The organism is Quadrisphaera sp. DSM 44207 (genome assembly GCF_900101335.1).
Taxonomy (GTDB): domain Bacteria; phylum Actinomycetota; class Actinomycetes; order Actinomycetales; family Quadrisphaeraceae; genus DSM-44207.
This window is the reverse complement of the sequence record NZ_FNKA01000002.1, coordinates 57,672-114,008: the sequence shown is the minus strand read 5'-3', so window position 1 is coordinate 114,008 and position 56,337 is coordinate 57,672. Positions and strand designations below refer to the sequence as shown.

Annotated in this window: 52 protein-coding genes (2 of these 52 running past the window's edge); 24 read left to right on the top strand and 28 right to left on the bottom strand. The window is 77.6% G+C overall.

The features are described from left to right. On the top strand, nt 1–1,791 hold the 3' portion of the coding sequence (locus tag BLS82_RS15635) for a glycoside hydrolase family 2 protein (RefSeq protein ID WP_176818970.1). The gene continues 138 nt to the left of window position 1, outside the view; only the last 1,791 of its 1,929 coding nucleotides appear in the window; the start codon falls outside the window, past its left edge; it ends in the stop codon at nt 1,789–1,791. Between the two features lie 56 nt (nt 1,792–1,847). Continuing rightward, on the top strand, nt 1,848–2,759 hold the full coding sequence (locus tag BLS82_RS15630) for a ketopantoate reductase family protein (RefSeq protein WP_218123683.1): 912 nt from the start codon (nt 1,848–1,850) through the stop codon (nt 2,757–2,759). 121 nt (nt 2,760–2,880) lie between these two features. On the opposite strand, the gene BLS82_RS06620 is transcribed toward BLS82_RS15630, so the two are convergent. Beyond that, nucleotides 2,881–4,260 (bottom strand): MFS transporter, encoded by a 1,380-nt coding sequence (locus tag BLS82_RS06620; RefSeq protein ID WP_143028766.1) that lies wholly within the window; start codon nt 4,258–4,260, stop codon nt 2,881–2,883. 93 nt (nt 4,261–4,353) lie between these two features. Here BLS82_RS06620 and BLS82_RS06615 point away from each other — a divergent pair, with 93 nt between their 5' ends. The 3 genes from BLS82_RS06615 (at nt 4,354) to BLS82_RS06605 (ending at nt 6,015) form a co-directional block, all read left to right on the top strand. Then, complete coding sequence (locus tag BLS82_RS06615; RefSeq protein ID WP_143028765.1) at nt 4,354–4,536, top strand: hypothetical protein; 183 nt, start codon at nt 4,354–4,356, stop codon at nt 4,534–4,536. Nucleotides 4,537–4,661: 125 nt separating this feature from the next. Continuing rightward, nucleotides 4,662–5,135 carry a hypothetical protein gene (locus tag BLS82_RS06610; RefSeq protein ID WP_092863122.1) on the top strand — a complete coding sequence of 158 codons (474 nt, stop codon included), beginning with the start codon at nt 4,662–4,664 and terminating at the stop codon, nt 5,133–5,135. Nucleotides 5,136–5,142: 7 nt separating this feature from the next. Next, complete coding sequence (locus BLS82_RS06605) at nt 5,143–6,015, top strand: MBL fold metallo-hydrolase (RefSeq protein ID WP_092863119.1); 873 nt, start codon at nt 5,143–5,145, stop codon at nt 6,013–6,015. A gap of 24 nt (nt 6,016–6,039) precedes the next feature. On the opposite strand, the gene BLS82_RS06600 is transcribed toward BLS82_RS06605, so the two are convergent. Beyond that, complete coding sequence (locus tag BLS82_RS06600; RefSeq protein ID WP_092863116.1) at nt 6,040–9,528, bottom strand: proline dehydrogenase family protein; 3,489 nt, start codon at nt 9,526–9,528, stop codon at nt 6,040–6,042. A 131-nt stretch (nt 9,529–9,659) separates the two neighbouring features. On the opposite strand from BLS82_RS06600, the gene BLS82_RS06595 reads away from it, so the two are divergent. Then, nucleotides 9,660–10,568 carry a LysR family transcriptional regulator gene (locus tag BLS82_RS06595; protein ID WP_092863113.1) on the top strand — a complete coding sequence of 303 codons (909 nt, stop codon included), beginning with the start codon at nt 9,660–9,662 and terminating at the stop codon, nt 10,566–10,568. Nucleotides 10,569–10,687: 119 nt separating this feature from the next. On the opposite strand, the gene BLS82_RS06590 is transcribed toward BLS82_RS06595, so the two are convergent. The 3 genes from BLS82_RS06590 to BLS82_RS06580 all read right to left on the bottom strand — a co-directional run bounded on the left by BLS82_RS06590 (nt 10,688) and on the right by BLS82_RS06580 (nt 13,588). Beyond that, nucleotides 10,688–11,389: an O-methyltransferase gene (locus tag BLS82_RS06590; protein ID WP_092863110.1), complete on the bottom strand. Its 702-nt coding sequence runs from the start codon at nt 11,387–11,389 to the stop codon at nt 10,688–10,690. 97 nt (nt 11,390–11,486) lie between these two features. Further along, on the bottom strand, nt 11,487–12,086 hold the full coding sequence (locus BLS82_RS06585; protein ID WP_255378181.1) for an isochorismatase family protein: 600 nt from the start codon (nt 12,084–12,086) through the stop codon (nt 11,487–11,489). After that, nucleotides 12,083–13,588, bottom strand: a complete 1,506-nt coding sequence (locus BLS82_RS06580; protein WP_092863107.1) for a purine-cytosine permease family protein — start codon at nt 13,586–13,588, stop codon at nt 12,083–12,085. Before BLS82_RS06580 ends, BLS82_RS06585 begins: the two co-directional genes overlap by 4 nt. Nucleotides 13,589–13,758: 170 nt before the next feature. Here BLS82_RS06580 and BLS82_RS06575 point away from each other — a divergent pair, with 170 nt between their 5' ends. Then, nucleotides 13,759–16,035, top strand: coding sequence for a diguanylate cyclase domain-containing protein (locus BLS82_RS06575; RefSeq protein ID WP_092863104.1), 2,277 nt, complete (start codon nt 13,759–13,761; stop codon nt 16,033–16,035). Here BLS82_RS06575 and BLS82_RS06570 read toward each other — a convergent pair. Then, nucleotides 15,995–16,711 carry a phosphoribosyltransferase gene (locus BLS82_RS06570; protein ID WP_092863101.1) on the bottom strand — a complete coding sequence of 239 codons (717 nt, stop codon included), beginning with the start codon at nt 16,709–16,711 and terminating at the stop codon, nt 15,995–15,997. The genes BLS82_RS06575 and BLS82_RS06570 overlap by 41 nt on opposite strands. Nucleotides 16,712–16,727: 16 nt before the next feature. Continuing rightward, nucleotides 16,728–17,168, bottom strand: a complete 441-nt coding sequence (locus BLS82_RS06565) for a LysM peptidoglycan-binding domain-containing protein (protein ID WP_218123682.1) — start codon at nt 17,166–17,168, stop codon at nt 16,728–16,730. A gap of 237 nt (nt 17,169–17,405) precedes the next feature. Here BLS82_RS06565 and lexA point away from each other — a divergent pair, with 237 nt between their 5' ends. After that, nucleotides 17,406–18,188 (top strand): transcriptional repressor LexA, encoded by a 783-nt coding sequence (gene lexA, locus BLS82_RS06560; protein WP_092863098.1) that lies wholly within the window; start codon nt 17,406–17,408, stop codon nt 18,186–18,188. Between the two features lie 30 nt (nt 18,189–18,218). On the opposite strand, the gene BLS82_RS06555 is transcribed toward lexA, so the two are convergent. From BLS82_RS06555 to BLS82_RS06545, 3 genes are read right to left on the bottom strand one after another with little or no spacing between them, the layout of a single operon-like run. Further along, nucleotides 18,219–19,442, bottom strand: coding sequence for an NAD(P)/FAD-dependent oxidoreductase (locus BLS82_RS06555; protein WP_218123681.1), 1,224 nt, complete (start codon nt 19,440–19,442; stop codon nt 18,219–18,221). A gap of 28 nt (nt 19,443–19,470) precedes the next feature. Then, a complete protein-coding gene (locus BLS82_RS06550) occupies nt 19,471–19,866 on the bottom strand; it encodes an OsmC family protein (RefSeq protein WP_092863095.1) in 396 nt (131 codons plus the stop codon). Between the two features lie 57 nt (nt 19,867–19,923). Further along, entirely contained in the window at nt 19,924–21,960 is a 2,037-nt protein-coding gene (locus BLS82_RS06545) for an ATP-dependent DNA helicase (RefSeq protein ID WP_255378180.1), read from the bottom strand. 138 nt (nt 21,961–22,098) lie between these two features. Between BLS82_RS06545 and BLS82_RS06540 the strand changes: the two genes are divergently transcribed. Next, entirely contained in the window at nt 22,099–22,869 is a 771-nt protein-coding gene (locus BLS82_RS06540) for a hypothetical protein (protein WP_176818969.1), read from the top strand. Beyond that, nucleotides 22,869–23,591 (top strand): class F sortase, encoded by a 723-nt coding sequence (locus tag BLS82_RS06535; RefSeq protein WP_092863092.1) that lies wholly within the window; start codon nt 22,869–22,871, stop codon nt 23,589–23,591. The genes BLS82_RS06540 and BLS82_RS06535 overlap by 1 nt, the downstream gene beginning before the upstream one ends. Here the strand turns inward: BLS82_RS06535 and BLS82_RS06530 are convergent. From BLS82_RS06530 to hflX, 3 genes are all read right to left on the bottom strand, one after another. Further along, a complete protein-coding gene (locus tag BLS82_RS06530; RefSeq protein WP_092863089.1) occupies nt 23,558–24,301 on the bottom strand; it encodes a hypothetical protein in 744 nt (247 codons plus the stop codon). The two genes, BLS82_RS06535 and BLS82_RS06530, sit on opposite strands and share 34 nt — an antisense overlap. Beyond that, the gene (locus BLS82_RS06525) at nt 24,298–25,326 is read right to left on the bottom strand and encodes a 2-hydroxyacid dehydrogenase (protein ID WP_176818968.1); all 1,029 of its coding nucleotides are present in this window, start codon (nt 25,324–25,326) and stop codon (nt 24,298–24,300) included. Before BLS82_RS06525 ends, BLS82_RS06530 begins: the two co-directional genes overlap by 4 nt. Before the next feature lie 262 nt (nt 25,327–25,588). Then, the gene (gene hflX, locus BLS82_RS06520; protein WP_092863083.1) at nt 25,589–27,115 is read right to left on the bottom strand and encodes a GTPase HflX; all 1,527 of its coding nucleotides are present in this window, start codon (nt 27,113–27,115) and stop codon (nt 25,589–25,591) included. Between the two features lie 154 nt (nt 27,116–27,269). On the opposite strand from hflX, the gene BLS82_RS06515 reads away from it, so the two are divergent. Beyond that, nucleotides 27,270–27,977, top strand: coding sequence for a class I SAM-dependent methyltransferase (locus BLS82_RS06515; RefSeq protein WP_092863081.1), 708 nt, complete (start codon nt 27,270–27,272; stop codon nt 27,975–27,977). On the opposite strand, the gene BLS82_RS06510 is transcribed toward BLS82_RS06515, so the two are convergent. The 3 genes from BLS82_RS06510 to miaA form a co-directional block, all read right to left on the bottom strand. After that, nucleotides 27,886–28,128, bottom strand: a complete 243-nt coding sequence (locus tag BLS82_RS06510) for a hypothetical protein (protein ID WP_143028764.1) — start codon at nt 28,126–28,128, stop codon at nt 27,886–27,888. The two genes, BLS82_RS06515 and BLS82_RS06510, sit on opposite strands and share 92 nt — an antisense overlap. 128 nt (nt 28,129–28,256) lie before the next feature. Next, nucleotides 28,257–29,291 carry a diaminopimelate epimerase gene (gene dapF, locus BLS82_RS06505; protein ID WP_255378179.1) on the bottom strand — a complete coding sequence of 345 codons (1,035 nt, stop codon included), beginning with the start codon at nt 29,289–29,291 and terminating at the stop codon, nt 28,257–28,259. Nucleotides 29,292–29,300: 9 nt separating this feature from the next. After that, nucleotides 29,301–30,239, bottom strand: coding sequence for a tRNA (adenosine(37)-N6)-dimethylallyltransferase MiaA (gene miaA, locus BLS82_RS06500; protein WP_092863074.1), 939 nt, complete (start codon nt 30,237–30,239; stop codon nt 29,301–29,303). Between the two features lie 128 nt (nt 30,240–30,367). On the opposite strand from miaA, the gene BLS82_RS06495 reads away from it, so the two are divergent. After that, the gene (locus tag BLS82_RS06495) at nt 30,368–31,456 is read left to right on the top strand and encodes an iron-siderophore ABC transporter substrate-binding protein (RefSeq protein WP_218123680.1); all 1,089 of its coding nucleotides are present in this window, start codon (nt 30,368–30,370) and stop codon (nt 31,454–31,456) included. Nucleotides 31,457–31,516: 60 nt separating this feature from the next. On the opposite strand, the gene BLS82_RS06490 is transcribed toward BLS82_RS06495, so the two are convergent. Continuing rightward, complete coding sequence (locus BLS82_RS06490; protein WP_255378178.1) at nt 31,517–32,197, bottom strand: HemK2/MTQ2 family protein methyltransferase; 681 nt, start codon at nt 32,195–32,197, stop codon at nt 31,517–31,519. Nucleotides 32,198–32,309: 112 nt separating this feature from the next. Between BLS82_RS06490 and BLS82_RS06485 the strand changes: the two genes are divergently transcribed. Then, nucleotides 32,310–32,807 (top strand): DUF2243 domain-containing protein, encoded by a 498-nt coding sequence (locus BLS82_RS06485; protein ID WP_092863068.1) that lies wholly within the window; start codon nt 32,310–32,312, stop codon nt 32,805–32,807. Further along, nucleotides 32,804–33,673, top strand: a complete 870-nt coding sequence (locus tag BLS82_RS06480) for a cytochrome c oxidase assembly protein (RefSeq protein ID WP_176818966.1) — start codon at nt 32,804–32,806, stop codon at nt 33,671–33,673. Before BLS82_RS06485 ends, BLS82_RS06480 begins: the two co-directional genes overlap by 4 nt. Here BLS82_RS06480 and BLS82_RS06475 read toward each other — a convergent pair. The 4 genes from BLS82_RS06475 to BLS82_RS06460 form a co-directional block, all read right to left on the bottom strand. Continuing rightward, nucleotides 33,585–34,421 (bottom strand): HAD family hydrolase, encoded by an 837-nt coding sequence (locus tag BLS82_RS06475; RefSeq protein ID WP_092863062.1) that lies wholly within the window; start codon nt 34,419–34,421, stop codon nt 33,585–33,587. The two genes, BLS82_RS06480 and BLS82_RS06475, sit on opposite strands and share 89 nt — an antisense overlap. After that, a complete protein-coding gene (locus BLS82_RS06470) occupies nt 34,418–35,926 on the bottom strand; it encodes a mannitol dehydrogenase family protein (RefSeq protein ID WP_092863059.1) in 1,509 nt (502 codons plus the stop codon). The genes BLS82_RS06475 and BLS82_RS06470 overlap by 4 nt, the downstream gene beginning before the upstream one ends. A 113-nt stretch (nt 35,927–36,039) precedes the next feature. Further along, nucleotides 36,040–37,548 (bottom strand): tRNA (N6-isopentenyl adenosine(37)-C2)-methylthiotransferase MiaB, encoded by a 1,509-nt coding sequence (miaB, locus tag BLS82_RS06465; RefSeq protein WP_092863056.1) that lies wholly within the window; start codon nt 37,546–37,548, stop codon nt 36,040–36,042. Nucleotides 37,549–37,616: 68 nt separating this feature from the next. Continuing rightward, nucleotides 37,617–39,794: a SpoIIE family protein phosphatase gene (locus BLS82_RS06460; RefSeq protein WP_092864869.1), complete on the bottom strand. Its 2,178-nt coding sequence runs from the start codon at nt 39,792–39,794 to the stop codon at nt 37,617–37,619. 253 nt (nt 39,795–40,047) lie between these two features. On the opposite strand from BLS82_RS06460, the gene BLS82_RS06455 reads away from it, so the two are divergent. The 5 genes from BLS82_RS06455 (at nt 40,048) to BLS82_RS06435 (ending at nt 43,774) form a co-directional block, all read left to right on the top strand. Then, the gene (locus BLS82_RS06455; protein ID WP_092863053.1) at nt 40,048–40,800 is read left to right on the top strand and encodes an amino acid ABC transporter ATP-binding protein; all 753 of its coding nucleotides are present in this window, start codon (nt 40,048–40,050) and stop codon (nt 40,798–40,800) included. A gap of 20 nt (nt 40,801–40,820) precedes the next feature. Further along, the gene (locus tag BLS82_RS06450; RefSeq protein ID WP_092863050.1) at nt 40,821–41,717 is read left to right on the top strand and encodes a glutamate ABC transporter substrate-binding protein; all 897 of its coding nucleotides are present in this window, start codon (nt 40,821–40,823) and stop codon (nt 41,715–41,717) included. 117 nt (nt 41,718–41,834) lie between these two features. Then, nucleotides 41,835–42,485, top strand: a complete 651-nt coding sequence (locus tag BLS82_RS06445) for an amino acid ABC transporter permease (RefSeq protein WP_092863046.1) — start codon at nt 41,835–41,837, stop codon at nt 42,483–42,485. Continuing rightward, entirely contained in the window at nt 42,482–43,369 is an 888-nt protein-coding gene (locus tag BLS82_RS06440; protein WP_092863044.1) for an amino acid ABC transporter permease, read from the top strand. Before BLS82_RS06445 ends, BLS82_RS06440 begins: the two co-directional genes overlap by 4 nt. Nucleotides 43,370–43,480: 111 nt before the next feature. Then, complete coding sequence (locus BLS82_RS06435; RefSeq protein ID WP_143028763.1) at nt 43,481–43,774, top strand: hypothetical protein; 294 nt, start codon at nt 43,481–43,483, stop codon at nt 43,772–43,774. Between the two features lie 29 nt (nt 43,775–43,803). On the opposite strand, the gene BLS82_RS06430 is transcribed toward BLS82_RS06435, so the two are convergent. The 5 genes from BLS82_RS06430 to BLS82_RS06410 form a co-directional block, all read right to left on the bottom strand. After that, on the bottom strand, nt 43,804–44,382 hold the full coding sequence (locus BLS82_RS06430) for a regulatory protein RecX (protein WP_092863038.1): 579 nt from the start codon (nt 44,380–44,382) through the stop codon (nt 43,804–43,806). Nucleotides 44,383–44,421: 39 nt separating this feature from the next. Then, nucleotides 44,422–45,468, bottom strand: coding sequence for a recombinase RecA (gene recA, locus BLS82_RS06425; protein WP_092863035.1), 1,047 nt, complete (start codon nt 45,466–45,468; stop codon nt 44,422–44,424). A gap of 236 nt (nt 45,469–45,704) precedes the next feature. Then, nucleotides 45,705–46,583: a S1C family serine protease gene (locus tag BLS82_RS06420; protein WP_218123679.1), complete on the bottom strand. Its 879-nt coding sequence runs from the start codon at nt 46,581–46,583 to the stop codon at nt 45,705–45,707. A gap of 2 nt (nt 46,584–46,585) precedes the next feature. Beyond that, nucleotides 46,586–47,146 (bottom strand): hypothetical protein, encoded by a 561-nt coding sequence (locus BLS82_RS06415; RefSeq protein ID WP_092863032.1) that lies wholly within the window; start codon nt 47,144–47,146, stop codon nt 46,586–46,588. A 123-nt stretch (nt 47,147–47,269) separates the two neighbouring features. Further along, a complete protein-coding gene (locus BLS82_RS06410; protein ID WP_092863029.1) occupies nt 47,270–47,494 on the bottom strand; it encodes a DUF3046 domain-containing protein in 225 nt (74 codons plus the stop codon). A gap of 63 nt (nt 47,495–47,557) precedes the next feature. Here BLS82_RS06410 and BLS82_RS06405 point away from each other — a divergent pair, with 63 nt between their 5' ends. Genes BLS82_RS06405 through BLS82_RS06385 form a run of 5 tightly spaced genes read left to right on the top strand, consistent with a single transcriptional unit; the run spans nt 47,558 to nt 55,212 of the window. Then, nucleotides 47,558–47,875: a DUF3817 domain-containing protein gene (locus tag BLS82_RS06405; protein ID WP_092863026.1), complete on the top strand. Its 318-nt coding sequence runs from the start codon at nt 47,558–47,560 to the stop codon at nt 47,873–47,875. 51 nt (nt 47,876–47,926) lie between these two features. Continuing rightward, nucleotides 47,927–52,933: an Lhr family helicase gene (locus BLS82_RS06400; RefSeq protein ID WP_092863023.1), complete on the top strand. Its 5,007-nt coding sequence runs from the start codon at nt 47,927–47,929 to the stop codon at nt 52,931–52,933. 40 nt (nt 52,934–52,973) lie between these two features. After that, a complete protein-coding gene (locus BLS82_RS06395; protein WP_092863020.1) occupies nt 52,974–53,564 on the top strand; it encodes a pyridoxamine 5'-phosphate oxidase family protein in 591 nt (196 codons plus the stop codon). 4 nt (nt 53,565–53,568) lie between these two features. Beyond that, nucleotides 53,569–54,459, top strand: coding sequence for a DNA-formamidopyrimidine glycosylase family protein (locus tag BLS82_RS06390; RefSeq protein WP_092863017.1), 891 nt, complete (start codon nt 53,569–53,571; stop codon nt 54,457–54,459). 39 nt (nt 54,460–54,498) lie between these two features. Next, nucleotides 54,499–55,212, top strand: coding sequence for a VIT1/CCC1 transporter family protein (locus BLS82_RS06385; RefSeq protein ID WP_092863014.1), 714 nt, complete (start codon nt 54,499–54,501; stop codon nt 55,210–55,212). 7 nt (nt 55,213–55,219) lie between these two features. On the opposite strand, the gene BLS82_RS16595 is transcribed toward BLS82_RS06385, so the two are convergent. Further along, complete coding sequence (locus BLS82_RS16595; protein ID WP_092863011.1) at nt 55,220–55,612, bottom strand: helix-turn-helix domain-containing protein; 393 nt, start codon at nt 55,610–55,612, stop codon at nt 55,220–55,222. Nucleotides 55,613–55,903: 291 nt separating this feature from the next. Further along, nucleotides 55,904–56,337, bottom strand: partial view of a CinA family protein gene (locus tag BLS82_RS06375; RefSeq protein ID WP_092864863.1) — the 3' portion only. 31 nt of this gene lie beyond the right edge of the window; the window shows 434 of its 465 coding nt (coding positions 32–465); its start codon lies off the right edge, out of view; its stop codon occupies nt 55,904–55,906.

The following is a 56,337-nucleotide window of genomic DNA, read 5'->3' as shown; positions in this document are numbered from 1 at the left end:
CAGCGCGACCTGGCCGACCGCACCGTCTTCGACCGCGACATCACCGTCCCCTACCCGCCCGAGGCCCCGCTCTCGGGCGTCGGCGACCCCGGGCCGCACCCGGTGCTCTGGTACCGCCGCGGCCTGCGGCTGGCCGACGCCGGCGGGCCCGAGGCCGTGCGGGCCCTGCGCGAGCGCGGCTCCCGGCTGCTCCTGCGCTTCGGCGCCGTCGACTACCGCGCGCGCGCCTGGCTGGACGGCGCCCTGCTCGGCGGCCACGAGGGCGGGCAGACGCCCTGGTCGGTGGACGTCACGGACGTGCTCGACCCCGCCGAGGACCCGGGCACCGAGCACGTGCTCGTCGTGCGCGCCGAGGACGACCCGCGCGACGTCACGCAGCCGCGCGGCAAGCAGGACTGGCAGGACGTCCCGCACGACATCTGGTACCTGCGCACCTCGGGGATCTGGCAGCCGGTGTGGCTGGAGGTCGTGCCCGCGCTCGCCGTGGAGCACCTGGCGTGGACCCCGGACGTCCCGGGGGCCGCCGTGGGATGCGAGGTCACCCTCACCGCGGCGCCGCGCGAGCCGGTGCGGGTCACCGTGCGCCTGGACCTGGACGGGGTCGTCCTCGCCGAGCAGACCGCGCGCGTGGGCGAGCAGCGCGCCCGCCTGGTGATCGGCGTCCCCGCGCTGGAGAACGGCCAGGGCGAGCAGCAGCTGCTGTGGTCCCCGGACCACCCGCGCCTGGTCGACGCCCGGGTGGTCCTCACCAGCGGCGACGGCGGCACGGGCGTCGCCGCCGGGGGCGAGGTGCTGGACGACGTCACCAGCTACCTCGGGCTGCGCACCGCCGGCGCCGGGAGGGGCGCGTTCCTGCTCAACGGCCGGCCCTGCTACCTGCGCTCGGTGCTCGCGCAGAACTACTGGCCCACCTCGCACCTGGCGGCTCCCAGCGCGGCCGCGCTGCGCCGCGAGGTGGAGCTGGTCAAGGAGCTGGGCTTCAACGCCGTGCGGGTGCACCAGAAGGCGGAGGACCCGCGCTTCCTGCACTGGTGCGACCGCCTCGGCGTCCTGGTGTGGGGCGAGACGGCGAACGCCTACGCGTTCTCCCCCGAGGCGGTGCGGCGCCTGACCACCGAGTGGATGGACCTCGTGCGCCGCGACGCCTCCCACCCCAGCGTCGTCACGTGGGTGCCGATCAACGAGAGCTGGGGCGTGCAGCACATCGCCACGCACCCCGCGCAGCAGTCCTACGCCACCGGCCTGGCGGCGCTCACCCGCGCGCTCGACCCCAGCCGGCCGGTGGTCAGCAACGACGGGTGGGAGCACACCGACTCCGACCTGTGGACCGTGCACGACTACGCCGAGCGTGGGGAGGCGCTGCGGGAGGCGTACGGCAGCCGCGAGGCGGTGGCGCAGCTGCTGGCCGGCGGAGAGCCGGCCGGCCGGGTGCTCCGCCTGCCCGGCGGCGCCGAGCGCGGCCAGCCGGTGGTGCTCACCGAGTTCGGCGGCGTCCGGTTCATGCCCGTGCTCGGTGGCGAGGAGCCGGAGGCGGACGCCGAGCCCGGGCAGGCCGGGGTGGCGACGTGGGGGTACTCCACCGCCTCCGACGCGCGGGACTTCGAGGCGCGCCTGCGCGACCTGCTCGACGCCGTGCGCGCCTCCCCCGTGCTCGCCGGCTTCTGCTACACGCAGCTGACCGACACCCTGCAGGAGGCCAACGGCCTGCTGGACGCCGAGCGGCGCCCGAAGCTGCCCGTCGAGGTGCTGCGCGACGTCGTCACCGGCCCGGGCCCGCGGCGGCCCGGGTGAGCGCGGGCCGGGTGAGCGCGGGCCGGGTGAGCGCGGGCCGGGTGAGCGCGGGCCGGGTGAGCGCGGGCCGGGTGGGCGCGGCGGCGGGCGGCGCGCTCCTGCGCGTCGCCGTCCTGGGCCCCGGCGGGGTGGGCGGGCTGCTCGCCGCGCTGCTGGCCGGTGACGGGCACGAGGTGGTGTGCCTGGCGGGCGCGGGGACGGCGTCCGCGCTGCGCGAGCACGGCGTCCGGCTCACCAGCGCCCGCTTCGGGGACCGCGCGCAGCCGGTGGCCGCCGCCGAGGTGCTCGACCGCCCCGTGGACGCGTGCCTGGTCGCGGTCAAGGCGACGTCGCTGCAGGCCGCGCTGCAGCGGGTGCCCGCGCCGGTGCTGGACGGCGCGCTGCTGGTCCCCCTCCTCAACGGCGTCGAGCACGTCGCCGTGCTGCGCGAGCGCTACCCCGCCGCGACGGTGGCGCCCGCGGCGATCCGCGTGGAGTCCACCCGCACCGCACCCGGGCAGGTGCACCACGCGAGCCCCTTCGCCTCCCTCGACCTGACCGCCGCGCCGGGCGTCGAGCGCCTGGCGCGGGCGCTGGGAAGCGCGGGTCTCGACGTCCGGGTGCGCGAGGGCGAGGCCGCCGTGCTGTGGGACAAGCTCGCCTTCCTCGCCCCGCTCGCCCTGCTGACCACGCACGCCGCGGCACCGGCGGGCGAGGTGCGCCAGCGGCGCCGCGAGGACCTGGTCGCGGTCGTCGAGGAGGTCGCCGCCGTCGCGCGCGCCGAGGGCGGGGCCGGTGACGCCGCCGGGGTGCTGCGCACCTTCGACGCGCTCCCGGCCACCACGCGCTCGTCCATGCAGCGCGACGCCGAGGCGGGCCGCCCGCTCGAGCTCGACGCGCTCGGCGGCGCGGTGCTGCGGGCCGCGGCGCGGCACGGCCTGGCCGCGCCCGTCACGGCGCGCCTCGTGGCCGACCTCGAGCGCCGCTGATCGTGCGCGACGCCTGGACGCTGCGGCGCATCCTCGGCCGCTGAGAGGTGCTGAGGCGCGCTGAGACGTGCTGAGACGTGCTGAGACGTGCTGAGGCGCGCTGCAACACCCTCAGCACGCCTCAGCGGTCCCGGTCGGCGACGGCCGGTGCCGGTGCCGGTGCCGATGCCGGTGCCGGTGCCGGTGCGGAGGGTGCGCGGTCGTCGAGGCGCGTCCACGACCGCTGCGCCCCGACCGCGACCGCGACGGCGACGAGCAGCGCCACCACGGCGCCGGTGAAGGACGTCGGCACCCCGAGCGCGTCGACGAGCAGGCCGGCGAGGGCCGCGCCGACCGCGCCGCCGGCCGTGTACGTCGTCGACAGCCACGCCTGCGCCTCGGTCCTGCGGGCCTGCGGCGCGAACCGGTCGACGAGGTTCTGGCCGACGATCAGGCTGGGCGCGATGGCCAGGCCCGCGACGAACAGCAGCGGCAGCAGGGCCCCGGTCGGCGGCGCGCCGCCGGAGAGCAGGACGGGCAGCGGCGCCAGCCCGGCCGCGAAGACCCCGAGCAGCACGGGCAGGCGCCGGTGCTCGTGCGCGGGGTGGCGGGCGGCGCCGTACGCGAGCCCGCCGATCGCGCTGCCGCCCGCGATGGCGGCGAACAGGACGCCGAGGCGCCCCTCGTCGCCGAGGACCTCGCGGGCCGTCGCCGCCAGGGAGGTGTCGAGGACGCCGAAGCCCACGGACGTCGCGAGGCTGACCGCCAGCACGGCCGGCACCCCGGCGGTCGCGACCGCGAGCGCGGCGCGGCGGCCCGGAGCGGGCGCGGCACCGGGCTCGGGGTCGGACGCGAGCTCGGGCTCGGGCACCGAGTCGGGCACGGGATGGGGGTCGGGCTCGGGCGGGGAGGGGCGCCGCCGCGCCGGGGCGGTCGCGCTGTAGGCCAGGCCGCCGCCCGCGAGCAGGCCGGCGGTGACGAGCAGCGGCGCGAGCGGCGGGGTGGTCACGAGCAGCAGCGAGAGCAGCAGCGGGCCGGCGACGAAGACGGTCTCCACCGCGACCGCGTCGAGGGCGAAGCCGGCGCGGCGCAGCGCGGGGTCGGCGAGCACCAGGCGCCAGGTGGCGCGCATGGCCGCGCTGATCGGCGGCCCGCAGGCGCCGGAGGCACCCGCCAGGGCCACGAGCACCGCGTCCGGTGCGCGCGTGCCGGTGGCCACCGCGAGCGCTGCGAGCAGCGCCGCGCTCGCGACCACCGCCGGGGCGAGCACGCGCGCCTGCCCGAGGCGGTCCATGGCGCGCCCCCACAGCGGCGAGCCGACGGCCGCCCCCGCGGCGAAGGCGCCCGTGACCAGGCCCGCGAGGGCGTAGGAGCCGCGCTCGGCCTGCACCAGCAGCAGCATCCCCAGCGGCGCCATCGACACCGGCAGGCGCGCGACCACCGCGGCCGCGAACGGGCGCAGCGCGGGCCCGTGCCGCAGCACCCGCGCGTAGGCGCCCAGCCCGCCCCGCCCGGTCGCCACCGCGCGAGAGTACGGACGCCCGGAGCGCGGGAACACCGCGGGCGCCGCGGTGTTGACTTCAGGGTCCTCCCGCACGTTCCGAAGGTGACCACCATGAGCACCCTCACCTGGGCCCGGAGCACGGCGATCCCGTCCCCCCGGTCTCGGGACACCCGTCCCTGCACCCTCTCCCGCTGCGACGGCACGGCCGCCGCGGCCTTCACCACCGCGGGCCTGACCTGGTACCGCTGCTCCTGCGGTCTCGAGTTCCCCGAGACGGCGCGCTCGCGCGCCTGACCCGGCGACCGCGCGCGTCGGCCGCGGCACCCTCGGGGTGCCGCGGCCGACGCGCGTGCGGAGCCGGTGCGGGAGCGCTGCGGCGCACGCTGGCGGCCGGGCCCGGTGCCGAGGGACAGTGAGCCATGGCACCACCGACGATCGTCCCGACCCTCGTCAAGCTCGCCTCCGCGCTCGGCCCGAGCGCGGCCAGGGCCGTCCGCAACGTCGGGCCGCTGATCGCCGCCAACCCGGAGGCCGTGCGCCAGGGCCGCGAGCTGCTGGAGCGGGCGCTGGCCGCACGGGCGGGCAACACGAAGGAGGAGCGCCTGCGCCGCACCGTCGCGGCGCTGCGCGAGCAGGCCGTGCGCGCCGAGACCGGCGCGAGCAGCCCACAGGAGCAGGAGCGCGCGAGCGGCTGGGTGCGCTCGGCCGACTCGCTGCAGTCCGCGCTCGGGCTGGTGCAGCTGCGCTCCGGCTCCGCGCGCCGCGGCGACCTGGCCCGCCTGCAGCGGCGCACCGACGACCTGTTCGCCGAGATCTTCACGGCCGCGGTGCAGGACGACGACGCCGGCGCGGGCACGGGCACGGGCACGGGCACGGGCACGGGCACGGGGTGAGCGCCGCATGAGCCGCTCGAACGCCGCGGGGACGGCGTGGATCTGCCGCACCTGCGCCAACCAGCACCCCGTCACGCGGGAGCCGCCCGCGGCGTGCCGCATCTGCACCGACGACCGCCAGTACGTGCCCGACACGGGGCAGGAGTGGACGTCGCTGGCGGAGCTCGCCGCCGAGGGCCACCGCACGTCGTGGAGCGAGGTCGAGCCGGGGATCCTCCAGCTGACCGTCACCCCGAGCCTCGGCATCGGCCACCGCGGGCTCCTCGTGACCACCCCGCGCGGCGGGGTGCTGTGGGACCCGCCGGGCTACCTCGACGAGGAGGCCGTGGCGCTCGTCCGCGACACCGGCGGGCTGCTGGGGGTGGCGCGCAGCCACCCGCACCTGTGCGGGGTGGTGGTGGAGTGGAGCACCCGCTTCCCGCGCCCCGACGGGCGCGGGGCGCCACTGTGGGTCCCGCGCCGCGACGCCGCCTGGGTGCTGCGCCCCGACGACGCCGTGACCTGGTGGGACGACGTCCTGCAGGTGGCGCCGGGCGTCGCCCTCGTGCGGTGCGGGGGCCACTTCGCCGGCAGCGCCGTCCTGCACGTCGCCGGCGCCGCCGGAGGGCGCGGCGCGCTGCTCGTCGGGGACACCCTCATGGTGCTGCCGGGCGACCGGCGAGTGTCGTTCATGCGCAGCTACCCGATGCTGCTGCCGATGCCGGAGCGCCACCTCGACCGGCTCCTCGCCGCCCTCGACGGCCTGGCCTACGACCGCCTGCACGGCGGCTGGCCGGGCGTCGGCGTGCCGGACGGCGCGCAGCGGGCGGTCGCCGACAGCGCCGCGCTGTACCGCGCGTGGCTGACGGGGCAGGCGCGCGACCCCGACCAGGACGACTGAGGGCGGGACGACCGGGCGAGCGGCTCAGAGCAGCCCGTCGCTGAGGTGGTCCGGGGTGCCGAAGCGGTGCGCCGTGATGCTCACCGCCTGCTCGTGCAGGAACGGCAGCAGCTCCACGCGCCCGGACTCGGTCACCGGCTCGGGCCACACGGCCAGGTCCGGCCGGCCTCCCGTGGCCGCCGCGAGGTCGGCGACCGACCCGCCGACCAGGCGCACGCGCCCGCCCGCCAGGCCCGCGGCGCGGCGCGCCCACGCGGCGTCGTCCTCGACGGCGACCTCGCGGGCGACGGCGCCGATCGCCTCCGCCAGGCCGGCGGGCAGCGCCCGGGGCACCGAGACCGACACGGGGGCGCCCGCGAGCGCCGCCGCGGCGAGCACGCGCACGAGGTGCGCCAGCGGCTCCCCGTCGGCCAGGCGCACGGTGACCGGCACCGGGAGGTGGCGCAGGACGTCGCGCTCGACGGGCAGGCCCGTGACGTCGCGCGCGGTGCCGTAGCGCTGCGCCCACGCCTGAGCGTCGCTGCGGGCGGCGCGCTGCACGAGCGCCGCGCCGTCCTGCGGGAGCGCGGCGCGGGCGGCGCGCAGGAGCTCGAGCACCGCGGGGTGGGTGACCGGGGCCGTCGCGGTGGAGCGCGCCGGCGCCCAGGAGGTGAGCGGGACCAGGGTGGAGGGGCCGCCGGCCTTCGTGCCCGGCCCGACCCCGGAGCGCTTCCAGCCGCCGAACGGCTGGCGGCGCACGATCGCGCCCGTGGTGCCGCGGTTGACGTAGAGGTTGCCGGCCTGCACGCGCTCCAGCCAGGGCGCGAGATCGGCGCGGTCGCGCGTGTGCAGCCCGGACGTCAGGCCGTAGTCGACGTCGTCGACGATCTCGATCGCCTCGTCCAGCGTGCCGGCGGTCATGATCCCGAGGACGGGGCCGAAGACCTCGGTGCGGTGGTACCAGGAGCCGCGGCGCACGCCGTCGCGCACCCCGGGGCTCCACAGCCGACCAGATCCGTCGAGGGCGCGCGGCTGCACCAGCCACCGCTCGCCCTCGCCCAGCTCGGTCAGGCCCTGCAGCAGCTTGCCGGACGGCGGCTCGATGACCGGGCCCATCTGCGCGGTCGGGTCGGCCGGGTGGGCGACGGTCAGGGACGAGACCGCGTCGAGCAGCTGGCTGCGGAAGCGCCGCGAGCGCGCCACGGAGCCGACGAGGACGACGAGGGAGGCCGCCGAGCACTTCTGGCCGGCGTGGCCGAAGGCGGAGGCGACGACGTCCTTGACGGCGAGGTCGAGGTCGGCGCTGGGGGTGACGATCACCGCGTTCTTCCCGCTCGTCTCCGCGATCAGCGGCAGGTCGGGGCGGAAGGAGCGGAACAGCTGCGCGGTCTCGTACGCGCCGGTGAGCACGACCCGGTCCACGGCGGGGTGGGCGACCAGGGCGCGGCCGAGGGCGGCCTCCTCCACCTGCACCAGGCGCAGCGCGTCGCGCGGCGCCCCGGCGTCGGCCAGCGCCTCGAGCAGCACGCCGGCGAGGACGGCGCCGCAGCGCTGCGCGGGCGGCGCGGGCTTGAGCACGACGGCCGAGCCGGCCGCCAGCGCCGCGAGCACGGACCCGGCCGGGATGGCGACGGGGAAGTTCCACGGCGGGGTGACCAGCGTCAGGCGCGCGGGCACGGGCACGGCGCCGTCGACGTCGTCCAGCTCGCGGGCCAGCTCGGCGTAGTGGTGCGCGAAGTCGACGGCCTCGGAGACCTCGGGGTCGCCCTGGTCGACCGTCTTGCCGGCCTCGGCGGCCATCACCTCCAGCAGCTGCGGGCGGGCGGCCTCGAGGGCCTGGCCGACCCGGCGCAGGACGGCGGCGCGCTCGGCACCGCTGCGCGCACCCCACGCCGCGGCCGCGGCGGCCGTCGCGGCCACCGCCTCCTCCAGCTCCTCGGCGGTGCCGACGCGGGCGGCCTCGATCACGTCGACGCCGAGGCGGGAGGACGGCACCCGGGCGAGCAGCTCGCGCACCTGCGCCCGGTGCTCGGCCACGGCGGGGTCGGTGTCGGGGGTGTTGACGAACCGCCCCGGCCCGGGGCGGCCCGTGGCGGCGTACCGGTCGGGCACGCGGTGGCGCGCCGGCACGGCCCGCGCGGGCGCGGCGAGCGCGGCCAGGGACGCGCGGTAGCGGGCCTCTTCGCGGGCGAGGAGGTCGGCGTCGGCGTCGAGGTCGAAGACCGCGGACATGAAGTTCTCGCTGCTCGCGCCCTCCTCCAGGCGCCGCACGAGGTAGGCGATGGCGACGTCGAACTCGCGCGGGTGCACCACGGGCGTGTACAGGAGCAGGCCCCCGACCTCGCGGCGCACGACCTCGGCCTGCGCCTGCGCCATGCCGAGCAGCATCTCGACCTCGACCGCGTCGCGGACGCCGCGCCGGCCGGCGAGCAGCCAGGCGTGAGCGACGTCGAAGAGGTTGTGGCCCGCGACCCCGAGGCGCACGTTGCGCACCCGCTCCGGGTGCAGGGCGTAGTCCAGGACCCGCTTGTAGTGCGCGTCGGTGTCCACCTTGGTGCGCCAGGTCGCCAGCGGCCAGCCGTGCAGCGACGCCTCGACGGACTCCATCGGCAGGTTGGCGCCCTTGACGAGGCGGACCTTGATGCCCGCGCCGCCGCGCGCCCGCCGCGCCGCCGCCCACTCCTGCAGGCGCACCATCGCCGGCAGCGCGTCGGGCAGGTAGGCCTGCAGCACGATGCCGGCCTCCAGGTGCGCCAGCTCGGGGCGGTCGAGCAGTCGCGTGAAGGCCGCGATCGTCAGGTCGAGGTCCTTGTACTCCTCCATGTCGAGGTTGACGAACTTCGCCGGGCTCGCCACCGCGGCGCGGGCGAACAGCGGCGCGAGCTGCTCGACGACGTGCGCGACCGCCTCGTCGAAGGCCCACGGGCTGTGCGGGGCGACCGTGGCGGAGACCTTGATGGAGACGTGGTCGACGTCGTCGCGCGCGAGGAGGCGGTGCGTGCCCTCCAGGCGGCGTGCGGCCTCGCCGCGGCCGAGGACGGCCTCGCCGAGGAGGTTGACGTTCAGCCGCACGCCCTCGCGCCGGATCCGGCGCACCGCGCGGCCGAGGCGGGCGTCGGAGGCGTCCACGACCAGGTGCCCCACCATCGCCCGCAGCGCCCGGCGGGCCGCGGGCACCACGACGCCCGGGGCGAGCGGGGCGGTGCGGCCCCCGAGGCGGACGGCGGCGCGCAGCGGCGCGGGCAGGAAGCCGGGCGGGTCGGCGGCCAGGGCGGTGAGCGCGCGGGCGCCGACGCGGGGGTCCTCGGGGCGCACGACGCCGTCGACGAAGCCGACGGCGAAGTCCAGGCCCCGCGGGTCGCGCAGCAGGCCGGCGAGCTGGGCCGCCGCGCGCTCCACCGGCAGCTCGGCCGCCTCGGACAGCCAGCGGCGCACCAGCGCGACGACCTCGTCGGCGAGGTCGGCTGCGGGGTCCGGCGCGGACGCCGGGCCGGACTCCGGGCCGGTGCGGTGCTGGGCGGCGAGGTCGGTCATCGCAGTGCTCCCGTCCGGCCCCGCGGTGGGACCGCTCCGCCAGTGTGAGCGCGTACGCTCGTCAGGAGAAGTGACGGTTCCTGGGGGTGCTTCGTCACCCCAGCTGACGGTCGCGCTCCGCTGGAGGCCCTGTGCTCGACGTCCGCCGCCTGGTGCTGCTGCGCGAGCTGGCGGTGCGCGGCACCCTGGCCGCCGTCGCGCAGGCGCGCAGCTACAGCCCGTCCGCGGTCTCCCAGCAGCTGAGCCAGCTGGAGAAGGAGACCGGCATGCCGCTGCTGCGTCGCGCCGGCCGCGGCGTGCAGCTCACCCCGCAGGCGGAGCTGCTCGTCGCCTGCGCCGGGGAGGTCCTCGACACCCTCGAGCAGGCGGAGGCGGCGCTGGCGGCGTCGCTGACCACGGTGCGCGGGCGCGTGCGCGTGGCCGTCTTCCAGTCGGCCGCGCTGGCGCTGGTGCCCGGCGCGCTGCGCGCCGTGGCGCGCGAGCACCCGGACGTGCGCGTGGAGGTCGCCCAGCGCGAGCCGGAGCAGGCGCTGCACGAGACCTGGGCGCGCGACTTCGACGTGGTCGTCGCCGAGCAGTACCCGGCCCACGCCGCGCCGCACCTCCCCGGTCTGGAGCGCAGCCCCCTGACCAGCGACGCGATCCGCCTGGCGCTGCCGGCGCCGGACGTCGCGCTGCGGCCGGTCGCCTCGCTGGCGGAGGCGGCGGGGATGCCGTGGGTGATGGAGCCGCGAGGCGCGGCGTCCCGGCACTTCGCCGAGCAGCTGTGCCGCTCCGCGGGCTTCGAGCCCGACGTGCGCTACGAGACCGCGGACCTGCAGGCGCAGGTGCGCCTCGTGGAGACCGGCAACGCCGTCGCGCTGGTGCCCGACCTGGTGTGGGCCGGGTCGGGGCGGGCCGCGCCCTGCCGGCTGCTGGACCTGCCCGGCTCCCCGCGACGCACGGTCTTCACCGCCCAGCGCGTCGCCGGCAGCGGCTCCCCCGCCGTCCGGGCGCTGCTGGGGGCCCTGCGCGACGCCGCGGCCGCGCAGGCCGGCTGAGCGCCGGCGCCAGGGTCAGGCGCCAGGGTCAGGCACCGGGGTCAGGCACCGGGGTCAGGCACCGGGGTCAGGCACCGGGGTCAGGCACCGGGGTCAGGCACCGGGGTCAGGCACCGGGGTCAGGACGGCGCCGCCGTGACGACGGCGAGCGCGAACCCGTCCCAGCCCTTGGCGCCGACGGTCTGCAGGGCGGTGGCCTCCAGGAGCGGGTGCGCGCCCAGCCACGCCAGCGCCGTCCGCATGGCCGCCGCCGCCTCGTCACCGCCGGGCTCGACGATGCGCCCGCCGCGCACGACGTTGTCGCAGACGATCACGCTGCCCGGGCGGGTCAGCTGCAGCGCCAGCTCGAGGTAGCGCGGCGTGCCCTGCTTGTCCGCGTCGAGGAAGACGAGGTCGAAGGGCTCCGCGCCCTCGGCGACCAGCTGCTCCAGCGAGCCGACCGCCGGCCCGACGCGCACCTCGACGCGGTCGGCGACCCCGGCCCGCTCGAGGTTGGCCCGGGCCGCCTCCGCGTGCCGCGGCTCCAGCTCCAGGGTGAGCACGCGGCCGTCGACGGGCAGGCCCCGGACGAGCCACGTGGTGCTGTAGCCGCCCAGGGTGCCGACCTCGAGGACGCGGCGGGCGCCGGCCAGGCGCGCGAGGAGCATCAGCAGCTTGCCCTGGTTGGGCGCGACGTCGATGGCCGGCAGGCCCGCGGCGCGGCTGGCCGCCAGGGCCCGCTCGAGGACGGGGTCGGCGCCGACGACGAGGTCGGTGAGGAGGTCGTCGACGGCGACCTGCTGCTGCTCGCTGGGCTGCTCGCTGGGAGGCTGCTCGCTCATCCGCCCATCCTTCCCGCGCCCGGGCGGCCGGGACAGGTCGCGCCGCCGCCGCGGCAGCGGCGTGTCAGCCCCGCGTCGGCCCCGCGTCAGCCCCGCGTCAGCCACTGGCGGCGGCGAGGACGGCGCTCGCCGTGGTCAGGGTGACCAGCGGGGCGTACAGGTCCAGGGCGGCCAGGGCCCGCTCGTGGTCGGCGGCGACCGGCGCCGCGCAGGCGTCGGCGACGACGTGCACGGCCACGCCCGCGTCCGCGGCGGCCAGCGCGGTGGAGAGCACGCAGCAGTCCGTCGACACCCCGGCGAGGACGAGGGCGCGCCCGCCGGTGAGGGGGCGCAGCCCGTCCTCGCGCTCGTCCCACTTGCCGAACGTCGTGCGCGTGACCACCGGGGTGCCGTCGGGGACGACGCCGGGCAGCAGGTCGTACAGCGGCGCCTGCGGCGGCTGCAGCGCGAAGGGCCACTGCGCGTAGTAGTCGACCCAGGCGCCCTGCGGCCGGGCCGGGGCGACGAAGCGGGTGGAGGCCGTGCGGCCGGGGAAGGCGCCCGCGAGGTCGCGCAGGCGCGGCAGCAGCGGGCGCAGGCCGGGGGTGCACCACGGGCTGGCGTCGTCGGCGAAGACGCGCTGGACGTCGACGAGCACGAGCCAGGCGCCGTCGGGCAGCGGCCGTCCGCAGGACGCCGCACCGCTCGGGCCGGTCACGGCGCGGCGTCCTGGGCCCGCACGGCGCGGCGGCCGAGGAGGAGGTGGCCGGCGAAGCCGATGAGCAGGGCGGCGAGGATGCCGAGGTTGGCGAAGGCCCAGGCGCCCTCGCGCCCGCCGAGCGGGCCGAGCAGGTACCCCTGCCACGTCAGCCACCCGGCCAGCCCGTTCGTCACCAGCCCCCAGCCGACCACCGCGCCGAGGACGACGAGCCCGACGGCCGGCCAGGAGACCGAGCCGTAGCGCCCGCGCGGGTCGTACAGGTCGGCCTCGGCGTAGTCGCGGCGGCGCAGCAGCAGGTCGGCGACGAGGACGCCGCACCAGGCCGCGATCGGCGCGCCCAGGGTGATGAGGAAGCCCTGGAACTGCACGAAGAAGCTCTCCGCGACGAAGACGACGAAGACGGTGCCGGCGACCATGAGCGCGCCGTCGACGAGCGCCGCGACCCAGCGCGGGGCGGGCAGGCCGAGGCTGAGCAGCGCCAGGCCCGAGGAGTAGACGTCGAGCACGGCGCCGCCGACGAGGGCGAGCACGGCGACGAGCGCGAAGGGGACCAGGAACCACGTCGGCAGCACGGTGGTCAGCGCGCCGACCGGGTCCGCGGCGATGGCGGCGGACAGGTCCGGGTCGGAGCCGGCGAGCAGCAGCCCGAGGACCACGAGGAGCACCGGCGGCAGGGCGCCGCCCAGCGTCGTCCAGGCGACGACCCCGGCGCCGGAGGAGCGGCGCGGCAGGTAGCGGGAGTAGTCGGCGGCGACGTTGACCCACCCCAGCCCGAAGCCGGTCATGGCGAGGACGGTGGCGCCCAGGAGCGCCTGCGCGGACCCGCTCGGCAGGGCCGCGACGGCGTCCCAGTCGATCTCGTCGCGCACGAGGACGACGTAGACGACCGTGAGCGCCGCGGTGACGACCGTGATCCCCGTCTGCAGGCGCATGATGGCGTCGAAGCCGAGGACCCCGGCCCCGACCACGAGGGCGGCGACGACGAGCAGGGCGACGGCGCTGGTCGCCGTCCCCCCGCCCCAGCCGAGCTCGCGCAGGACCGTCGCGGTCGCCAGGGTCGCGAGGGAGACCAGCACCGTCTCCCAGCCGACGGTGAGCACCCAGGAGACGGCCGCGGGCAGCTTGTTGCCGTTCACGCCGAAGGCCGCGCGGCTGATCACCATGGTCGGCGCCGAGGCGCGCTTGCCGCCGAGCGCCACGAGGCCGCACAGCAGGAACGAGGCGACCGCGCCGACGACCGCGGCGAGCACGGCCTGGGCGAAGGAGATGCCGAAGCCGAGGAGGAAGGAGCCGTAGCTGACGCCGAAGACGGAGACGTTGGCCGCGAACCACGGCCAGAACAGGTCGCGGGGGCGGCCCCTGCGCTCGGCCTCGGCGATGACGTTGATGCCGTTGAGCTCCACGCCCCGCACGGGTGCGGCCCGCGGAGCCGGACCGGCCAGAGGCGGGCCCGCCGGGGAGGACGGGGACGGCGGGGACGGCGGCGGGGAGACGGTCATGGCGGACCTTCCCGGTCGGGACTGGACGGGACGGGCGCGAGCAGCGCGGACGCGTGATCGACAGCGTAGGGCCGCACCGCCCGCCGGCGGTGCCAGCGGCGGGTAGCCCGGGCGGGGGACGGCGCGCGCCGCGGCTACAGCGCGCGGCCGGCGCCTCCGATCGCAGCGGCATGGTGAATGCTGCCGGCCGTGACCCCGGTGCCGCCCTGCTCCTCGCGCCGTTCGCGCCGTTCGCGACGTCCGCTGCCCGCGGTGCGGGCGCACCGTCCCGTCCCGCGGACGCGCTGACCTCCGTGCGCGAGATCGTCGACGCCGGGGCGCTGCGCACGGTCTTCCAGCCCATCGTCTCCCTCGAGGACCGGCGCGTCGTCGCCTTCGAGGCGCTCACGCGCGGCCCGGCGGGCACGGTGCTCGAGCGCCCCGACGTCCTCTTCTCCGCCGCCCGCCGCGACGGGCTGCTCGTGGAGCTGGACGTCGCGTGCCGCGCCGCCGCCCTGCGGACCGCGGCGGTCGGCGGCCTGAGCGCGCCCTACCACCTGTTCCTCAACACCGAGCCGGACAGCGTCGCAGACCTCGACGTCCCCGAGGAGCTGCACGGCGTGCCCGTGGTCCTGGAGCTGACCGAGCGCGCCCTGACCCGCCGTCCCGCGCAGGTGCTGCGCGTCGTGGAGCAGGCCCGCGCCCTCGGCTGGGCCATCGCCCTGGACGACGTCGGCGCCGAGCCGGCGTCCCTGGCGCTGCTGCCCCTGGTCTCCCCCGACGTCATCAAGCTCGACCTCGCCCTCGTGCAGGAGCGGCCCGGCCGCCACGCGGCCGCGGTGATGAACGCCGTCACGGCGCAGGCCGAGCGCACCGGCGCGGTGCTGCTCGCCGAGGGCATCGAGACCGAGCGGCACGTGCTCATGGCCCGGACCATGGGCGCCACCCTGGGGCAGGGCTGGCTGTTCGGGCGGCCCGAGCCGCTGCCGGCGGCCCTGCCCGAGCTGGGCGGGCGCGGCATCACCCTCGGCGTGGCGCCGCTGGCCCCGCCGGCGCAGAGCCCGTACCTGACGGCGCAGGCCGTGCGCACGCCGCGCCCGGGCAACAAGCGCCTGCTCGTCGAGGTCTCCAAGCACCTGGAGGCCAAGGCGCTGGAGGGCGGGGAGTCCGCGCTCCTGCTCGCCACCTTCCAGTACGCCAAGCACTTCACGGAGCCGACGCAGAAGCGCTACGCCCGCCTGGCCGAGCGCCTCTCGCTCGTGGCCGCCATCGGCGAGGGCCTGCCGCTGGAGCCGATCCGCGGCGTGCGCGGCGCGCAGATCCCCGAGGGCGACCCGGTGCTGGGCGAGTGGGACGTCGTCGTCCTGACCCCCGACTTCGCCGGCGTGCTCGTCGCGCGCGACCTCGGCGACAGCGGCCCGGACATGGAGCGCCGCTTCGACTTCGTCCTCTCCCACGACCGGGACGTGGCCGTCGCCGTCGCGCGCGGCCTGCTCGCCCGCGTGGCGCCCGAGCCGTCGCCGTCCGACGTGCTCACCGAACCGGTGCTGACCCGGGCGATGAGCCAGGACCTGCTGCACCAGGCGCTCGAGGCCACCATCACCGGGGTCTGCGTCGCGGACGTCAAGCACCCCCACCAGCCCCTCGTGTGGGTCAACCCGGCCTTCGAGGCGCTCACGGGGTACCGCTCGGACGACGTCATCGGGCGCAACTGCCGCGTGCTGCAGGGCCCGGGCAGCGACCCCGTCGTCGTCGCCCGCATCCGCGAGGCCATCGACGCCGGTCGCGAGTGCACCGAGACGCTGCGCAACTACCGCCGCGACGGCCACCCGTGGTGGAACGAGCTGCACCTGAGCCCCGTGCGCGACGACCACGGGGAGCTGACGCACTACATCGCCGTCCAGCACGACGTGACCCGCCGCGTCGAGGCCGAGCAGCGCGCCCTGCAGCTGGCGACCACCGACGCGCTGACCGGCCTGCCCAACCGCACGGCGCTGCACGAGGCCGCCGCGAGCGGCCTGGCCCGGGTGCACGACGAGGAGGGCACCGCCGTGGCGGTGCTGTACGTCGATCTCGACGGCTTCAAGGGCGTCAACGACCGGCACGGGCACGTCGAGGGCGACGCGGTGCTGCGCGCCGCGGCCCAGCGCCTGCGCGGGGCCGTGCGCATCGGCGACGTGATCGGCCGCCAGGGCGGCGACGAGTTCCTCCTCGTCCTGCCCGACCTGCCGACCGGGGAGGCGGGGGCGCTCGCCGAGGCGGCGGCGCAGCGGCTGGTCTCCGCCCTCGCGGAGCCGTTCACCGTCGACGGGCGCTCCCTGCCCCTCGGCGCCAGCATCGGCGTGGCCCTCTACGGCCGGGACCCCGACGGGCAGCTGCCCGCGGACGGCCTCGGCGGGCTGCTGCGGCGCGCGGACGAGGCGATGTTCACGGCCAAGCGCGCCGGCGGGAGCCGCTGGCACCGCTGAGCAGCTCCCGCACCCGCTCGTCCGGGACCGCGGCGAAGTCGCGGTACGCCTGCCCCACGGCGGCGAACGGCTCGGGCGTCCAGGGGCAGACCACCTCGTCGGCGACCTCGGCGAGCGCCTCGCAGGTGCGCGCCGACCCGACGGGGACGGCGACGACCACGCGGGAGGGGCCCTGGCGGCGCACCGCGGCCACGGCGGCGCGCACCGTGGCACCGGTGGCCAGGCCGTCATCGACGAGCACCACGGTGCGCCCGCGCACGGGCACCGCCGCGCGGCCCGCCCGGTAGGCGGCCTCGCGGCGGCCCAGCTCGGCGACCTCGCGGTCGCGGACGGCCTCGAAGACCTCCGGCGCGATGCCCAGGTGGGCGAGGACCCGCTCGTTGCGCACGGTCTCGAGCGCGGAGCCGACGACGGCGACCGCGCCCATGGCGAGCTCCGGCTGCTCGGGGACGCCGAGCTTGCGGACCACGAGGACGTCGAGGTCGCCCCCGAGCGCCTCGGCCACGGGCGCGGCCACGGGCACGCCGCCGCGCGGGAGCCCGAGCACCGCGCAGCCGGCCGCCGCCCCCGGCGGGGCGCCGACGGCGGCCCGCACGGCCTCGGCCAGCACCCGGCCGGCCTCGCGCCGGTCGGGGTAGACCGACCCGCTCGAGCGCCCGCCCTCCCAGCGGCCCACCCCGCCATGGTGCGCCTCAGGCGGCCGGCACCACCAGCCTCTGCCCGGCCTGCACGGCGGCGCCGTGCAGGCCGTTGAGCTCCTGGATGTGCGCGACCACCTCACGCGGGTCGGCGTCCGGCTGGGCCAGCTGCGCGATCGACCACAGCGTCTCCCCCGGCAGCACGGTGACGACGACCCGGTGCACCGGGCGCTCCTCGTCGCCCGCTCGCGCGGCCGGCGGCAGCACCAGGCACAGGCCCACGGCGGCGGGGAAGGCCATGAGGACCGCGGCGGACGCCACGACGGAGCGACCCCGGCGCGTCAGGCGCAGCGGCGCCGACGGGAGCATCGACGGCGGCACCGACGGGAGCGGCGACGGCGGCGCCGGCCGCCGGGCGGCGGGGACGCCGGTGGGAGCGCCGGCGGGGACGCCGGCGGCGGAGCGGTCGGGCGCGGGAGCGGCGGTGGTGGGCACGGCGGCCTCCTCGAGGAGCCTCGTACGTGCGTTCGAATCGAACGCGCGTACGAGTTGTAGCAGACGCCGCCGACGGCGTCCACCGACCTCGGGCGAGGGGTGCGGGCCCGAGGGGGCGGCGACAGCGGTGCGTGTCGGACCGTGTCGAACACGTGTTTGAAGTACAGCCGTGCAACCCCTAGGGTGACGACGAGGTCCGGCGGACGGCCGCCGGCGGGAGCGGAGCGGGAGCCGGCCATGGCGGGCACGAGGAGCGGGGCGTCGGGCGGGACGACGGCGGGCGGCGCCGCGGGAGCGGCGACGGCCACCGTCACGCAGCTGCCCGGCGCGGCGGCCGGCGACGGGCTGACGGCCCGACAGCGCGGGGTGCTGGACTGCATCCGCGCCGCCGTCGAGCGCCGCGGCTACCCGCCGAGCATCCGCGAGATCGGCGAGGCGGTGGGCCTGACGAGCCCGAGCAGCGTCGCGCACCAGCTGGCCGCGCTCGAGCGCAAGGGCTTCCTGCGCCGCGACCCGCACCGGCCGCGCGCGATCGAGGTGGTGCTGCCGCAGGGCGCCGTCCGCCCCGCTCCGAGCGAGGCGGACGCCCCCGCCGCCGCGCAAAGCGCGGCGGACAGCCCGGCCGCCGGCGCCGGCGAGGTGCCCGCAGCCGCGTACGTGCCCGTCGTCGGGCGGATCGCGGCCGGTGGCCCGATCCTCGCGGAGCAGGCCGTCGAGGACGTGTTCCCCCTCCCCCGCCAGCTGGTGGGGGACGGGCAGGTCTTCCTCCTGCGCGTCGTCGGCGACTCGATGGTCGACGCCGCCATCTGCGACGGGGACTGGGTGGCGGTGCGCCAGCAGCCGGTGGCGGAGAACGGCGAGATCGTCGCCGCCATGCTGGACGGCGAGGCGACCGTGAAGACCTACAAGCAGCGCGACGGGCACGTGTGGCTGCTGCCGCACAACGAGGCCTACGAGCCGATCCCGGGCGACGACGCCGTCGTGCTGGGCAAGGTCGTCGCGGTCCTGCGCAGCGTCTGACCCGGCGGGCTGACCGGTCGCTCCCGCCGGTCAGCGGGATGTCGGGCGCACCAGCTCGCGCGCCAGGCCGCGCACGACCCGGCCGGTCAGGTGCCCGCGCGCCAGCCCGATGTCCGCGAGGTCGTCGAAGACGCCCTGGTCGCGGTCGGCGGCGCGCAGGGCGGCCGCGAGCAGCTGGTCCGAGCGCACGAGCCGCTGCGCGACGTCGGTGTGGCGCAGGTGGGAGCCGAGCGCGGCGCGCAGGGCGGCCGCGTACCGCTCCCCCGCGCCGGCACCAGCAGCGCCGCCGTCGGCGCCGTGAGCTGAGCCCTGCAGGGACGCCGCGGCCGCCCGGCCGGCCAGGACGCCGGAGAGCACCGCGTAGTAGATCCCCTCGCCGGTGACGGGGTTGACCAGCGACGCGGCGTCCCCGACCAGCAGCACCCGGCCGCGGCCCGCGCTCGGCGGCCGGCCCGTGGACAGCGGCAGGGGGTGGCCGCCGAGCGCCTCCGCGTCCGCGGTCGTGCCCGGCAGGAGCTCCTCCAGGCGCGCCAGCAGGTGCGCCCGGGTCGGGTGCTCCGGGCCGGGGGGCACCAGCTCGCCGTAGCCGACGTTGGCCCGGCCGTCGCCGATCGGGAACGACCACGCGTAGCAGGGCCGGCGCCCGCGCGCGGCGAAGGCGAGCACCTGCACGCCGTCGTGCTCGGGCCGCACGCGCCCGTACCCGCGCAGCGCGATCGCGGTGGTCCCGGGCCGCTGCCCGGGGTGCAGCGCCCGGCGCACCACCGAGTGGGCGCCGTCGGCGCCGACGAGCACGCGCCCGCGCGTGCCGTCGTCGAGGACGACGCCGGCGGCGTCCTCGGTGGACGAGCGCACCCGCTGCCGGCGCAGCACCGCTCCGCGCTCGACGGCGGCGGCGACCAGGCGCGCGTCGAAGACCTCGCGCGGCACGACGTAGGAGGGGCGCTGCATCACCTGCTCGACGACGGGGCCGCCGTCGAGGCCGATCCGCAGGCGGGGTGCGACCGGCCAGTCGTCGAGCAGCCCGTGCACGCCGACCTCGGCCAGCACGTCGAGCGCGTGCGGGGCGACGCCGTCGCCGCAGACCTTGTCGCGGGGGAAGTCGGCCCGGTCCAGCAGGAGGACGCGGGCGCCGGGGCGCTCGGTGAGCGCCCCGAGCGCCGTCGCGGCGCCCGCCGGGCCGGCGCCGACCACCACGACGTCCCAGGCCGGCTCGTCCCGGGTCGGCTCCGGCTGCTCCGGCGAGCTCTCCACGGAGCGGGGATCGGTGGTCGGCCCCGGCTCAGCCGAGGCGGACCTGGATGCCCGCGCCCGCGAGCGCCTTGGTGAACGGGCAGAACTGCTTGGCCTGCGTCAGCACGCGCTCGGCGTCGTCCCCCGACAGCCCCGAGAGCACGAGCTCGAAGTCGGAGCTGTAGCCGCCGCCCTCGTCCGCCTGCAGCGTCACGCGCCCCTGCACGGTGGCGCCGGAGGCGTCCACGCTCTGGCTGCTGGCCGCGATGCCGACGGCCTGCTGGAAGCACGCGGCGATGGCGGCGGCCATGAGGTGCTCGGGGGTGGTGCGCCCGGCGCCGTCCTCGCCGGCCACGCGCACGCCGGTGTCGAGAACGCCGTCGTCGGTCTTCACCGAGTCCCGGTCGGCGGTCGCCAGGGCCTCGTCGATCTGGGGGTTCGCCATGGTAGGAGTCTTACCGGCAAAGGCCCCGGCCCGCACCCCAGCGGCGCGGCAGGGGTCTCACCGGGGCGTCGGCGACGCCGCGGGCGCGCGCGACCCCGCGGCGGACAGGCGCCGCAGGGCGCCGAGCACGACCTCGCGATCGGTGGTGGGCCACAGCGGCGGCAGGCTCGCGCGCAGGAAGCCCGCGTAGCGCGCGGTCGCGAGTCGGGAGTCGAGCACGGCGACCACGCCGCGGTCGGTGGTCGAGCGCACGAGCCGGCCGGCGCCCTGCGCCATCAGCAGCGCCGCGTGGGTGGCCGAGACGGACAGGAAGCCGTTGGCCCCCGCGCGCGCCGCCGCCTCCGCGCGCGCGGACGCCAGCGGGTCGTCCGGGCGCGGGAACGGGATCCGGTCGAGCACCACGAGCTGGCAGGAGGGGCCGGGCACATCGACGCCCTGCCACAGGCCCAGGGTGCCGAACAGGCAGGTCGCCTCGTCCTCGGCGAAGCGGCGCACGAGCGAGGCGGTGCTGTCCTCGCCCTGGCACAGCACTGGCACGTCGAGCCGCTCGCGCATCGCCGCCGCGGCGGCCTCCGCGGCGCGCCGGGAGGAGAACAGGCCCAGCGTGCGCCCCCCGGCCGCCTCGACGAGCGCCGCCAGCTCGTCGAGCACCGCGGGCGGGGCGCCGTCGCGGCCGGGCGGCGGCAGGTGGGCGGCGGTGTAGAGGATCGCCTGGCGCGGGTAGTCGAAGGGGCTGCCGACGTCCATGCCCGTCCAGCTCGGCGCTCCGGTGCCGCGCAGGCCCACGGCCCCGGCGGCGGTGTCGAAGGCCCCGCCGAGCGCGAGGGTGGCCGACGTCATCACCACCGTGCGGGTCGCGAAGAGCTTCTCGCGCAGCATGCCCGCCACCGACAGCGGCGCGACGTGCAGCGCCCGGCTGGTGCGCCGGGCGGAGGCCGAGCCGCCCTCGGTCACGGCCAGCCACGCGACGTCCGGGCCGCCGGCCTCGACCTCGGCCAGTCGCTCGGCGACGTCGAAGACCTCGCTCAGCGCGGCCCGGGCGACCTGCCTCGCCGCGGCGTCCGCCTCCGCGGCGGAGCCGGGCTCCGGGCGCAGCGACGACAGCGCCTCGCGGGCGGCGTCGCGGACGGCGGCGACCGCGGCGAGCAGCCCCTCCGGCAGGCCCGTGGCGAACCGGCCGGCGGGCAGGCCCTCGAGGACCGCGGACAGGTCCTCCGCCGCCGTCTCCAGGCGCGCGGTGTCGGCGCGCGCCCGGCGGCGGGCCGCGGTGGCGGCCGCGGCCGCGGACGTGCCGCTGAGGGCGCCGGAGACGGCCGAGGTGACCCGGTCGGCGAGCTCGTGCGCCTCGTCGACGACGACGACGTCGTGCTCGGGCAGCAGCGGGCGGTCCTCGAAGGCGTCGATGGCCAGCAGCGCGTGGTTGGTCACCACGACGTCCGCCTCGCGCGCCCGGGCCCGCGAGGCCTCGACGTGGCAGTCGGCGGCCACGGGGCAGCGCTGGGCGCCGAGGCACTCGCGGGCGCTGACCGACACCTGGCGCCACGCGCGGTCCGAGACGCCGGGGCTGAGCTCCTCGCGCTCGCCCGTGGTCGTCTCCTCCGCCCACGCGCGCAGGCGCGCGACCTCGCGGCCGAGCCGGCTCGTCGGGCTCGCGGCGGCGGGGACGGCCTCGAACAGCGAGCCCTCGTCGTCCGCGGGGAACCCGCCGACGAGCTTGTGGCGGCACACGTAGTTCGCGCGGCCCTTGACGACCTCGACGGTGGGACGGCGCCCCAGGTGCGGCGCGAGCGCGTCGGCCAGGCGCGGCAGGTCGCGCTGGGCGATCTGCGCCTGCAGCGCCAGCGTGGCGGTGGAGACCACCACCGTCGTGCCGGTGGTGACCGCGTGCGCGACGAGGGGCACGAGGTAGCCGAGGGACTTGCCCGTGCCCGTGCCGGCCTGCACCAGCAGGTGCTCGCCGGTCTCGATCGCCTCCTCCACCGCCGCGGCCATCGTCCGCTGCCCCGCGCGCGGCGCCCCGCCGAAGCCCTCGACGGCGGCCGCGAGCAGCCCGACGACGCCGGAGCGGCGGTCGAGGGCGGGAGCGGGCGGCACGGGAGGAGGTTACGGCGCGGGGGCGACGGAACCGGGGCGATCCGGCAGCAATCCCTCCCGGGCCCGGCACCGAACACCAGGCGTCCGTCCACCGACGAGGCGGCGCAGCAGCAGCCCCGACAGAGAGAAGGCACCCCCATGAAGGTCCTCCGCACAGCGCTCGCCGGCACCGGCGCCCTGGCCCTGACCGTCCTCGGGTCCTCCAGCGCGTTCGCCGCCGAGACGTACCAGGTCCAGCTGCAGGAGCTCAACGGCACCGGGTCCTCCGGCACCGCCGTGCTGACGCTGGACGGCGACCGGCTCACCGTGACGATCGACGCGAAGGGCCTGGTCCCGGGCGCGCCGCACGCCCAGCACATCCACGGCTCCACGGACCTGTCCACGGACTTCTCCTGCCCGACGATGGCCGCTGACGCGAACCAGGACGGGGTGCTGACCACGGCCGAGGGCCTGAAGGACTACGGCGACATCCACATCTCGCTCACCACCTCCGGGGACACCTCCAAGAGCAGCGGCCTGGCCGTCGACCGGTTCCCGACCGCCGACGCGCAGGGGAACCTGGCCTACGAGCGCACCATCGAGGTCGACGACGCCACGGCGAAGGCGATCACGAACCTGCACGTCGTCCAGCACGGCATCGACGTCAACGGCAACGGCACCTACGACGTGGAGGCCGCGGGCGCCAGCGAGCTCGACCCGGCGCTGCCGCAGGAGGCCACCGCGCCGGCGAGCTGCGGCATGGTCACGGGCTCGCACGTGACGGCCATGCCGGCCGGCGGCGTCCAGACCGGCGGCGGGGACACCGGCGCGGTCGACACCGGCGCCCTGCTCGGCGGGGCCGGTGCGCTGGCCGCCGCCGCCGCGGGCGCGCTCGTGCTCGCCCGGCGCCGCACGGGCGCCGAGGGCTGATGCCCTCCGTCCTCGGCCGCCGGGGCGGTCGCCGACTGGCGGCCGCCTCGGCGGCGGCGGGCGTGACCGGGGTGGTGCTGCTCACCACGGCGCTGGACGGGACGGCGCCCCCCGCTCCGCCGGCGGCTGCCGCGCTGCCCGCACCCGCGGGGTCGACGGCGCCCTCCTCGCCAGCAGCGCCTCCGGCGGCGCCCCCGACGCTCCCGGCGACCGCGGCTCCCGGCAGCGACCCCGCGCGCGAGGAGGTGCCGCGGGACGCGCTGCCCGCGTCGACGCCCACGCGGGTGCGCGTGCCGGACCTCGGCGTCGACACCGCCCTGGTGACCCTGGGCCTGCAGCCCTCGGGCGAGATGGAGGTGCCCGACGGCGGGGAGCTCGTGGGCTGGTACGAGCACAGCCCGACGCCGGGCCAGGTCGGTCCGACGGTGCTGGCGGGCCACGTCTCCTGGAACGGCGAGCCGGCGGTCTTCTTCGAGCTCGGCGCGCTCGTGGCGGGCCAGCTCGTCGAGGTCGACCGCGAGGACGGCGCCACCGCGACCTACCGGGTCACCGGCGTCGAGCAGCACCCCAAGGACGCGTTCCCGACCCTGCGCGTGTACGGCAACACCGGCGGGCCGCAGCTGCGGCTGATCACCTGCGGCGGCGCGTTCGACGCCTCGGCCGGCCACCACCGCGACAACGTCGTCGTCTACGCCGAGCTGGCCTCCGTGCGCCCCGCCTGATCACCGACGCGGGCGGACGGCGGCGGTGGGGCGCCGATGACGGGGTCGAGGAGGCCGAGCAGGCGCAGCCACACGGCCGCGAGGAAGGACAGCCCGCTGCCGAGCTCGACGACCTCCTCGAGGGTCTGCTGGACGCGCTCGACGGGCTCGGTCCAGGAGGAGGGGTCCACCGAGTCCGAGGCGACGGCGAGGACGGCGAGCGTGACGCCGAGCAGCAGGGCGCGCCCGGCCGCGCGGTCGGGGCGCACCGCCTGCCAGACGTAGGGCAGCAGCGCCAGCCCGACGACCGCGAAGGCCATGATGAGGAAGTCGCCCGGCGCCACCCACGGCAGGAAGGGCACGGTGACGCGGCGCGGGGCCAGCACCGCGTCGCGCAGCCGCTCGTGCAGGGCGAAGCGCTCGTCCAGCGCGAGGACGGCGAACCCGGCGGCGAGCAGGGTCCACGCGTGCCCGGACTCGTGCGCCGGGCCGTGGGCCGGGCCGTGCGCCGGGCCGTGGGCCGCGGTGCGCTGCAGGCGCAGCACGTGGGCCACCAGCAGGGAGCCGACCGCGCACACGACGAGGACCACGGACTGGAACCACGTCATCGGGGTCATCTCGGGAGCGATCCACGCCCACCAGGAGGGGTGGCGCGCCAGGGCGAGCCCCAGCGGCACCACCACCCAGAGGGCGACCAGCGCGGCGACCAGCCGGCCGCGGGCACCGCTCACGGGGAGGAGTCCACCAGGTCGCCGTGCAGGTCGCCGTGCAGGTCGCCCCGCCAGGGCACGACCGCGTCGGTGGGCCGGCCGGTGACGGCCGCGAGGACGGCGGCGCCCCACAGGCGCCGGCCGCGGACGAGCACCTCGTCGCGCCACCAGGCGCTGTGGCCCGTCTGCAGCACGCGGCCCTCGCGCAGCAGGTCCGCGTGCTCGACCGGGTCGAGGACGGTGTCGTCGACGGCGTAGCCGCGCAGCCGCCCGGAGCGGACGGCGTCGACCGCTGCGGCGGTGTCCACCAGGGACGCGCGCGAGACGTTGGCGAGCAGCGCGCCGTCCGGCAGCAGGGCCAGCTCGGCCGCTCCCAGCACCGGCGGGGCGCCGTGGACGTGGTTGGCGCACACGACGACGGCGTCGCTGGCGGCGAGCAGGTGCGGCAGGTCGAGCACGCGGGCCCCGGCGGCCCGCGCGGCGGCCGCGGCGGCCGGGGCGGGGTCGACGCCGCTGACCCGCATGCCCAGCCCCGCGCCCATCGCCGCGACGGCGGAGCCGATGCGGCCCAGCCCCACGACGCCGAGGCGGCGCCCGCACAGCTGCACCCCGCGCAGCGACGTCTGCGGGGGCACGAGCCCGCGGCTGCGGTCGTGCGCCAGGTGCAGGCGGGTGGCCAGGCCCAGGAGCATCGCGACGCCGTGCTCGGCGACCGCCTGGGTGGCGTAGTCGGGCAGCACGCTGAGGGCGACGCCGCGCGCGCGCAGCAGCGCGGTGTCGATGTGGTCGTAGCCGGTGGCGTACAGGACGACCCCGCGCAGCCGCGGCAGCGCGTCGAGCAGGGCGGCGTCGAGGACGGGCAGGCAGGCGTTGGTCGCGGCGAGGACGTCCGCGCCCTGCAGCAGCCGCACCGCCGCCGCCCGGTCCGGGGCCGCCTGCAGCCGGTGGTAGTCGACGTCGGCGGCCTCGGCGAGGTCGCGGCGCTGCGCCGCGTCCAGGCTGGCGCTGCCCTGCTTGCTCAGCACGACCACGTGCGCGCGCCCCACCGGCCACCCCCTCGTTCGAGCGTGGCGCGACCGTAGCGGCAGGACGGCCGCGGCGGCGCGGACGCGGGCAGCCCCGCGCCAGCACGCGGCAGCACCCGGTCGCGTCAAGGCAGGACCCTGCGCGGCGAGTGGCGCGCGGTCGCCGACGGCCAGTGCCGGGCGGTGGTGCGCGGTGGTGCGCGGTCATGCGCGGTGACGGGCGTGGCGGTCCGGACGCGCGGGCGCCGGCGCGGGGCGGGTGCCCCGCGCCGGCGCCCGCGGCTCAGGCCTCGCGCGCCGCGACGACCTGGGTCGCGCGCAGGTCCGCCGCGAGGTCGGCGTCCACGCGCGCGACCAGGCGGGTGCCCTCGGGGGTGTGCTGCTCCTCGAGCAGCTCCCCCGTGCGGTGCACGCGGTCCACCAGCGCGCCCCGCGCGTAGGGGACGACGACGTCGACGAGGACCCGCGGGCGCGGCAGCAGCTCGCCGATGCGCTCGCGCAGCTCCTCGACGCCGGCCCCGGTGCGCGCGGAGACCACGACGCTGGACGGCTCCCGCCGCCGCAGGCGGGCCAGCACCTCCGGGTCGGCGGCGTCGCACTTGTTGAGGACGACGAGCTCGACGACGTCGTGGGAGCGCCCCTGCACGCCGACGTCCGCGAGGACCTCGCGCACCGCGGTGATCTGGCCCTCCGGGTCCGGGTGCGAGGCGTCGACGACGTGCAGCAGCACGTCGGCCTCCGCGACCTCCTCCAGCGTCGAGCGGAAGGCCTCGACGAGCTGGGTGGGCAGGCTGCGCACGAACCCGACGGTGTCGGCGAGCACGTACTGGCGCCCGTCCGGCGTCTGCGCCCGGCGCACGGTCGGGTCCAGCGTCGCGAACAGCGCGTCCTCGACGAGCACGCCCGCGCCGGTGAGCCGGTTGAGCAGGCTGGACTTGCCGGCGTTGGTGTACCCGGCGATCGCGACGGCGGGCACCGCGCCGCGGCGGCGGCCGGAGCGCTTGGTCGCGCGCGCGGGCGCCATGCCCCTGATCTCGCGGCGCAGGCGGGCCATGCGGGTGCGGATCCGGCGGCGGTCCAGCTCGATCTTCGTCTCGCCGGGACCGCGCGAGCCGATGCCCTCGCCGCCGGCGACGCGGCCGCCGGCCTGGCGGGACATCGACTCGCCCCACCCGCGCAGGCGCGGCAGCAGGTACTCCAGCTGCGCCAGCTCGACCTGGGCCTTGCCCTCCTTGGACTTCGCGTGCTGCGCGAAGATGTCGAGGATCAGCGCGGTCCGGTCGATGACCTTGACCTTGACGATGTCCTCCAGGCCGCGCCGCTGGGACGGCGACAGCTCGCCGTCCGCGATCACGGTGTCGGCGCCGGTGGCGGCGACGACACCGCGCAGCTCGGCGGCCTTGCCGCTGCCCAGCCAGGTGGCCGGGTCGGGCGTGGCGCGGCGCTGCAGGACGCCGTCGAGGACGGTCGAGCCCGCGGTCTCGGCGAGGGCGGCGAGCTCGCGCAGAGAGTTCTCGGCGTCCTCGGCGCTGCCGGACTCCGAGGACCACAGGCCGGCGAGGACGACGCGCTCCAGGCGCAGCCGGCGGTACTCGACCTCGGTGACGTCGGCGAGCTCGGTGGACAGGCCGGTGACGCGGCGCAGGGCCTGGCGGTCCGCCAGGTCCAGCTGGTCCCCGTCGTAGCCGGCTCCGTCCACCCCGGGCGCGCCGTCCGCGGGGTCCTCGTGCCCCGCGCCGTCCGCGAGCGCGGTCGCGGAGCGGGAGAGGATGCGCTGCAGCGCGGCGTCCTGGGACGGGGTGGTGGTCATGAGCCTCCTGGTGCGTGCGGTGGGGCCTCCCCACTCTCCCAGTGCAACGCCGCGGCGCGCGAGCCTGTTTCCGCCGCCCGGAGCAGCGCTCGGAGCATCGCCCGGCGCATCGCCCGGGGCATCGCCCGGGCCGGCCGCCGGTAGCGTCCGGGGGGTGTCGCACGAGCACTACTTCACCGCGGTGCCGGCGGGCGAGGGGCAGCGCCGCGAGCTGCGGGTGGTCCTGGACGGCGCGCCGCGCGACCTGCTGACCGCGGCGGGCGTCTTCAGCGGGGACCGCCTCGACCCCGGCACGCGGGTGCTGCTCGACCGCGCCGGCGACCCGCCGCCGCGCGGGCACCTGCTGGACCTCGGCTGCGGCTGGGGGCCGATCGCGCTGGCGCTCGCGCTGCGCGCGCCGGAGGCGGTGGTGTGGGCCGTCGACGTCAACGAGCGGGCCCTGGAGCTGGTGGCCGAGAACGCCGCGCGGCTGGGCCTGCGCGGCGTGCGCGCGGTGGCGCCCGAGCAGGTGCCGGACGACGTCCGCTTCGCCGCGATCTGGTCCAACCCGCCGATCCGGATCGGCAAGGACGCGCTGCACGCCCTGCTGCTGCGCTGGCTGCCGCGCCTGCAGGACGACGGGACGGCGCTGCTCGTGGTGCAGAAGAACCTCGGCGCCGACTCGCTGCAGCGGTGGCTCGCCGAGCAGCTGGCGCAGGCCGCCCCGCCGCGCGCGGTGGCGCGCGCGGGCAGCTCCCGCGGCTACCGGGTGCTGGAGGTCGCGCCGGCGCTCACGCCGGGCGGCGCCGGCGGCGCTGGCGCTCCATCTCCAGGTGGTGCAGGAGGCGCTCGCGGCGGCGCAGCCGCTCGTCCCGCTCGCTGAGGTCAACCGGCCACGGCGCGTCGTCCGCGCCGGCGCGGGCCGGCAGGTGCACGATGGACCCCTGCACGCGCTTGCCCGCCGGCACCGGTGCGCCGGTGGCGCTCCCCGTGCCGGTGCCCGTGCTGGTGCCCACCACCAGTGCCTCTGCCATGACCGCCTCCTCAGACGGCCCCCACTGTGGAGCTCCGCGATCCGCTCAGCAAGCGCTTTGGACCAACTCGACCCGGACGCACCGGACATCTCGCCTCCGACGTCGCGGCGGCCCGGATCACGATCCGGTCACGCGCCGGCGTGTCGCGCCGGCTGCGGCGTGTCGCCGCCCAGCCAGCCGGGGTCGATCGTGCCCGCGGCGACGAGCACGGCGGGTCCGGCGAGCTCGACCCGGCCGTGCGGCAGGGCCCGCACGGCCAGCAGGCCGCCGGGCACCTGCACGAGCCAGCGGTCGGGCGCGCCGGGCCCGCCCCAGGCGCGCGCGGCGAGCGCGGCGGCGCACGCCCCGGTGCCGCAGGAGCGCGTCTCCCCCACGCCGCGCTCGTGCACGCGCATGGCCAGGCGCCCGGTGGGCTCCCCGTGCGGGCCCTCGTCGGCGTCCAGGGGCACCACGAGCTCGACGTTGCTGCCGTGCGGGGGCAGCGGGTCCACGGCCGGGGGCGCGGCCAGGTCGGCGGCGGCGAGCTCGTCGAGGCCGGCGAGCGCGACGACGGTGTGCGGGTTGCCGAGGTCGAGGGACAGGCCGGGGCGCGGGACGCCGTCCAGGCCGGGAACGGCGACGGCGGCGTCGGCGCCGCGGGCCGCGGCCGCGCCGGGGGCGAGCAGGCGCCAGGGGCCCATGTCGGTGGCCAGCCACGGCTGCCCGTCCGGGCCGACGGCGCGGCGCACCCGCTTGACCCCGGCGCGGGTGCCGACCGCCAGGCCGGGCGGCGCGTCGAGCGCGGCCGGGTCGACGAGCCCCTCGTGCAGCAGGGAGGCGACGAGGACGCGCACGCCGTTGCCGCACATCTGGGAGGTCGACCCGTCGGCGTTGCGGTAGTCCATGAACCACTCGGCCGCCGGGTCCTCCACCAGGGCCGCGGCGCCGTCGGGCAGCGCGCGCGAGCGCACGACGCGGATCACGCCGTCGGCGCCGAGGCCGGAGCGGCGGGAGCAGATGCGCTGGACCGCTGCCGGCCCGAGCGCGAGGGCGCCGTCGTGGTCGGGGACGAGGACGAAGTCGTTCTCGGTGCCGTGGCCCTTGGCGAAGGGCAGCCCGGTGCCGGAGGGCAGGCCGGTGGAGGGCAGGCCGGTGGTGGAGGGCAGACCGGCCGCGTCGTTCACCGGGCCAGCCTAGGACCGGCCCAGCGCGGGGCGGGCGATCGCGAGGGCCGCGGCGAGCAGCTCCCCCGGCCCGCTGCGGTCCGCGCGCAGCCAGTGCACGCGCGGGTCGCGCCCGAACCACGACAGCTGCCGGCGCGCGTAGCGGCGGGTGGCGTGCACGGTGGCCGCCACGGCCTCCTCGAGGGTGCAGGCGCCGTCGAGGGCGTCGAGCACCTGCGCGTAGCCCAGCGCCCGCCGGGCGGTGCTGCCCTCGCGCAGGCCGCGCGCGAGGAGCGCCTCGACCTCGGCGACCAGCCCCTGCTCGACCATGCGGTGCACGCGGTCGCCGATGCGCGCGCGCAGCACCTCCCGCTCCGCGCTCAGGCCCACCTGCACCGCCGGGACGGCGTAGCGGCCCGCCACGGGCATCGTGGCGCTGAAGGGGCGCCCGGTGACCTCCCCGACCTCCAGGGCGCGCACGACGCGCCGGACGTTGCCGGGCTGGATCGCCGCGGCCGCCGCCGGGTCCAGCGCCGCCAGGCGCGCGTGCAGCGCCGCGGGGCCGAGCGCGGCGGCCTCGGCCTCCAGGCGGGCCCGCACGGCCGGGTCGGTGGCGGGGAACTCGAGGGCGTCCAGGGCCGCCCGCACGTACAGGCCGGAGCCGCCGACGAGCACGGGGACGCGCCCGCGCGCGGCGACCTCGTCGAAGGCGGCGCGGGCGGCGCGCTGGTAGGCCGCCACGCGGGCCTCCTGCGTGACGTCGAGGACGTCGAGCAGGTGGTGCGGCACGCCGCGGCGGGCGGGCACGGGCAGCTTGGCGGTGCCGACGTCCATGCCGCGGTACAGCTGGGAGGCGTCGGCGTTGACGACCTCGCCGTCCAGCGCTCGCGCCAGCGCCACCGCGAGGTCGGACTTGCCGGTGGCCGTGGGTCCGACGACGGCCACCACCCGGGCGTCCGGCTCGACCACGGCGAGGACCCTACGGCCCGGGGCCGCGCGCGCGGTGACACCGGTCGCGCTCGCGTCTGTATGGTGAGGCTTTCCTAACAGCGAGCGCACCCGTCGGGCGCCTCGCCCGGACCGACCCTGGAGGCCCCGTGCCCGCTCGCCCGACGTCCCTGCTGCTCGGGGCCACCGCCCTGGCCGCCTCGCTCGCGCTCACCGGCTGCGGCTCCGGCGGCGGCACGGCGACCGGGTCGGAGTCCGGGTCCGGCTCGGGGTCGGAGTCCGGGTCCGGCTCGGGGTCGGGGTCCGGGTCCGGGTCCGCGGCGCCCAGCGCCTCCTCCGCGGCCGGGGCCTTCCCCGTCACCCTCGAGCACGCCTTCGGCGAGACGGTGGTCGAGTCCGAGCCCGTCGACGTCGTCACGTGGGGCTTCGGCAGCACGGACGCCGCGCTGGCGCTCGGCGTCGTGCCCGTCGCGATCCCGTTCCAGGAGTACGGCGGGAACGAGCAGGGCGTGCTGCCCTGGATCGAGGAGGAGCTGCAGGAGCTGGGGGCGCAGACCCCGACGGTGCTGCCCAACGCCGCCGAGGTGCCCTTCGAGGCGATCGCCGCGGAGCAGCCGGACGTCATCCTCGCGCCCTACTCCGGCCTCACGCAGCAGGACTACGACCTGCTCAGCCAGATCGCCCCCACGGTCGCCTACCCGGAGCAGGCGTGGTCGACGCCGTGGCGGGAGGTCGTGACCACGGTCGGGCAGGCGCTGGGGCGCGCGGAGGAGGCCGAGCAGCTCGTGGCCGACACCGACGCGCAGGTCGCCGCGGCGGCCGCCGAGCACCCGGAGCTGGCGGGCAGGACGGTCGCCGCGGTGTGGGACACCGCCGGCACCTTCTACGTCTACGAGGCCGCGGACCCGCGCGTGGAGTTCCTCACCGACCTCGGGCTGGAGGTCGCGCCGAGCGTGGAGCAGCTGTCGACGGACGAGTCGACCTTCTACTCCACGGTCAGCTACGAGGTGCTCGACCAGCTGACCAGCGACGTGCTGCTCGTGTACGCCACCACGCAGGAGGAGTTCGACGCCTTCCGCACGGCGCCCCACGCGCAGGCGATGCCGCAGGTGCGGTCCGGCGCCGTCGCGCCCGTGGTCGGCGAGGAGTTCATCGCCGCCGTCTCCCCGCCCACCGTGCTCTCGCTGCCGTGGGGCCTGCAGGGCTACGTCGAGGCCCTCTCCGCGGCCGTCGCCTGAGGCCCGCGCGGCCCAGCGGGCTGGTCAGCAGGCCGGCCATCGGGCCGGTCATCGGGCCGGTCAGCAGGCCCAGCGCAGGGTGGAGGCCTCCGGCACGCGCGCGCGCACCACGACGAGCTCCTCGGTGCGCTGACCGGGCGCGATGAGCCCGCGCTGCTCGAGCAGGGCGGCGCGCGAGCGCATCACGGGCCCGAAGGGGATGGTGGCGCGGGCTACGACCTCGGTGTCCAGGCCGGCGGCGCTCAGCTGCTCGACCGTGCGGGTGTCGTCCGAGAGCGCCGACTGCGTGATGAGCACGTCGCCCCCCTCGGCGAGCACGCCGGGCACGCCCGCGCAGATCCGGTCCAGCAGGGCCCGCCCGTCCGTGCCGGCGTCCCACGAGCGGGCGCTGCGGTAGCGGGGCAGCACGTCTCCGGCCGCGACGACGTACGGGGGGTTGGCGAGCACGAGGTCGAAGCACTCCCCCGCCACGGGCTCGAACAGGTCGCCGCGCAGCACCCGCACGCCGGCGCCGTGCACGAGGCTGTTCAGGCGCGCGGTCGCCGTCGCGCGCCGGGAGAGGTCGACGGCGGTCACCCGCCGCGCCCCGGCGTGCGCGGCGGCCACGGCCAGCGCGCCGCTGCCCGTGCACACGTCGAGCACGCGGCGGCCCTGCGCCAGGCCGCTGCGCCGCAGCACGTCCGCCAGGAACCAGGTGTCCTCCTGGGCGCGGTAGGTCCCGGGCAGGCGCAGCAGTCTCACGGTGGAATCTTCACCCACCGCCGCACCGGTCCGCCTCCCGGCCCCCTCCGAGGCCTCCGGCCCCTCCGCGGAGGGCACGCGTCCTCCGCCGCGGGCGGGGTAGGTCGGGGGCATGAAGGCCGCTGCGGACCCCCGCCGCTCGCTGCTGGCCGGCGCCCTCGTCGGCGTCGGCGTCGCGGCGTTCCTCGACGAGACCGTCTTCCACCAGCTGCTGCAGTGGCACCACTTCTACGACGGGTCGACGACGGCGGTCGGCATCGTCTCCGACGGCTGGTTCCACGCCTTCGGCTTCACCGCCCTGGTGGTGGGCATGTTCCTGTTCGCGGACTGCCAGCGCCGGGCCGCGCTGGTGCGCCGCCGCTGGGGCGCCGGCCTGCTGGTCGGCCTCGGCGGCTTCCAGCTCTACGACGGGCTCGTGCAGCACAAGCTGATGCGGCTGCACCAGGTGCGCTACGACGTGGAGCTGCTGCCCTACGACCTGGCGTGGAACGCGCCCGCGCTGCTCGCCCTGCTCGCCGGCGTCCTCCTGCTGCGCCGCTCCCCCGCCCCGGCACGCGCGCGCGAGGGCGGCGCCGGCCGGCGCGGCGGGACGGCGGGCCGCACCCGGTGAGCGCACCGACCGGCGGGGCGGTGCTGGACCTGGCGCCGCTGCACCTGGTGTCGCACCTGGTGCCGCAGCCGGTGTCGCAGCCCGTGCCGCAGCTGGTGCTGCTCGGCGCCGTCCTGGCAGCCGGCGCCGCGTGGGCGGCGGCGCTGGCCGTGCTGGTCCGGCGCGGGGACGCGGTGCCGCTGGGCCGCTCGGCCGCCGCCGCGGGCGGGCTGGTGGCCGTGGCCGTCGCGCTGGTGCCGCCGGTCGCGAGCGCCGGCGGCTCGCGGGGCCACGTCGTCCAGCACCTGCTGGTCGGCATGCTCGCCCCGGTGCTGCTGGCGGTCTCCGCCCCGGTCGCCCTGGCCCTGCGCACCCTGCCGGGCACAGCGCGCCGCGCGCTGCTCGCCCTGCTGCGCTCGCGGGTCATCGGGGCGCTGACCTGGCCCGGCGTCGTCCTGGTCCTGGACACCGGCGCGCTGTACGCGCTGCACCTGAGCGGGCTCGGCGCTCACCTGCACCACTCCCCCGTGCTCCGCGCCCTGGTCCTCGGGCACATGCTCGCGGCGGGGACCCTCTTCGCCGCGGTGGTGGTCCAGGCCGATCCCGTGCGCCGCCGGCTGTCCACGCCGGCGCGGCTGGCGCTGCTCGTGACCGCAGCCGCCGCCCACGACGTCCTGGCGACCCTGCTCTACGCCTCCGCGCACGGCGTCGCGGGCGCGGCCGCCGCCGACGTGCGGGCGGGCGCGGAGCTGATGCGCTCCGGCGGCGCGCTCGTGCACGTGCTGCTCGCGTGCGCCGTCATGGCCGGCTGGTACGCGCGCACCGGCCGGGAGCTGGCCCGCGCTGACCGCCGCGCCGAGCGGACGCTGCTGCCCCCGACGGTCTAGCCACGGGCCGAGGACCGCCGGCGAGCAGGTCGACCAGCTCCGCCCAGGAGGCGACGACGGCCACCGCGCCGGCCTCGCGCAGGGCCGAGGACCGGGCCTCGCGCTCCGGCGGCGGCACGAACTGCACGGTCCCGACCGTGCGGTAGCCGGCGGCGACCGCGGACAGCGCCCCGTTGATCGAGTCCTCGACCGCGAGGCCGTCGTCCGGGGTGATGCCGAGCTGCTGGCCGGCGACGACGTACACCGCCGGGTCCGGCTTGCTCGTCGGCACGGGCAGGGAGTCCTCCGCGCTGAACCGGCGCTGCGGGTCGAACAGCGGGTCCAGCCCCGTCACCGCGAGGCAGGCGTCCAGCCGCGAGCGGGCGCTGGAGGTCACCGCGGCGAGGACGAACCGCTCGGCGAGGCGCTGCACCGGCTCCAGCACCTGCGGGTCCGGCCGCAGCACCGTGCGCAGGTGCGTGGTGACGACGTCCTTCTCCTCGGCCACCCACCGCTCCAGGTCGGCGGCGGCCAGCTCGGCCCCGTAGGAGGCGGCCAGCTGCTGGGAGGCGGCGCGGAAGTTCTTGCCGTTGGTCATCGCCTGCTGCTCGGCGGGGCTGAAGGACCGCTCCGCGCCCAGCTGGGCGAGGAAGCGGTTCATCACGTCCGCCGACGCCGCGTACGCCGGCTCCTCGGAGGGGAACAGCGTGCCGTCGGCGTCGCAGAGCAGGACGGTGGTGCGGGCGAGGTCCAGGGGCCCGGCGCTCACGCGGCCGCCTCCGCGCCCTCGCCCAGGTAGAACGCGATGACCTCCCGCGGGCCCTGCTCCTCCAGCGCCCTCAGCGCCACCTCCACCGCCGCGGCGAAGCGGGTGTCCTGCGCGAGGTCCCCGAAGACCTTCCGCTCGCGCAGCAGCAGCTCTGGGTCCTCGCGGCCCTGCTGCGCCAGCGGCACCAGCCGGTCGCGCATCGGTCCCTCGACGAGGATCTCCCGCCCGGCGTAGTCGTAGCCGCGCAGGAAGCGCAGCCACCCGGCCACGGCCAGGCCCAGCAGCTGGTGCGGGCGGTCCTGCTCCAGCGCGGCCCGCACCGACGGGAGGACGTAGTTCGGGATCTTCGTCGAGCCCCGGCGGCACAGGCGGCCCAGCTGGTCGCCCATGCGCGGGTTGGCCAGCCGCTCCAGCACCGTGCGCTGGTACTCGGCGAGGTCGATGCCGGGCACCTGCGGCAGCGACGGCGCGATCTCCTCGGCCATCATGCGGGTGAGGTAGGCGCGGAAGAGCGGGTCGGCCATCACCTGGTCGGTGGACCGGTGCCCGGCGAGGTGGCCGAGGTAGGCGAGGGCGCTGTGGCTGGCGTTGAGCAGCCGCGTCTTGACCACCTCGTAGGGGTGGACGTCCGGCGTGAGCTGGACCCCGACGCGCTCCAGGGGCGGGCGGCCGTCGACGAAGGAGTCCTCGACGACCCAGTGGGAGAACGGCTCCGTGACCACCGGCCACCGGGCGTCGACCCCGGTGGCCGCGGCGATCGCGTCCCGCTCCTGCGGGGAGGTGTTGGGCGTGATGCGGTCGACCATGCTGCTGGGGAAGGCGACGTGGTCGGCGATCCAGGCGGCGAGCTCGCGGTCGCGCAGGGCCGCGAAGGACAGCACGGCGGTGCGGGCCGCGGAGCCGTTGTCCTGCATGTTGTCGCAGGAGAGCACGGTGAAGCCCGCCAGCCCCGCCCGGCGGCGCCGGTCCAGCGCCTCGACGAGGTAGCCGAAGACGGTCCGCGGGCGGGCGGGGTCCTCCAGGTCGGCGGCGACCTCCTCGTCGTCCGGGTCGAACTCCCCGGTGTGCGGGTCGATGCGGTACCCGGTGCCGGTGATGGTCAGGGTCACCAGGCGGGTGCGCTCGTCGGCGAGGGCGGCCAGGACCGCCTCGGGGTCCTCGGGGGCGAACAGGTACCGCACCATCGACCCGATGACGCGGGCCCGGTCGCCGTCCGCGCCGCGCTCGACGAGCAGGTACAGGCAGTCCTGCGCGGAGAGGACCTGCCCCATCTCCGGGCGGTGCAGGCCGACGCCGACCAGGCCCCAGTCGGTCACCCCCTGGCACGCCAGGTCGTCGAGGTACACCGCCTGGTGGGCGCGGTGGAAGCCGCCGACCCCGATGTGGACCACGGACGGGGTCAGGGCGGAGCGGTCGTAGGTGGGCACCGACACGCCCGGGGGCAGCGCGGACAGGGTCGCGCTGGTGAGGGGCACGAGGGTGGGGGTGGGCGCGGGGGCGGACATGGGGCTCCTGGCTGCGGCTGGTGCTCGGGCGCCGCTGCTGGACCCTCACCGAACGCGAGCACTACCCCCGGACCGGCGCGGGCAAACGCGGCGCGAGCGGGCGGGAGGCGCCCTCAGCGGCGCAGCGCGGGCAGCCCGAGGCCGACCGGGGCGCGGCCGCCGGCGCCGCCCTGGGCGGGCACGCCGCAGGATCCGGCCTGGCGGCGGTCCCAGGCGTCCCCGGCGCGGGTGCGGCGCAGTGCGTACGGCGCCCGGCCGGGCCCGGGGTCGGCGACGAGGTGGTGCGGCGCGGCGTAGCTGACCTCGACCGCGACGACGTCCCCCGGCCGCGGCGCGGGCGCGCCGTCCGGGACCGCGACGTGCACCAGCCGGTTGTCGCGGGCGCGTCCGGAGACCCGGGACGTCGCGCCGTCCTTGCGCCCCTCGCCCGGGGCGACGAGGACCTCGACGACGCGCCCGACCTGCCGCTGCGCCTCCTCGGAGGAGATCCGCTCCTGCAGGGCGACCAGGCGCTCGTAGCGCTCCTGGACGACGGCCTTGGGCACCTGCTGCTCCATGGTCGCCGCGGGCGTGCCCGGCCGCGGGGAGTACTGGAACGTGAACGCGGAGGCGAACCGGGAGGCCTCGACCACGCGCAGGGTCTGCGCGAAGTCCTCCTCGCCCTCCCCGGGGAAGCCGACGATGAGGTCGGTGGAGATCGCCGCGTCCGGGATCGCGGCGCGCACGCGCTCGAGGATGCCGAGGAAGCGCTCGGAGCGGTACGAGCGGCGCATCGCCCGCAGCAGCCGGTCCGAGCCGGACTGCAGCGGCATGTGCAGCTGCGGCATCGCGTTCGGGGTCTCGGCCATCGCCTCGATCACGTCGTCGGTGAACGCCGCCGGGTGCGGGCTGGTGAAGCGCACCCGCTCGAGCCCCTCGACCCGCCCGCAGGCGCGCAGCAGCTTCGCGAAGGCGCCGCGGTCGCCGAACTCCACGCCGTAGCTGTTGACGTTCTGCCCGAGCAGCGTCACCTCGATCGCGCCGTCGGCGACGAGGGCCTCGACCTCCGCGAGCACCTCGCCGGGACGCCGGTCACGCTCCTTCCCGCGCAGGCTCGGCACGATGCAGAAGGTGCAGGTGTTGTTGCACCCGACGCTGATCGAGACCCACCCCGAGGACGCGGACTCGCGCGCGGTCGGCAGCGCGGAGGGGAAGACCTCCAGGGCCTCGAGGATCTCCACCTGCGCGCTCGCGTTGTGCCGCGAGCGGTCGAGCAGGGCGGGCAGGGAGCCGACGTTGTGCGTGCCGAAGACGACGTCCACCCACGGGGCGCGCGCCACGATGGTGTCGCGGTCCTTCTGCGCCAGGCAGCCGCCGACCGCGATCTGCATGCCCGGCCGGCGCGCCTTGACGGACGCGAGGTGGCCGAGGTTGCCGTAGAGGCGGTTGTCGGCGTTCTCGCGCACCGCGCACGTGTTGAAGACCACGACGTCGGCCTCGCCCGCGGCCGCCGCGACGTCGTCCGCGCGGGCGTACCCGGCGGCCTCCAGCAGGCCCGCGAGCCGCTCGGAGTCGTGGGCGTTCATCTGGCAGCCGTAGGTGCGCACGGCGTAGGTCGGCGAGGGCGCGGTGGTGCTGCTCATGGTGGTCCCAGGGTATGCGGGCGCGGGCGCGACCCGCCCCGGCCGCCCGGGGGCCGCCCGGGGGCGGCTCAGGAGCCGGGCTCGGGCGGGACGTCGGGGGGCAGAACCTGCGGGCCGGCCTCGGGCGGGCGCGGGCGGTCCTGCGGGTGCAGGCGCACGGCGACCAGGGCGACGTCGTCCTCGGAGGCGGAGGGCCGCAGCCGCTCCAGCACGGCGTCGCACAGGTCGTCCAGCGGCGCGTCCGCGAGCTCGGCGACGGTGCGCTGCAGCAGGGCCACGCCCTCGTCGAGGGACTGGCCGCGCCGCTCCACGAGGCCGTCGGTGTGCAGCAGCACCGTCGTGCCGCGCTCGAGGACGACGAGGGACTCCGTGCGCGGCGTGGCCGGGTCGACCCCGAGCAGCAGGTCCGCCTCGCCGCGGGCGAGCAGGCCCACCGTGCCGTCAGGGTGCAGCACGACGGGGTCGGGGTGCCCGGCGTTGGACCACCGCAGCCGCGTGACGCCCCCGGCGCGCTCGTCGCGGGTCTGCTCCAGGCGCGCGACGACCGCCGTGGCCGTCGTCCCCACCTGCAGCCCCTGGATGGCGGCGTCCAGGCCGCTGAGCACGTCGGCGGGCCCGGAGCCGCTGTGGAAGGCGATGCCGCGCAGCAGGCCGCGCAGCTGCCCCATCGCGGCCGCCGCCGCCACGTCGTGCCCGACGACGTCCCCGATGACCAGGACGGTGGCGCCTGAGGGCTGCAGGAACGCGTCGTACCAGTCCCCGCCGACCTGGGCGGCGTGGGCCGCGGGCAGGTAGCGGACCACGACCTGCAGGTGGTCCGGCTCCGGGGGGTCGGTGAGCAGGGAGCGCTGCAGGCCCTCGGCGAGGCGCCGCTGGCTCTCGTACAGGCGGGCGTTGTCCAGGGCCATCCCCGCGCGCGAGGCGACGTCCCGCGCCGTGTGCAGGTCCTGGCCCACCAGCGGGGTGCCCCCCGGCGCGGAGAAGAGGGTGACCAGCCCGACCGTGCGCCCGCGGGCGGTCAGCGGCAGGACGGCGAGGGAGTCGGGCGCCAGGGAGGCGAGCACGTCGCGGGCCTCCCCCGGCCGCAGGATGTCGTGCAGCGCCCGCGAGGCGCCGGTAGGCACGACCACCGGCTCCCCGCGGCGCAGGGCCTGCATCACGAAGGACTCCGGGGTCAGGGAGTCCAGGCGGGAGTTCGCGTAGCGGGCCACCACCGGGCGCAGCGCGGGGTCGTCGTGCCACCAGCCGATGTCCCGCAGCCGGCCGTCGTCCTCGATGAGGGTGACGATGCACCAGTCCGCGAGGCTCGGCACGAGCAGGCGAGCCAGGCGCGCGACGGCGGTGGCGGGGTCGAGGGCGCCGGTGAGCTCGGCGCTGACCTCCGCGAGCAGCGCCAGGCGCGCCGCGGCGCGCTCGGCCTGCTCCTGGGCCCGCCGGCGCTGCGTGATGTCGAGGAAGTACACCGACAGCCCGTCCGGGCCCGGCCACGCCCGCACCTCGTACCAGCCCTCCAGGGGCGCGGGGTAGTACGCCTCGAAGGCCACGGGCTCCCCCGTCGCCACCGCCCTGCGGTAGGACTCCTCGAAGACGCTGCCGACCGTCGCCGGGAACAGCTGCCAGACGACGCCGCCGATCAGCTCGGCGCGGGTGCGCCCGAGCAGCCGCTCGGCCTCGGCGTTGACGTAGCTGAAGCGCCACTGCTCGTCGAGGGCGTAGAAGGCCGCCGACATCGTCTCGAGGACCCGGGCGATGGTGGCCTCGCGCGTGCGCTCGGCCGTGGTGTCGTAGGCGGCGCCGAGGAGGCGGGCGGCGGTGCCGCCCTCGTCGCACAGCGCCCTGCCCCGCGCCTGCACCCACCGCACCTCGCCCGACGGCAGCACGATGCGGTACTCGGCGTGGAAGTCCCCGCAGACCGAGATGGCGTCCTGCATCGCCCCGGTGACGTCGGGCAGGTCGTCGGGGTGCACGCGGCGGTCGAACGCCTCGATGGTCGCGTCGAAGGTGGCCTCGTCGTAGCCGAAGATCTCCACGAGCCGGTCGTCCCACGTCAGGCGGCCGGTGCGCAGGTCCCAGTCGAAGCTGCCGATCCCGGCCGCGTCGATGGCCAGCTGCCAGCGCAGGCGGCTGCTCTCCAGGTCCGCGGGGAGGTCCGGGGGCCGTGGCGCGGGCAGGTCCGCCGGGACGCCGTCCAGCGCCCGCGCAGCGGGCGCGCTCCGCGTGATCTCCCCGTCCCCACCACCGTGCATCGTGCTCACCACGCCCGTCCTGGCTCCTCCTGTCGCGGGCGCTCGACCGGGCGCCGGGCGCAGGCCCCTCCGACCTTAGCGGCGCCGCCCCGCCGCCGGGCGCCGTTCGGGTGACCTCGCCCGGACGACCTGCGCCTGACCCGCGCCTGAGCCCCGCCCGGGTGTCCTGGGGTCGGGCGCGCCGCATCACGGTTGTGCGTCGATCGGGGCCGGCGGGTCCTGCGGTGGCAGCCGTGACCTAGGTTTCAGCGCCATGAGCGACGTCGCGCGCGAGCCCCTCGTCGTCCTCGACCGGGTCAACAAGCACTTCGGCGCCCTGCACGTGCTCAAGGACGTCGACCTGACCATCGGCCGCGGCGAGGTCGTCGTCGTCATCGGGCCCTCCGGCTCGGGCAAGTCGACGCTGTGCCGGGCGATCAACCGGCTGGAGACGATCGAGTCGGGGAGCATCACCCTCGACGGGCAGCCGCTGCCGCAGGAGGGCAAGGACCTCGCCCGCCTGCGCGCGGACGTCGGCATGGTCTTCCAGTCCTTCAACCTCTTCGCCCACAAGAGCGTGCTCGAGAACGTCGTGCTCGGGCCGACTCGGGTGCGCCGGGTGCCGCGGGTGGAGGCGGAGCGGCGCGCGCGCGAGCTCCTCGAGCGCGTCGGGGTCGCGGACCAGGCCGACAAGCACCCCGCGCAGCTGTCCGGCGGGCAGCAGCAGCGCGTCGCCATCGCCCGGGCGCTGGCCATGGACCCCAAGGTGATGCTCTTCGACGAGCCGACGTCGGCCCTCGACCCCGAGATGATCAACGAGGTCCTCGACGTCATGACCGGCCTCGCCCGCTCGGGCATGACCATGGTCGTGGTCACCCACGAGATGGGCTTCGCCCGCCGCGCCGCGGACCGCGTGGTCTTCATGGCGGACGGCGAGGTCGTCGAGCAGGCGGCGCCCGAGCGCTTCTTCACCGCCCCGACTTCGGTGCGGGCCCAGGACTTCCTGTCCAAGATCCTCACGCACTAGTCCACTCCCGGAGGGAACCCATGACCGCACGACGCACCACCTTCGCCGCCGCCGGGGCGGTGCTGCTGACCCTCACCGCGTGCGGCGGGGGCGGCGAGGAGGCGGCCGAGGAGCCGGCGGCTTCCGTGGAGGAGGCCCCGGAGTTCGAGGCCGGCACGACCATGGCCGAGATCGCCGAGGCCGGGACGATGACGATCGGCACGAAGTTCGACCAGCCCGGCTTCGGGCTGCAGGGCCTGGAGGGCGCCCCCGAGGGCTTCGACGTCCAGATCGCCACCTACGTCGCCGGGCAGCTCGGGATCGCGCCCGAGGACATCTCCTGGGTCGAGGCCCCCAGCGCCCAGCGCGAGGACCTGATCGTCAACGGCACCGTCGACCTGGTCGTGGCGACCTACACGATCAACGACACCCGCCGGGAGCGGATCACCTTCGCCGGCCCCTACTACGTCGCCGGCCAGCAGATCATGGTGGGCGCCGACGAGGAGCGGATCTCCGGGCCGGAGGACCTGCGCGCCAACCCGGACGTCACGGTGTGCTCGGTGACGGGCTCGACCCCGGCCGAGAACATCCGCCAGTACCTGGCCGCCCCCGAGCAGCTCGTGGAGTTCGAGGTCTACGACGACTGCGTGACGGCCATGGAGAACGGCCAGGTGCAGGCGGTGACGACCGACAACGTCATCCTCACCGGCTACGTCGCCGAGTCCGACGGCGCGTTCAAGCTCGTCGGCGAGCAGTTCACCGAGGAGCCGTACGGCATCGGCATCGCCAAGGGCGACGTCGCCTTCTGCGAGTTCATCAACGACTCGCTCGCGCAGGCCGCCGAGGAGGGCTACTACGAGGAGGCCTGGACGTCGACGGCCGGCCAGTTCGAGGGCACCGAGGTGCCGGAGCTGCCCGAGCCGGACGAGTGCGTCTGAGGTCCTGCCCGCGCCCGGTGCCCCGCCCGCGCGGGGCACCGGGCGCCGCCCGCGCCCCAGCAGACCCCCCAGCAGGCCCCCCAGCAGGCCCCCCAGCAGGCCCGAGGAGGTGACCGCGTGGACCCGGTGCTCGACAACCTGCCGCTGTTCTGGAGCGGCTTCCTGCGCTCGCTCGGCATCGCGCTGTGGGGCGCGGCCGGCTCCCTCGTGCTCGGCACGCTGGTCGCCGTCTGCCGCATCTCGCCCGTGCCGGTGCTGCGGGCCTTCGGCGCGGCGTACGTGACGCTGCTGCGCAACACGCCGCTCGCCGTGCTGCTGTTCTTCTTCGCCTTCGGCATCCCCGCGCTCGGCGTCCGCGCCGGCTTCTACACCCTCGGGGTCACGGCGCTGGTGCTGTACACCGCGGCGTTCGTCTGCGAGGCCGAGCGCAGCGGCATCAACGCCGTCCCGGCGGGCCAGGCGGAGGCCGCGCGCGCGATCGGGCTGCGCTTCTCCCAGACGCTCGGGCTCGTGGTCCTCCCCCAGGCGCTGCGCGCGGTCGTCCAGCCCCTCGGCAACGTGCAGATCGCGATGATCAAGAACTCGGCGGTGGTGGGGGCGTTCGGCGTCGGTGGCGAGCTGTTCAGCGTCTACAACCGGCTCACCAGCGCCCAGGGCTACCCGCGCCTACCGGTGCTGACGGGCGTCGCCATCGGCTTCCTCGTGATGACCCTGACGGCGAGCGCGCTGCTCGCCGTCACCGAGCGCCGGCAGGCGGTGCCCCGGTGAGCGCCCCGGGGGCGACGGTCCTGTTCGACGCGCCGGGCCCGCGGGCGCGGCGGCGCACCCGCCTGGTCTCCGTCGCCGCCGGCGCCCTGCTGCTCGCGCTCGTCGTCGCGGCCCTGGTGCGCCTGTCGGCGCGGGGCCAGCTGGACGCCGAGCTGTGGGCGCCGCTGGTCGACCCGCGCACCGAGGAGTTCCCCGTCGTGTGGGGCCGCCTCGCCGAGGGGCTGTCCTTCACGCTGCGCGCAGCGACGGCCGCCACCGTCGCCTCCGCGGTGATCGGCGTCGCGATCGCCGCCGCCCGCCTGAGCCTGGGCCGCTACAGCCGCCTGCCGCTGGTCGGGGCGGTCGAGCTCCTGCGCGGGCTGCCCGTCGTCGTGACGATCTTCTACGTCAGCGTGCTGCTGCCCGAGGTCGGCCTGGACGTCGGCAACTTCTGGTTCCTCGTCGTCGGCCTGACCGCCTACAACTGCGTGATCATCAGCGAGATCGTGCGCGCCGGCGTCGTGGCGCTGCCCCGCGGCCAGGCGGAGGCGGGGCTGGCGGTCGGGCTGACGCGCGGGCAGACGATGCGCTTCGTCCAGCTGCCGCAGGCGCTGCGCGCCATGCTGCCCGCCCTCATCAGCCAGCTCGTGGTGATCATCAAGGACACCGCGCTCGCCTCGATCGTCCTCGCCAACGTCCGCGACGTGATCTGGCACGCCGACCGGATCCGCGGCTCGCTGGACGACCCGCTGCAGATGTACGCCGTCGTCGCCGTGCTGTTCGTCGTCATCTGCCTCGCGCTGGACCGCCTCGCGCACGCCGTCGACCGGCGGCTGGGACGCGCGCGCACCTCGAGGGCGAGCACCGCGGCCACGCGCGCCAGCGAGGCGACCACCGGCGCCTGAGCGGCCGCCGGACCGCCCGCCCGAAGCCCGCGAGGTGCCCGGCGTTCGCCCGACCGGCTGACGGGACGACACGGCGGCCGTGCTGCCCGCGGTGGCGCCATGATCGTCGTCGTGGCGCGCGGACCCGGAGCCGGCCGTGGACCGCACCGGAGCGGTCGCACCGCCGCGCCGTACGCGGTCACCCTCGCGGGACGGCCCCTGACCGTGGACCCGCGCCACGCGCACACCCCCCGCGTGCTGAGCGAGGGGCGGGAGCTGGAGCGGGACCGGTGGGGCTCCTACGTGCTGCGAGCCGCTGACGGGCGAGTGCACCGGGTCGAGGTCGGCTTCGACTGGGCGCAGCTCGGGACGACGGCCGCCGGGCCGCTGGCCGGGAGCACCGGCACCGAGGCGCTGCAGGCCTAGGCCGCCCGTGGTGCGGTCTGCCCGCGCGCTCAGTCGTCCAGCGGGCCGGGGTGGCCACCGAGCGCGTCCTCGTCGGCGCCCTCGGCGGCCAGGGCCTCGCGCACCACGCGGACGGCGAGCCCCTGGGGGTACCCCTTGCGGGCGAGCACGCCCGCGAGCCGGCGCAGCCGCACCTCCGGCTCCAGGCGCGCCGTGGCCGGCAGGCGCCGGGCCACCAGGGCCCGGGCGGCTGCCTCCTCGTCGTCGGCGTCGACCTGCTGCAGCGCCCGCTCCGCCGTCTGCGGGTCGATGCCCTTCGAGCGCAGCTCGTGCGCCAGGCCGCGCCGCGCCAGGTGGCGCGTGGCGTGCCGCGAGCGCACGAGCATCGCCGCGTAGGCCTCGTCGTCGACGAGCTGGACCTCGACGAAGCGGTCGAGCACCTGGGCGGCGACGTCCTGCGGGACGCCCTTGCGGGCCATCGCCCGCTCCAGCTCGACCCGGCTGCGGGGTGCAGCGGTCAGCTGGCGCAGGGCGATGGCCCGGGCGACGGCGTGGGGGTCGGCGTCCGCAGCGGTCTCGCCGCCGCGGCGCGCGTCGTCCTCCGGGGGCTCAGGCGCCGGTCGAGGCACGGGACGTCCTCCTCCGAGGCGGCACCCGCCGGGTCACCGTCAGAAGTCGACCGGGACCACGACCGGCGCCTCCGCCGGCGCGTCGACGCGCGGACCCACGCCGAGCTTCTCCTTGATCTTCTTCTCCAGCTCGTCGGAGAGGTCGGGGTTGTCGCGCAGGAACGCCCGCGCGTTCTCCTTGCCCTGCCCCAGCTGGTCGCCCTCGTAGGTGTACCAGGCGCCCGACTTGCGCACGAAGCCGTGCTCGACGCCCATGTCGATCAGGCCGCCCTCGCGGGAGATGCCCTGGCCGTACAGGATGTCGAACTCCGCCTGCTTGAACGGCGGGGAGACCTTGTTCTTGACCACCTTCACGCGCGTGCGGTTGCCGACGGGCTCGCTGCCGTCCTTGAGGGTCTCGATGCGCCGCACGTCCATGCGCACGGAGGCGTAGAACTTCAGCGCCTTGCCGCCGGTCGTGGTCTCGGGCGAGCCGAACATCACGCCGATCTTCTCGCGCAGCTGGTTGATGAAGATCGCCGTGGTGCCCGAGCTGCTCAGGGCGCCCGTGATCTTGCGCAGCGCCTGGGACATCAGCCGGGCCTGCAGGCCGACGTGGCTGTCGCCCATCTCGCCCTCGATCTCCGCGCGCGGCACCAGGGCGGCCACGGAGTCGATGACGATGATGTCCAGGGCGCCGGAGCGGATCAGCATGTCGGCGATCTCGAGGGCCTGCTCGCCGGTGTCGGGCTGGGAGACGAGCAGGGCGTCGGTGTCGACGCCGAGCTTCTTGGCGTACTCGGGGTCGAGCGCGTGCTCGGCGTCGATGAAGGCGGCGATGCCGCCCTTGCGCTGGGCGTTGGCCACGGCGTGCAGCGCGACCGTCGTCTTGCCGCTGCTCTCCGGGCCGTAGATCTCGACGATGCGGCCGCGGGGCAGGCCCCCGATGCCCAGGGCCACGTCGAGGGCGATGGAGCCCGTCGGGATGATCTCGATCGGGGGGCGGGACTCGTCGCCGAGCCGCATCACCGAGCCCTTGCCGAACTGCTTGTCGATCTGGGCCAGCGCGATGTCGAGGGACTTGGAGCGGTCTGCCGGAGCGGGCATGTCCTCACCTCAGGTCGGGAGCACCCGTCGGGTGCGTCGGTGTCGTCGGGGACGACGGTAGGTGCCACCACCGACAGTCCGGGAGCCCCGCGGCCGACCTGTGGACGGACGGCACCGGGTGCCCGGCACGACGGCCATCCTACGAACACGCGTTCGAGATCGGAAGCCGCGGCGAGCTGGAGGACGTGGACGAGCGTCCTGGCGGCGACCTCGCCGAGCAGCAGGTCGGCGAGGGGCTAGCCGCAGGAGGGCGCCGCCTCCGGCGCGTCGCCGGCCAGCAGCCGGGAGAGCACCGAGACGGGCACGGCGTAGGACTGGCCGCCGGCGGTGGCCCCGGCGTAGACCACGCCGACGACCTCGCCGGTGGCGTCCAGCAGGGCGCTGCCGGAGCTGCCGTGCTCGACCGGCACGTCCGTGGCGACCACCTGCTCGGCCATGGCGCCGATCGGGTCGTCGGCCATCCCGAGCACCTGCCCGCTGCTCTTGGTCATGGGCCCGCCGAGGGGGAAGCCGACGACGCTGACCGGGTCCCCGGTGCTCGGGTCCTGCGCGGCGAGCGGCACGTGGGAGGGCAGCTCCTGATCGGTGCGCACGACCGCGAGGTCGGCGATGGTGCTGATCCCGGCGGTGGAGACGGTCAGCTCCTGCCCGTCGTACGTGCTCACCTGCAGGGCCTCGGCGCCCTCCACGACGTGCTGGTTCGTGATCAGGGTCCGCTCGTCGACGGCGAAGCCGGAGCCGGTGGCGATGCCGGACCCGCAGCGGACGTTGCGCACCCGCACCGCGGCGCGCTCGACGGCGTCGAAGCCCGCGACCCGCCCGGCCGGCGAGCGGGCCCCGTCCTCCTGGGTGGTCCCGGCCTCGGTGGCCGTGGGTGACGGGGGCGCGGACGAGGGAGCCGCGGACGACGGCGCGGTGGACGGCGCCGCGGTGGACGGCGCCGCGGTGGACGACGGCGCGGTGGACGGTGGGTCCTGCGGCGGGCGCGGCACGGCGCAGCCGGCGAGCAGGGCAGCGCACGAGGCGGCGGGCAGGACGGCGGCGAGGGCCCCCGCACCGCCCGCGCGCCGCGCGCGCAGGGCGCCGCGCAGCGGGTGCGGGCGGGAGCGCGCCACCCTCAGCCCTCCAGGGAGACGACGAACTGCTGCTGGAGCTCCTGCGCCTGGGCGCAGGCCGCGTCGGCGCCGCTGGCGGTGCGCTGGGCGAGCGCGTAGTCGTAGTCGGGCGAGGCGAGGACGACGTCGAGCAGCTGGCGCATGGACGACGCGCAGGTGCCCATCGCGGTGGCCACGTCGGCCGCGGACCGCGCGACGTCGAAGTTGCGCTGGGCCTTCTGCGCGTTGGCCTCGCGCTGGTCGGCCACCTGCGCCTTCTCGTCCGACAGCGCGCGCACCCGGTCGCTGGCCTGGCCGAGCTCGTCCTCCACGGCCGTCGCCCGCTCCTGCAGGTCGGCGTGCTGGGCCTGCAGGTCGGCCAGCTGGGCCTGCAGGTCGGCGCGCTCGGCGGACACGAGCTCGGCGCGCTCCTGCCAGCGCCCCGCGACCGCGTACAGGTAGGCGCCCGCGCCGACCGCGGCGAGCAGGGCGACGACGAGGACCACCACGACGGTCCGCCGCTGGGGGACCCGCCGGCGGGCCGGCGGCGCGCTCACCGCTGCCAGGCGCTCGTCGATCGACATCAGCCCTCCTCCTCCTGCCGCGGCGCCGTCCACGGGCCGTGCCGCGCTCCCGCCCGGAACGCCGTGCGACCCATCATGGACGGCTCGGCCGCGCCGCGGTGGCGGTTCCGGCGAGCGCGCCGGTCAGCGGGCGCGGCGCCGGCGCGGGTCGAGCCACCGGCGCTCCTCCGGCACGTCGAGCGCGTCGCACAGGGCGACCCACACGTCGCGGGGCGGCACGCCGTCCGCGAGCGCCTGGCGCGCGGTGCGGTCCCCGAGGACGCCGAGGACCTGGTCCTGCAGGACCGAGTCGGCGTACGGCCGCCCGAACACCTGCTCGGCCAGCTGCTCGAACTCGCTCGCCCGCACCCGCGCGAGTGTGGCACGCAGCCGCCGGCACCGGCGGGTGGCGCCGGCGGGTGGCGCGCCCGCGTGCCGGGCGCCTTCCGGGTCGCGGCCCTCCTCGAGGCCCTCACGTGGGCGGGCCTGCTGGTCGGGACGTGGGCCGAGCGCGTCGCGCGGACGACGGAGGCCGGCGTGGAGCTGTTCGGCCCCCCGCACGGGGCCGCGTCCACCGCCTGCGTCGCGCTCGCCCTGGTGGCCGCGCGCACGCTGCGGTGGCCGGCCCGGACGATGCTGCTGGCGCTGGCGGCGAGCGTGCCGCCGGTGGCCACGGCGCTGTTCGAGGCGTGGGCGCGCCGCGCCGGGAGGCTGGCGCCGCCCGCCCGAGCCGGCGGCCCGAGCGGGTGACGGGAGGGCGCGGGCGGGCGCGCTGTCGGACCCCGGTGTCACGATGCCCGGATGGCCCAGCGGCGTGGCACCCCCGCCACCACCGGCGTCGGTGACGACGGCGACGTCCTCGAGCGCTTCTCCGCGCCCACCCGCGACTGGTTCCGCGGCGCCTTCGCCGCGCCCACCGCGGCGCAGGAGGGCGCGTGGCGGGCCATCAGCGCCGGGGACCACGCGCTCGTCGTCGCCCCGACCGGCTCCGGCAAGACGCTGTCGGCCTTCCTGTGGGCCCTGGACCGGATCGCGACGTCCCCCGTTCCGGAGGACCTCCAGCGCCGCTGCCGCGTCGTCTACGTCTCGCCGCTGAAGGCGCTGGCCACCGACGTCGAGCGCAACCTGCGCGCGCCGCTGACCGGCATGCGCCACGCGGCGCAGCGCCTGGGGCTGCCGCTGCCGGAGGTGTCCGTGGCGCTGCGCTCCGGGGACACGCCGGCCCAGGAGCGCCGCGCCTTCACGCGCACGCCGCCGGACGTGCTCATCACCACCCCGGAGTCGCTGTTCCTGCTGCTGACCTCCGCAGCGCGCGAGGTGCTGGCGGGGGTCGAGACGGTCGTCGTCGACGAGGTGCACGCGGTGGCGGGCACCAAGCGCGGCGCGCACCTGGCGCTGACCCTCGAGCGCCTCGACGCGCTCCTGCCGGTGCCCGCCCAGCGGATCGGGCTGTCCGCGACCGTGCGCCCGGTGGAGGAGGTCGCGCGCTTCCTCGCCGGGGCGCGCCCCGTCGGCACCGCGGTCCCCGGCGGGGACGCGGCGGGCGGCGCGGTCGCCGGGGACGGCGGCGGGCGCCCCGTCACCGTGGTGCAGCCGCCCTCGACCAAGGTGGTCGAGCTCGAGGTCGTCGTCCCCGTGCCCGACATGGGCGAGCTCGGCCAGCGCACCGAGGACCTCACGGGGCTGGCGGCCGGGGCCGAGCCGCGCGCGTCGATCTGGCCGGCGGTCGAGGAGCGCGTGGTCGACCTCGTGGCCTCGCACCGCTCCACGCTCGTCTTCGCCAACAGCCGCCGCCTGGCGGAGCGGCTGACGACCCGGCTGAACGAGATCTGGGCCGAGCGCGCCGCGGCCGAGCAGGCGGCGGAGCAGGGCGTGGAGCAGGGTGCGGAGGAGGCGGGGCCGGACGAGGACGGCGGGGTGGCCGTGGGCGCCGCTGCCGCGCAGACCCCGTCCCGGCCGCCGGCGCAGGTGATGGCCCAGGCGGGGCGGGGCGGCGCGGCCCCGGCCGTGCTGGCCCGCGCCCACCACGGGTCGGTCAGCCGCGAGCAGCGCAGCCTCATCGAGGACGACCTGAAGTCCGGGCGGCTGCCGGCGGTGGTGGCCACCTCCAGCCTGGAGCTGGGCATCGACATGGGCGCGGTCGACCTGGTGGTGCAGGTGGAGTCCCCGCCCAGCGTCGCCAGCGGCCTGCAGCGGGTCGGGCGCGCCGGGCACCAGGTCGGCGCCGTCAGCCACGGCGTGGTCTTCCCCAAGTACCGCGGCGACCTCGTGCAGACCGCCGTGGTCACCGAGCGGATGCGCGCCGGGGCGATCGAGGCGCTGCGCGTGCCGTCGTCCCCCCTCGACGTCCTCGCCCAGCAGGTCGTGGCCATGACGGCGATGGAGGACTGGCCGGTCGACGACCTCGAGCGCGTGGTGCGGCGCGCGGCGCCCTTCGCGGGCCTGACGCGGGGGGTGCTCGAGGCCGTCCTCGACATGCTCTCCGGGCGCTACCCCAGCGAGGAGTTCGCCGAGCTGCGCCCCCGGATCGTGTGGGACCGCGTCGCCGGCACCCTCTCCGGTCGCCCCGGCGCCCAGCGGCTGGCGGTGACCAGCGGCGGCACGATCCCCGACCGCGGCCTGTACGGGGTCTTCCTCGCCACGGGCGAGGGGCCGGGGCGGCGCGTCGGCGAGCTCGACGAGGAGATGGTCTACGAGTCGCGCGTGGGCGACGTGTTCACGCTCGGCACGAGCACGTGGCGCATCGAGGACATCACGGCCGACCAGGTGCTCGTCTCCCCCGCTCCCGGCCTGCCCGGCAAGCTGCCCTTCTGGCACGGCGAGGCCCTCGGGCGCCCCGCCGAGCTCGGTCGGGCCGTCGGCGCGTTCGTGCGGGAGGTCGGCGCGCTGGACGACGAGCGGGCGCGGGCCCGCGCGCGCGAGGCCGGGCTCGACGAGTGGGCGGCGGACAACCTCCTCGCGTACCTGCGCGAGCAGCAGGAGGCCACCGGCCACCTGCCCGACGACCGCACGATCGTCATCGAGCGCTTCCGCGACGAGCTCGGCGACTGGCGCGTCGTGGTGCACTCCCCCTTCGGCGCCCAGCTGCACGCGCCGTGGGCGCTGGCGGTGGGGGCGCGGCTGCGCGAGCGCTTCGGCGTCGACGTGCAGGCGATGTCCGCCGACGACGGCCTCGTGCTGCGCCTGCCGGACCTCGACCTGCTCAGCGGGCTCGGCGACGACCTCGGGGCCAGCCTGACCGGGGCGGGCGGCGGCTCCGGGCGCAGCGAGGCGCCCGACGTGCTCGAGGCCGTGCTCGTGGAGCCGGAGGACGTCGAGACCCTCGTGACCGCGGAGCTGGGCGGCTCCGCGCTGTTCGCCTCCCGCTTCCGCGAGTGCGCGGCCCGCTCCCTGCTCCTGCCGCGGCGCCGCCCGGACCGCCGCACCCCGCTGTGGCAGCAGCGCCAGCGCGCCGCGCAGCTGCTGGAGGTCGCCAGCCGCTACCCCTCGTTCCCCGTCGTGCTGGAGACGGTGCGCGAGTGCCTGCAGGACGTCTTCGACGTGCCGGCGCTGGCCGACCTCATGCGCTCCCTGCGCTCCGGCGCCGTGCGCGTGGTGCAGGTGACGACCGAGCAGGCCTCCCCCTTCGCGCGCGGGCTGCTGTTCGGCTACGTCGCGCAGTTCCTCTACGAGGGCGACACCCCGCTGGCGGAGAAGCGGGCCGCCGCCCTCTCCCTCGACCCCACCCTGCTGGCCGAGCTCCTCGGGCGCGGCGACGGCGCCTCCCTGGCCGACCTCCTCGACGCCGAGGCGCTGGCGCGCACGCAGGCGGAGCTGCAGCGCCTGGCCGAGGACCGCCGCTGCCGCGACGCCGAGGACGTCGCCGACCTGCTGCGCGTGCTCGGGCCGCTGGGCACCGCGGAGGTGGCGGCCCGCTCGCGCGCCGACGAGCCGGAGGCGGCGCGCTGGCTCGCCGAGCTGGAGGCCTCCCGCCGCGTGATCGCCGTGCGGATCGCGGGCGAGGCGCGGTGGGCGGTGGTCGAGGACGCCGGGCGCCTGCGCGACGCCCTCGGGGTGCCGCTGCCGGTCGGCGTCCCCGAGGCGTTCACCGCCCCGCTGCCCGACCCGGTCGCCGACCTCGTCGCCCGCTACGCGCGCACGCACGTGCCGTTCACGGCGGCGGTGGTGGCCGCACGGCTCGGCACGGGCGTGGCCGTCGTCACCGACGCCCTGCGCCGCCTGGAGCGCTCCGGGCGCCTGGTCTCCGGCGACCTGCTGCCGCCCGAGGTGCGCGCGTCGCTGGACGGCGCGGTGCCCGGCACGCCCGGCTCGGTACCGGACTGGTGCGACGCGGAGGTGCTCCGCCTGCTGCGGCGGCGCTCGCTGGCCGCGCTGCGCGCCGACGTCGAGCCGGTGCCGCCGCGCGACCTGGCCCTGTTCCTGCCCGGCTGGCAGGGCGTCGGCTCCCGGCTGCGCGGAGCGGATGGCGTGCTGCGCGTCGTGGAGCAGCTGGCGGGCGCGGTGCTGCCCGCCAGCGCGATCGAGTCCCTCGTGCTGCCGGTGCGCGTCGAGCGCTACGCGCCCGCGCTGCTCGACGAGCTGACCGCCTCCGGAGAGGTGCTCTGGCGCGGGCACGGCGCGCTGCCCGGCGACGACGGCTGGGTCTCCCTGCACCTGGCCGACTCCGCCGCCGTCACCCTGGCGCCGCCGGAGGACGACCTCGAGCTCACCGACGCCCACGCCCGGGTGCTCGAGGCGCTCTCCGGCGGCGGGGCCTACTTCTTCCGCGCGCTGTCGGATGCGGTGGGCTCCACCGTCCCCCGCGAGCGGGAGGCGCCCCCAGACGCCGCGCTGGCGGACCTGCTGTGGGACCTCGTGTGGGCGGGGCACCTGACCAACGACACGCTCGCGCCGCTGCGGGCGCGCCTGGCCGGGGGGCGCACCGCGCACCGGGCCCCGCGGGCGGCGCCGCGGGCCCGCTACGGGCGCCTGCGCCCGGGCCGGCCCGGGCGGCCCGGCGCCGGGGCGCTGCCGGCGCGCTCGGGGCCGCCGACGGCGGCGGGCCGGTGGTCGCTGCTGCCCCAGGCCGAGCCGGACGCCACGGTGCGCGCCGCCGCGACGGCGGAGGTGCTGCTCGACCGGCACGGCGTCCTCACCCGCGGCGCCGTGGCCGCCGAGCGGCTGCCGGGGGGCTTCGCCGCCGTGTACCGCGTGCTCGCGGCCATGGAGGAGGCCGGCCGGGTGCGCCGCGGGTACTTCGTGGAGGGCCTCGGCGCCTCGCAGTTCGCCAGCACCGGCGCCGTCGACCGGCTGCGGGCCGCGGCCCGCCCGCTGTCGGCGGTCGGCGCCGGCCAGTGGCAGCCCTCCGACCACCGCGGGGCGGGCGGCGCCGAGGCCGACCGGCCGCGCACCGTCGTGCTGGCCGCCGCGGACCCCGCCAACCCGTACGGGGCCGCCCTGCCCTGGCCCGAGCGCGAGGCCGTGCCCGGGCGCGAGGGCGCCGTCCCCCGCAAGCGGGAGGTGCCCCCAGGCGCGGGGCACCGGCCCGGGCGCAAGGCGGGGGCGCTGGTGGTGCTGCTGGACGGCGACCTGGTCCTCTACGTCGAGCGCGGCGGGCGGACCCTGCTCTCCTTCACCGAGGACCCGCAGGCGCTGCAGGCCGGCGCGGACGCGCTCGCCCTGGCCGTGCGCGACGGGGCCCTGGGCCGGCTCACCGTCCAGCGCGCCGACGGGGAGGGCGTGCTGGCTCCCGGGGGCTCGGCGCTGGGCGCCGCCCTGGAGGCCGCGGGCTTCACCGCGACCCCGCGCGGGCTGCGGGTTCGCGCGTGAGCCGGCCCGGCGGCGCCTGCGGCGTGGCACGCTGACCCGCATGGGCGCGGTCCACGACGGCATCGACGAGCGCCTCGCGGCGTGGCTGCTCGAGCAGCCGGTGTTCTTCGTCGGCACGGCGCCGCTGGACGCCGACGGGCGCGTCAACGTCTCCCCCAAGGGCATGGCCGGCACCTTCGCCGTCCTGGGCGCCTCCCGCGTGGCGTACCTCGACTACACCGGCTCCGGGGTGGAGACCATCGCCCACCTGCGCGAGAACGGCCGGATCGTCGTGATGTTCTGCGCCTTCAGCGGGCCGCCGACCGTCGTGCGGCTGCACGGGCGCGGGCGCGTCGTCCTGCCCGACGACGCCGACTTCCCCGCGCTGCGGGCGCGCTTCCCGAAGGAGCGCACCCGGGGCCAGCGCTCGGTCGTCGTCGTCGACGTCGAGCGCGTCGCCGACTCGTGCGGGTACTCCGTGCCGCTGATGGACCTGCGCGCGGACCGCGACGTCCTCGACCGGGCGCAGGGCCGCCGCGACGACGCCTACTTCGCCCGGTACTGGCGCACGCGCAACGCGCGCAGCATCGACGCCCTGCCCGGACTCGACCCGGGCACCGATCCGGGCACCGATCCGGCACCGGGGGCCTGAGCCGGTGCCCGAGGGCGACGTCGTCTGGCGCACCGCGCAGCGCCTGAACACCGCGCTCGCCGGGCAGGAGCTGCTGTCCGGCGACCTGCGCTGGCCGTCCCTGGCGGCCGCGGACCTGTCCGGGCGCACCGTGGTGGAGGTCGTCAGCGCCGGCAAGCACCTGCTGTGCCGCACCGCCGCGGCGGGCGGGGCGCCGCTGACCCTGCACAGCCACCTGCGCATGGAGGGCTCCTGGCACGTGCACGCCACGGGGGCGCCCTGGCGCACGGCCCGCGCCGCGCACGCCGTGCGCGCCGTGCTCGTCACCGCGCGCTGGACCGCCGTGGGCCACCGGCTGGGGATGCTCGACCTCGTGCCCACGGACCAGGAGCACCGCCTGGTCGGGCACCTCGGCCCGGACGTGCTCGGGCCCGGCTGGGACCCGCAGCGGGCGCTGGAGAACCTGCGCGCCGATCCCGACCGCGCCGTCGGGGAGGCGCTGCTCGACCAGCGGGTGCTGGCGGGCGTCGGCACGTTCTTCATGGCCGAGGCGCTGTTCGTGCGGGGCGTGACCCCGTGGACGCCGGTGCGCGACGTCCCCGACCCCGCCGGCCTGGTCGCGCTCGTGCACCGCATGCTCGACACGTGCCGGCACGAGGTCGCCCAGTCCACGACGGGCGATCCGCGACCGGGGCGGCGGCAGTGGGTGCACGCTCGCTCGGGGCAGCCGTGCCACCGCTGCGGCACGACGGTGCGGGTCGCGATGGTCGGGCGCGCGCCGCAGGACCGCACCGCCTTCTACTGCCCCCGCTGCCAGCGCGGCCCGGCACCGACGGACACCGGCCTGCCGCAGCGGCCCCTCGGGTCGGCGCCCCGAGCCGGGGGACGCCGGACGGCGCACCGCTCGCCGCGCTGAGGCCTGGCCGCCGCTGCGGCACCGTGCGAGCCTGCGCGGGTGAGCGCGCACGAGCACCCCGGCGAGGCCCACCGCGGCTCGGTGCTAGCCCGGCTGACCTGGCTGTGCGCCGGCGTGCTCGGCGCCAACGACGGCATCGTCTCCACCGCGGGGCTCGTGGTCGGGGTGGCGGGCGCGACGAGCGCGCGGGGGCCGGTGCTGCTCGCCGGCGTCGCGGGCGTGGTGGCCGGCGCGCTGTCGATGGCCGGCGGGGAGTACGTGTCGGTGAGCACCCAGCGCGACACCGAGCGGGCGGTGCTGGCCCGCGAGCGGTGGGAGCTGGAGCACCTGCCCGACGAGGAGCTGGCGGAGCTGGCGCAGATGTACGCCGACCGCGGGCTGCCGGGTCCGCTGGCCCACCAGGTGGCCCGGGCTCTGACGGACCACGACGCGCTGGCCGCCCACGCCGCGGTCGAGCTGGGGATCGACCCGGACGAGCGCAGCGACCCGTGGCGGGCGGCGTGGAGCTCGATGACCGCGTCCGCCGCCGGCGCCCTGCTGCCGCTGCTCGCGGTGCTGCTGCCGCCGCTGACCTGGCGCGTGCCCGTCACGGCGGCGGCGGTGCTCCTCGCGCTGGCCCTGACCGGATGGGCCTCCGCCCGCACGGGCGGGGCGCCCGCGCGGCCCGCGGTGCTGCGCACGGTGGGGGTGGGCGCCGCCGCCATGGCGGTCACGTGGACGACGGGTGCGCTGGTGGGCGCGCAGATCGGGTGAGCGCGCCTCAGGCGGCGGAGACGAGGGCCTTGCGCTCCAGGCGCGGCGCCTCGATCGTCACCGGCTCGACGGCGGTGGCGGCGGTGGCGGCGGTGGCGGCGTCGACGCCGTCGCGCTCGAGCGCGGCCTCCAGCTCACCGGTGCCCGGCAGCAGCCGCGCCGGCTCCTCGACGGCCGCCACCCGATCGCTCACCTCGCGCAGCACCGTGGACATCGGCACGTCGAGGGCGTCGCAGATGGAGGACAGCAGCTCCGAGGACGCCTCCTTCTGGCCGCGCTCGACCTCGGAGAGGTAGCCCAGGGAGACGCGGGCCGCACCGGAGACCTCGCGCAGGGTGCGCCCCTGCTGCTGGCGAGCGGCGCGCAGCACGTCGCCGATCTCGCGCCGGAGCAGGACCACGGGCCGCCTCCCTTCGCTCGTCCGGTCTGCGGCGGTCCGGGGGAGGACGCCGGTCGGCGCTGGTGGCGCCGTGGCACCACGGTACCCCGGACCGCTGGGGACCCCCGCGGTGCGGGAGCGCGTCGGTGCGTCGGGGCGCTGCGGCGGGCGCCCGGCGGCGGAGGGGCGGGCGGGAGCGAGAGGACGGGGGCGGGCCGGGGACCGCGGGTCGCGCGGCAGGGGGTGGACCATCACCGGGTACAACGTCCCCGCCCGGGGCGGCGTTCCGGCGGTGACCCGCTGTGGCGGCCCTCACGCCGGTGCGGTGGCGGCGGCCAGCAGCCGCAGCGCCGCCGCGGCGGCCGCGGCGCGCACCGCCGCGCGGTCGCCGGGCAGGGCCAGCCGCTCGGCGCGCAGCACCGGGCGGCCGCCCGCGCCGGCCCCGGCGACGGCGACGTGCACGGTGCCGACGGGCTGCCCGCCCTGCGGCCGCGGCCCGGCGACCCCGGTGGTCGCGACCCCGAGGTCGGCGCCGAGCAGGTCCCGCGCGCCGCGGGCCATCGCGAGGGCGACCTGCTCGTGGACGGGCCCGTGCTCCGCGAGCAGCGCCGCGTCCACGCCCAGCACGCCCGCCTTGACGTCGGTGGCGTAGGCGACGACCCCGCCGCGCAGCACCGCGGAGGCGCCGGGGACGTCCGCGAGGCGGGCGCTGACCAGTCCGGCGGTCAGGGACTCGGCGACCGCGA

Coding starts and splice junctions, on each gene's coding strand:
- BLS82_RS06615 (WP_143028765.1), top strand. CDS start 4,354: ATGAGCACCCTCACCTGGGCCCGGAGCACGGCGATCCCGTCCCCCCGG.
- BLS82_RS06610 (WP_092863122.1), top strand. CDS start 4,662: ATGGCACCACCGACGATCGTCCCGACCCTCGTCAAGCTCGCCTCCGCG.
- BLS82_RS06605 (WP_092863119.1), top strand. CDS start 5,143: ATGAGCCGCTCGAACGCCGCGGGGACGGCGTGGATCTGCCGCACCTGC.
- BLS82_RS06600 (WP_092863116.1), bottom strand. CDS start 9,528: ATGACCGACCTCGCCGCCCAGCACCGCACCGGCCCGGAGTCCGGCCCG.
- BLS82_RS06590 (WP_092863110.1), bottom strand. CDS start 11,389: ATGAGCGAGCAGCCTCCCAGCGAGCAGCCCAGCGAGCAGCAGCAGGTC.
- BLS82_RS06580 (WP_092863107.1), bottom strand. CDS start 13,588: ATGACCGTCTCCCCGCCGCCGTCCCCGCCGTCCCCGTCCTCCCCGGCG.
- BLS82_RS06575 (WP_092863104.1), top strand. CDS start 13,759: ATGGTGAATGCTGCCGGCCGTGACCCCGGTGCCGCCCTGCTCCTCGCG.
- lexA (WP_092863098.1), top strand. CDS start 17,406: ATGGCGGGCACGAGGAGCGGGGCGTCGGGCGGGACGACGGCGGGCGGC.
- BLS82_RS06550 (WP_092863095.1), bottom strand. CDS start 19,866: ATGGCGAACCCCCAGATCGACGAGGCCCTGGCGACCGCCGACCGGGAC.
- BLS82_RS06540 (WP_176818969.1), top strand. CDS start 22,099: ATGAAGGTCCTCCGCACAGCGCTCGCCGGCACCGGCGCCCTGGCCCTG.
- BLS82_RS06535 (WP_092863092.1), top strand. CDS start 22,869: ATGCCCTCCGTCCTCGGCCGCCGGGGCGGTCGCCGACTGGCGGCCGCC.
- hflX (WP_092863083.1), bottom strand. CDS start 27,115: ATGACCACCACCCCGTCCCAGGACGCCGCGCTGCAGCGCATCCTCTCC.
- BLS82_RS06510 (WP_143028764.1), bottom strand. CDS start 28,128: ATGGCAGAGGCACTGGTGGTGGGCACCAGCACGGGCACCGGCACGGGG.
- BLS82_RS06485 (WP_092863068.1), top strand. CDS start 32,310: ATGAAGGCCGCTGCGGACCCCCGCCGCTCGCTGCTGGCCGGCGCCCTC.
- BLS82_RS06470 (WP_092863059.1), bottom strand. CDS start 35,926: ATGTCCGCCCCCGCGCCCACCCCCACCCTCGTGCCCCTCACCAGCGCG.
- miaB (WP_092863056.1), bottom strand. CDS start 37,548: ATGAGCAGCACCACCGCGCCCTCGCCGACCTACGCCGTGCGCACCTAC.
- BLS82_RS06460 (WP_092864869.1), bottom strand. CDS start 39,794: ATGCACGGTGGTGGGGACGGGGAGATCACGCGGAGCGCGCCCGCTGCG.
- BLS82_RS06455 (WP_092863053.1), top strand. CDS start 40,048: ATGAGCGACGTCGCGCGCGAGCCCCTCGTCGTCCTCGACCGGGTCAAC.
- BLS82_RS06450 (WP_092863050.1), top strand. CDS start 40,821: ATGACCGCACGACGCACCACCTTCGCCGCCGCCGGGGCGGTGCTGCTG.
- recA (WP_092863035.1), bottom strand. CDS start 45,468: ATGCCCGCTCCGGCAGACCGCTCCAAGTCCCTCGACATCGCGCTGGCC.
- BLS82_RS06415 (WP_092863032.1), bottom strand. CDS start 47,146: ATGTCGATCGACGAGCGCCTGGCAGCGGTGAGCGCGCCGCCGGCCCGC.
- BLS82_RS06400 (WP_092863023.1), top strand. CDS start 47,927: ATGGCCCAGCGGCGTGGCACCCCCGCCACCACCGGCGTCGGTGACGAC.
- BLS82_RS06395 (WP_092863020.1), top strand. CDS start 52,974: ATGGGCGCGGTCCACGACGGCATCGACGAGCGCCTCGCGGCGTGGCTG.